Raw genomic sequence first — 49,982 nt, forward strand, 5'->3', positions numbered from 1 at the left:
CCGAGCGTATGGCCGTAACCGCGCTCGAACGGCTCCATCACGACCTTCGCCTGGGCAGCGTTTAAAGCCTGCACATCAATGATGCGCGGCTTGAGCAACTCATTCGCGTTGATTTGCATAAGTCAGTATCCCTTGGCTAGCCGGGTCAGAATGTTACTTGGAGTAGAATTCTACAACCAGCGCTTCATTGATGTCGCTAGACAGATCAGAACGCTCTGGCATGTTTTTAAACATACCTTCAAGTTTCTTAGAATCTACCTGAACCCAGCTCGGAAAACCGATACCCTCAGCCAAGGAAACAGCTTCCTGGATGCGAGCCTGAGTCTTCGACTTATCGCGAACTGAAACAACGTCGCCAGCCTTAACCAAGTACGATGGAATATTTACAACATTGCCGTTCACCACAATTGCCTTGTGGGAAACAAGCTGACGAGATTCGGCACGTGTAGAGCCAAAACCCATACGATAAACCACGTTATCGAGACGACATTCGAGAATCTTTAACAGATTTTCACCAGTCGAGCCTTTACGACGGCTAGCTTCTTCAAAATAACGACGGAACTGACGTTCCAATACACCGTAAATACGACGAATCTTTTGCTTTTCGCGCAAATGAACACCGTAGTCGGACAGACGTGATGGCTTTTTACCGCCGCTCACACCATGCTGACCAGGAGCTTGTTCTAGTTTGCACTTACTATCCAAAGAACGACGAGCGCTCTTCAGGAAAAGATCCGTACCCTCACGACGTGCAAGTTTGCACTTGGGTCCAATATAACGAGCCATAACTTACTCCGGGATTAGATACGACGCTTCTTCGGCGGACGACAACCGTTATGCGGAATCGGCGTAACATCCGAAATACTCGTGATCTTGAAGCCGAGTGCGTTTAATGCACGCACAGCGGATTCACGACCCGGACCCGGACCCTTGATGCGAACTTCGAGGTTCTTTACACCGTATTCTTGGGCAACTTTACCAGCAGCTTCTGCAGCTACCTGAGCTGCAAAAGGTGTACTTTTCCGAGAGCCTTTGAAACCAGCACCGCCCGAGGTAGCCCAAGACAGTGCATTCCCTTGGCGATCAGTGATGGTAATGATCGTGTTATTGAAAGATGCGTGCACGTGCACAACACCTTCAGACACGCTCTTTTTGACTTTCTTACGTACACGTACTGTGTTTGCTTTAGCCATTCTTCAATTCCTTGCTATTACTTCTTGCCAGCGATGGACTTACGCGGACCCTTGCGAGTACGCGCATTGGTACGAGTACGCTGACCGCGGCACGGAAGTCCCCTGCGGTGACGGAAACCACGGTAACAACCAAGGTCCATAAGACGCTTGATACTCATGGTCACTTCGCGGCGCAAATCACCCTCGACAACATACTTGCCAAGTTCTTCACGCAGCAGATCTAGTTCAGCATCACTGAGATCTTTAACCTTTTTTGTAGGCTCAACGCTTGTAGCTGCGCAGACGGCATAGGCGCGGGTGCGACCAATACCGAAAATAGCCTGAAGGCCGATCACAGTATGCTGATGATTCGGGATATTAACCCCAGCAATACGGGCCATACTTTTCTTACCCCAGGTTCAAAAAGCTTTGCATGTTAACATCAGGAACTGATTGTCGCAACAATCAGCCTTGACGCTGCTTGTGCCGCGGGTCGGTGCAAATCACACGCACAACACGGTTGCGGCGTACGATTTTACAATTGCGGCAAATTTTCTTGACCGACGCTTGAACTCTCATCGTCTTTCCTTTCGATCAAAATTAAATCCGAGCTATTACTTAGCTCGGAATACGATGCGAGCCTTGGTCAGGTCGTAGGGAGTTAACTCCACTGTAACCTTATCTCCAGGCAAAATGCGAATGTAGTGCATACGCATCTTACCAGAAATATGACCAAGAACCACATGTCCGTTTTCGAGCTTGACCTTGAAAGTTGCATTTGGCAACGTTTCCAAGACTTCGCCCTGCATCTGAATGACTTCGTCTTTCGCCATAGCCTGTTACGCCTAGCCCTTGAAGTTAGCTTTCTTGAGCAGACTCTCGTACTGATGTGAGAGCACGTATGACTGCATCTGCGACATAAAGTCCATTGTCACAACTACTAGAATTAGCAGAGAAGTACCGCCAAAATAGAATGGAACATTCCACTTCAGGATCAAAAACTCTGGAATCAAGCAGATTACAGTGATATAGACAGCACCGATAAGTGTGAGCTTTAAAATCAACTTTTCGATATATTTCGCAGTGTGGTCACCCGGGCGGTAGCCCGGAATCATTGCTCCGCTTTTCTTCAAATTATCTGCAGTTTCCTTCGGATTGAAGACTAAAGCAGTATAGAAATAGCAGAAGAAAATGATCGCAGTCGCATACAACAATACGTAGAGAGGCTGACCAGGATGCAGCATGTCACCGATCGACTTTAACCATGACAATTTATCGCTGTTACCAGTCCACGACAGTAAAGTCGCAGGGAACAAGATAATTGATGAAGCAAAAATCGGAGGGATCACGCCCGCCATATTCAGTTTCAGTGGAAGGTGAGTGCTTTGCGCCTGCATCATACGATTGCCAACTTGGCGTTTCGCATAGTGAACAGGTACTTTGCGCTGGCCGCGTTCAACAAACACAACCGCAGCAGTTAATAGCACAACACCAACAAAGAGGAACAGCACAAGCAGAATAGGTAGTGCGCCCTGATTGGCCAGTGATAATGTCTTACCGATTGCCGAAGGCAAGCCGGAAGCAATACCTGAACAGATCAAAATAGAGATACCGTTACCGATACCTCGTTCGGTGATCTGCTCACCCAACCACATCAGAAACATGGTGCCTGTAACCAGCGTCACGATCGTTGTAAACACAAACTGAGCTTGTGCTACAACCACCAGATTCGGCTGCTTAAATAGCATCATTGCAATACCAAAGCTCTGTGCAGTAGCAAGAAGCAGCGTCGCATAACGCGTATATTGCGTAATTTTACGACGGCCTGCCTCTCCCTCTTTTTTCATCTGCTTCAGAGATGGCAGCACCTCGGCAGCGAGCTGTAAAATAATCGATGCCGAAATGTAAGGCATGATCCCGATAGCGAACACGGTAAAGCGAGAGAGAGCACCACCGGAAAACATATTGAACATGTTCAATAAACCGGTTTGCGACGACTCAAACAATTTTGCCAGTTCAGCCGGATTGATTCCTGGCACCGGGATGTGTGCACCAATTCGATATACGATCAGTGCCCCGATGAGAAACCAAATCCGACTTTTTAGATCTGCAAACTTATTTGCAGAACCAGCCAGAGCGGGATTTGCCATTACTGCCTTATCCTCAGTTTACCGAATTACTCGGTGATGCTGCCACCAGCTGCTTCAATAGCAGCACGGGCACCCTTAGTTACAGCCAAGCCCTTGAGTACAACTGCACGCTCGATAGTGCCGGAAAGTACAACTTTCCCGCGCAGAGCACGCTGAGATACCACACCAGCTTGAAGCAGCGCTTCAAAGGTAATTTCGCTCAATGGCAAATCATTGATGTCCGACAAGCGAACTTCAGCGGTATCACCACGTGTGAGAGAAACAAAACCACGTTTTGGCAGACGGCGTTGTAAAGGCATTTGACCGCCCTCAAAACCGACTTTATGGAAACCACCAGTACGTGACTTCTGACCTTTGTGACCACGACCAGACGTTTTGCCTAAGCCAGAGCCAATACCGCGGCCTACACGACGCTTAGCGTGAGTAGAACCAGCAGCTGGTTTCAGGTTATTAAGTTCCATTTAGCCTTCCACCTTCAGTAGGTAGCTAATCTTGTTAGCCATACCACGATTTTCTGGGGTATCGATCACTTCAGAGCTACTGTTAAGACGACGGAGACCTAAGCCACGGGCGCAAGCCTTGTGAGCTTCCAGTCGACCAATCAGACTTTTAACTAAAGTTACTTTGAATTTCTTAGAGTCGCTCATTTAGCAGCCCCTAGAATCTCTTCAACGCTCTTACCACGTTTCGCAGCGATATCCGCTGGTGTATGCAGTTTAGAAAGACCGTTTAATGTTGCACGCACAATGTTGTACGGGTTGGTCGAACCATGGCACTTTGCCGAAATATTATGGATACCCATAACTTCGAACACAGCACGCATTGGGCCGCCAGCAATAATACCCTTACCATTTGCAGCAGGCTGCATAAACACGGTAGTCGCGCCATGCTTGCCGTAAACGGTGTGTTGGATAGTGCCGCCATTTAAAGAAACTTTCTGCAATTTGCGTCGAGCTTCTTCCATTGCTTTTTGTACGGCTACAGGCACTTCTTTCGACTTGCCCTTGCCCATGCCAACGCCGCCATCACCATCACCAACTACTGTCAGTGCGGCAAAACCAAGGATACGACCACCCTTGACGACTTTGGTAACGCGATTTACAGCGACCATCTTTTCACGAAGGCCGTCGCCGCGTTCTTCCATATCGTTCTTAGCCATATATCAACTCCAAACTCAATTAGAAGACGAGGCCGCCCTCACGAGCGGCATCAGCTAAGGCCTTAACACGGCCGTGATATTTGAAGCCGGAACGGTCAAATGCAACCGTTTCGACACCCGCAGCTTTCGCTTTTTCAGCGATACGCTTGCCAATCACGACTGCGGCATCAACAGAGCCGCCGTTCTTGATTTGGCTACGAACATCTGCTTCAAGTGTTGAAGCAGAAACCAGTACTTTACCACCGGTTTCGTCGATGATCTGGGCGTAGATGTGACTGTTGGTGCGGTGCACCGACAGACGCAACATCTTGAGCTCCGCAATCTTTGCACGGGTTTTACGTGCGCGGCGGAGTCGAGCTTGGTTCTTGTCCATGATTCAGCCTCGATTACTTCTTCTTGGTTTCTTTCAATACGACAACCTCATCCGAATAGCGTACGCCCTTGCCTTTATATGGCTCTGGTTTACGGTATTCACGGATTTCGGCTGCAACTTGACCAACTAGTTGCTTGTCGGCGCCCTTGAGGACGATTTCGGTTTGTGTCGGGGTTTCCACCTTCACACCCACTGGCATTGTATGCGCAACTGGATGAGAAAAGCCGAGAGTCAGGTTCAAGACATCGCCTTGAGCCTGAGCACGGTAACCAACGCCTACCAGCAAGAGCTTACGCTCAAAGCCTTTAGAAACGCCTGCTACCATGTTATTTACCAACGCACGCAATGTACCGGACATAGAGCGAGCATGTTTAGATGCACTCTTGGCGGCAAATTGAACGGCATTGTCCTCAACCTTAACGTCAACATCAACACAAAGTGCTTGCGTCATTGTGCCGTGCGGGCCCTTCACAACGATTTCACCAGCGGCGAATTGAACTTCAACGCCTGCTGGGATAACTACTGGGTTTTTTGCTACGCGAGACATCGATTCACCTCTTTAAGCGACGACGCACAGAAGCTCGCCACCAATACCATTGGCACGTGCTTTGCGATCTGTCATTACGCCTTTGGAGGTGGACAAAATAGCCACACCCAGACCGTTCATCACCGTTGGGATTTCTGTAGCACCTTTATAGATGCGCAGACCCGGCTTGGACACACGGTCCAAACGCTCGATAACCGGACGACCAGCGTAGTACTTGAGTTCGATGGTCAGAACAGGCTTAACTTCACCTGCGACTTCAAACGATTCGATATAACCTTCATCTTGCAACACGCCAGCAATTGCTAACTTTAGCGTGGACGATGGCATTGTAACTTGTGCCTTGTCCGCGCGTTGCGCGTTGCGAATACGGGTTAGCATATCGGCGATAGGATCATGCATTGCCATGTTTTATCTCTCCTATTACCAGCTAGCCTTGACCATGCCAGGAACTTCACCCTTGAAGGCGAGTTCACGTAGCTTGATACGGCCGAGTCCGAATTTGCGATACACGCCACGACCACGACCAGTAATCGAACAACGATTTACTAGACGTACTGGGCTTGCATTACGCGGAAGCTGCTGGAATTGCAAACGAGCAGCAAAACGCTCTTCGTCAGATGCATTCTGGTCATTGATGACCGCCATCAGCTTTTCACGCTTGGCGGCGTACTTGGCGACGGTTGCACGACGCTTTTCCTCACGCTTAATCACTGCGACTTTAGCCATGGTTGCCTCAACTCTTGAATGGGAACTTGAAGCAAGCGAGTAAAGCACGCGCTTCTTCATCGGATTTAGCTGTAGTGGTAATCGTAATATTCATACCACGCAAAGCATCAATCTTATCGTATTCGATTTCTGGGAAAATGATTTGCTCACGTACGCCCATATTGAAATTACCACGACCGTCAAACGATTTACCACTCACGCCGCGGAAATCGCGTACACGTGGCAGAGCAACCGTTACCAGACGATCCAAGAATTCGAACATGCGTTCGCGGCGCAAAGTCACTTTGCAGCCAACCGGATACCCTTCACGAATCTTGAAACCAGCAATCGACTTTTTAGCTACAGTAACAACCGGCTTTTGACCAGCAATTTTCACCAAATCACCAACAGCATGGTCCATCACTTTCTTATCCGCAATCGCTTCGCCAACACCCATGTTAATGGTAATTTTGTCGATGCGTGGGACTTGCATGATGGACTTATAGCCGAACTGTTCAACCAGTTTCGGAATTACTTGTTCTTTATAAAACTCTTGCAGACGAGCCATTTTCATCACCCCTTAGCCGCCAACCACTTCGCCACTAGACTTAAAGAAACGAACCTTACGGCCATCCTCCAAAGTCTTGAAGCCAACGCGATCAGCCTTGCCCGTTGCAGTGTTAAACAAGGCAACATTAGAAATGTGAACCGGCATAGTCTTTTCGACGATACCGCCCTGTACACCGCGCATTGGATTAGGCTTTTGGTGTTTTTTCACCACATTAACGCCCTCAACCACGACACGATCTTCAGCCGGGATTACGCGCAGCACTGTACCGCGCTTGCCGTTGTCCTTGCCTGTGATAACGATGATTTCATCGCCTTTGCGAATCTTGTTCATGCCCGTCCCCTTACAACACTTCTGGCGCAAGTGAAACGATTTTCATAAATCGTTCATTGCGCAGCTCACGAGTCACTGGCCCAAAAATACGGGTACCAATTGGCTCAAGCTTGGCGTTAAGGAGAACTGCAGCGTTGCCATCAAACTTGATAAGCGAACCATCAGCACGGCGTACGCCCTTAGCGGTGCGAACCACTACGGCGCTATATACGTCACCTTTTTTAACACGGCCACGAGGGGCAGCATCTTTAATGGCAACCTTAATAATATCGCCCACCGAAGCGTAGCGACGCTTGGAACCACCAAGAACCTTAATGCACATTACTGAACGTGCACCAGTGTTATCGGCAACTTCAAGCCTAGTTTGCATTTGAATCATTGAAACAAACCTCCAACTTTTTCCGCCTATAATCTCGGCAAAACCGAGTCGCTCGGCAAAACCGAGCATTAGCAGCTAGTTTTGGATCCCGTAGGGAAGAACTCCATATAAAACGTGATGTTATATATGGATAAGAAAGCGGGCATTGTACATAAAGCACAATACCCGCGCAAGCACGTATTAAATATTAATTACGAGCTTTTTCTACCAGCGTCGTCACAGCCCAATTTTTGGTTTTGGACAGTGGACGAATTTCTACGATTGTAACCAAATCACCTTCGTGATATTGATTGCTTTCGTCGTGCGCATGGTATTTTTTGGAACGACGCATCATCTTGCCGTAGAGCGGGTGTTTAACCAGACGCTCTACCAACACGGTAACAGTCTTATCCATTTTGTCGCTGACGATACGGCCTGTCAGTTCGCGCTTCAGTTTAGCTTCAGACATCGTTAAGCCGCCTTCTGAGCCATGATGGTATGAACGCGCGCAATATCTTTGCGCACACGGTTGAGTTCGCTTGGCTTTGCCAGTTGACCCGTCGCATGCTGCATACGCAAGCTAAATTGCGCCTTCAACAATGCGGTCAACTCAGCCTTCAGCTCTTCAACAGATTTCTGATGTAGTTCAGCAGCTTTCATCGTTGTCCCGCCTGACGAGTGACAAAGGTAGTCGCGAATGGCAACTTAGCAGAAGCAAGGCGGAAAGCCTCACGTGCAACTGCTTCATCAACACCATCCAACTCATACAATACTTTGCCTGGTTGAATCTCAGCAACCCAGTAATCCGGGCTACCCTTACCATTACCCATTCGCACTTCAGCGGGCTTGGTAGAGATTGGCTTATCTGGGAACGTACGAATCCATACACGGCCACCACGCTTAATATAACGCGTGATTGCACGACGTGCGGATTCGATCTGACGTGCAGTCAGACGACCACGACTTGTGGCCTTGAGCCCAAACACACCAAAAGCAACGCTATTACCACGAGTAGCAATACCCGTGTTACGGCCCTTCTGGACCTTGCGATACTTAAGTCTAGTTGGCTGCAGCATTACGTGGCCCCTTCCGTGCGTTTTTCTTCTGAGCTTCAGGCGCTGGTTCAGCAGCCTTTTCGCCCGGCTTCATTTCGCCTTTATAAACCCAAACCTTGATACCAATGATACCGTAGGTGGTTTTGGCTTCAGAAGTCGCGTAATCAATATCAGCACGCAGAGTATGCAAAGGCACACGGCCTTCACGATACCACTCGCAACGCGCAATTTCGATGCCGTTCAAACGACCAGACGACATGATTTTGATACCTTGGGCACCAAGGCGCATTGCATTTTGCATAGCACGCTTCATCGCACGACGGAACATTACGCGCTTTTCAAGCTGCGCAGAAATGCTATCGGCAATAATTTGTGCATCGATTTCAGGCTTACGCACTTCTTCGATGTTTACATGCACAGGCACATTCAGGATTTTTTGCAGCGCTTTTTTAAGCTGCTCAATATCCTCACCCTTCTTACCAATCACCACACCCGGACGAGCCGTGTAGATAGTGATTTTAGCGTTCTTAGCCGGACGCTCGATTACGACACGACTCACCGAAGCACTGGCCAGTTTCTTTTTCAGGTAATCGCGTACAGCGATGTCCTCATTGAGCATACCGGCAAAATTGCTACTGTTGGCGTACCAACGCGAAGCCCAGTTCTTGGTGACGGCGAGACGAAAACCCGTCGGATGAACTTTCTGACCCATAGTCGCTCCTTAATCGCCAACAATCAATGTGATATGGCAAGTTTGCTTCTCGATACGATTGCCACGGCCTTTGGCACGTGCGCTGAAACGCTTAAGAGAAGGTCCCTTATCCACAAAAATTGTGGTCACTTTGAGTGCGTCGATGTCGGCGCCTTCATTGTGCTCAGCATTGGCAATAGCGGATTCCAAAACCTTCTTGATTAAAACTGCGCCCTTTTTAGGGCAGAAGGCCAGGATGTTCAACGCCTGCTCTACCGGCTTGCCACGGACTAGGTCAGCGACCAGCCGCGCTTTTTGGGCGGAGAGGCGAGTGTTGCTTAATACAGCAGATACTTGCATGTCTTCACCTTATCGCTTGGCTTTTTTGTCCGCAGCATGGCCTTTGAACGTGCGGGTGAGTGCAAACTCGCCCAGCTTGTGTCCAACCATGTTTTCGTTCACATATACTGGAACGTGCTGCTTACCATTGTGAACCGCAATTGTCAGACCAACGAAGTCTGGCAACACAGTAGAACGGCGTGACCAAGTTTTCACTGGACGCTTGTCGTTCGCCGCGCGGGCAGTTTCCACCTTTTTGATCAGGTGTAGGTCAACGAATGGGCCTTTTTTAATAGAACGTGCCATTTACATTACCTCTTATTCGCGGGACGACGACGCACGATCATATTGCTTGTGCGCTTATTGCGACGAGTGCGATAGCCCTTAGCAGGCTGGCCCCATGGACTTACTGGAACACGACCTTCACCAGTACGACCTTCACCACCACCGTGAGGGTGATCAACCGGGTTCATTGCAGTACCACGTACAGTTGGACGAATACCCAACCAACGCTTAGCACCTGCTTTACCGTAGGAGCGAAGGTTATGCTCTTCGTTACCCACTTCACCGATTGTTGCACGGCAATCAACGTGAACCTTGCGGATTTCGCCTGAGCGCAGACGCAATTGAGCGTAAGCACCTTCACGAGCCAGCAATTGAACACCCGCACCAGCAGAACGCGCCAACTGAGCGCCTTTACCTGGCTGCAGTTCGATGCAGTGAATAGTGGAACCAACTGGGATATTGCGGATAGGGAGGGTATTACCCACCTTAATCGGCGCATCCGAGCCAGAAATCACAGTCATATCAGCCTTCAGGCCTTTAGGAGCAATGATGTAACGACGCTCGCCATCAGCGTAGCAAAGCAACGCGATATTAGCGGTACGGTTAGGATCGTATTCAAGGCGCTCAACGCGACCTACGATACCGTCCTTATCATTGCGCTTAAAGTCGATAAGACGATAATGCTGCTTATGACCACCACCCATATGACGGGTTGTGATCACACCACGGTTGTTACGACCAGCAGTCTTGCTTTGCGATTCGAGCAAAGGAGCGTACGGAGCACCTTTGTGCAGATCCGAGTTCACAACCTTGACGACGGCGCGGCGACCGGGGGACGTCGGTTTTACTTTTACCAATGCCATTTTCAGTCTCCTTTACTGCGCTGCCGCGAGGTCGAGCTCTTGGCCTGCAGCAAGGCTAATGTAAGCCTTTTTCCAGTCCTTGCGACGACCTACGGTACGACCAAATTTCTTGCCCTTGCCCTTGACATTCAATGTCGACACGCCTTCAACCTTCACTTTAAAGAGAAGCTCAACAGCGGCCTTGATTTCTGCCTTAGTAGCGTCCGTGGAAACACGGAAAACAACTTGGTCATTCTTTTCAGCCACAAAAGTGGTCTTTTCTGACACGATAGGTGCCAAAAGAACTTGAAGCAGACGATTTTCAGAGAATTGCATCATGCGTACAACTCCTCAAAAGCTTGCAACGCTTCGCGAGTGATAACCACTTTCTTATAACGAACGAGGCTCACTGGATCAGCTTGCGATGGCTCAAGGACCAGAACGTGCGCAAGATTGCGCGACGCAAGGTACAAGTTCTCATCCAACTCTTTAGTAATGATCAACACGGAATCCAACTGCATAGCAGCCAGTTTCAGCGCGAATGCCTTAGTCTTAGGTGTTTCAGCGATAAAGCTTTCCACCACCACCAGACGCTCTTCACGAACCAGTTGCGACAGAATGGTCGCAATACCAGCACGGAACATCTTGCGGTTAACTTTTTGGGAGAAGTTTTCGTCTGGGCTATTCGGGAAAGCACGACCACCACCACGCCATAGCGGGGAGGAACTCATACCAGCACGAGCACGACCAGTACCCTTCTGTTTCCAAGGCTTTTTGGTCGAGTGACTTACGTTATCACGACCTTTTTGAGCACGATTGCCGCTACGAGCATTCGCGAAGTAAGCGGTCACAACTTGGTGAACCAGCGCTTCGTTAAACTCGCGTGCGAACAGTGCATCGGAACCAGCAACAGCGGCTTGCGCCTCGCCGGTAGCATTGATGACTTTAAGATCCATTACGCACCTGCCTTCACACTCGGACGAACAACGACGTCATTGCCCTTGCAGCCAGGGACAGCACCCTTAACTAACAACAATTGACGCTCGGCATCGACACGGACGATTTCCAGGTTCTGGGTGGTACGCTGAACGTTACCCAATTGACCTGCCATGCGCTTACCAGGGAATACACGACCTGGATCTTGCGCTTGACCAATAGAACCCGGTGTATTATGCGAGCGCGAGTTACCGTGGGAGGCACGATTAGATGAAAAGTGGTGACGCTTAATTACACCAGCAAAACCTTTACCTAGCGTTGTACCAGTTACATCAACGTACGAACCAGCCGCAAACATCTCAACTGAAAGCTGATCACCAGCCTTCAATTCTGCCAATTTCTCAGCAGTGACGTTAAATTCAACCAAACCCAAACCTGCTTCCACGCCTGCTTTCGCAAAGTGGCCAGCTTGAGCCTTGTTAACACGACTAGCTTTCTTTGCACCGAAAGTAACCTGAACAGCTGAATAGCCATCAGTTTCCGGCGTCTTGATTTGCGTAACGCGATTAGCTGACATGTCCAGCACAGTTACCGGAATGGACGCGCCATCCTCAGCAAATACGCGGGTCATGCCGACTTTACGTCCGACAAGTCCTAAGCTCATAGTTATATCCTTTTCAGGGCCGATTACGATTGACCGGCTAAACCCAAAGTAAAAAAGGCTTACTACCCTTAGGTAGCAAGCCCGCGACTTTAACAAGATTTTTCTTTTACCGCAAGTACTTAGCGCACATCACAGCAAAAAAATCTTGATTGCCGATTACTGCAGTTTGATTTCTACATCAACGCCAGCTGGTAAATCCAGCTTCATCAACGCATCAACGGTTTTGTCTGTTGGATTGACAATGTCCATTAAGCGCAGGTGCGTACGAATTTCCATCTGATCACGCGCCATTTTATTAACGTGTGGAGAGCTCAGAATGTCAAAACGCTCAATTTTAGTAGGAAGCGGAACTGGACCTTTAACAACAGCACCAGTACGCTTAGCCGTATCAACAATTTCCTGCGCCGAACGATCAATCAGAGCGTAGTCAAAAGCTTTCAGGCGAATACGGATTTTTTGGTTTTGCATTTTCACAAGCCTTTAAACGAGGACTTTGGCAACAACACCAGCGCCAACAGTACGGCCGCCTTCGCGAATAGCGAAACGCAGACCTTGTTCCATAGCAACTGGAGCAATCAGGGTAACGGTAACTTCAACGTTATCACCTGGCATTACCATTTCAGTACCTTCTGGCAAATCAACCGAACCTGTTACGTCAGTTGTGCGGAAGAAGAACTGTGGACGGTAGCCGTTAAAGAATGGAGTGTGACGACCACCCTCATCTTTCGACAGAACGTACACAGAACCTTCAAACTTAGTGTGCGGAGTGATCGAACCTGGCTTAGCCAATACTTGACCACGCTGAACGTCTTCACGCTTAGTACCACGTAGCAACGCACCGATGTTATCGCCAGCTTGACCTTGGTCCAGCAGCTTACGGAACATTTCAACACCAGTACATGTAGTCTTAACCGTTGTAGTAATACCAACGATTTCGATTTCTTCACCAACCTTAACAATACCGCGCTCTACACGACCAGTTACAACAGTACCGCGACCTGAGATCGAGAATACGTCTTCAACTGGCATCAGGAACGCGCCATCAACAGCACGCTCTGGCAACGGAATGTATGAATCTAAAGCATCTGCAAGACGGAAAATCGATGGCTCGCCGTGCTCAGATTGGTCGCCTTCCAGCGCCATACGAGCAGAACCCACGATGATTGGAGTGTCATCACCAGGGAAATCGTACTTGCTCAGCAGTTCACGAACTTCCATGTCAACCAGCTCAAGCAACTCAGCATCATCAACCAAATCAGCTTTGTTCAGGTAAACGATGATGTACGGAACGCCAACTTGACGAGCCAACAAGATGTGCTCGCGAGTTTGTGGCATAGGACCATCAGCAGCCGAACATACCAAGATTGCGCCATCCATCTGCGCAGCACCAGTAATCATGTTCTTGATGTAATCCGCGTGACCTGGGCAGTCAACGTGAGCGTAGTGACGTGTTTCTGTCTCATACTCAACGTGCGAAGTATTAATCGTAATACCACGTGCTTTTTCTTCAGGAGCGCTATCGATTTGTGAGTAATCTTTAGCTTCGCCACCGAATTTTTTCGACAAAATAGTCGAAATCGCAGCTGTCAGTGTTGTCTTACCATGATCAACGTGGCCAATTGTACCAACGTTAACGTGTGGCTTTGCGCGTACAAACTTTTCTTTTGCCATTGCTAATATCCTTTAAATTATTTGATTATTTCTTGTTCGCAATAATCGCGTCAGCCACATGCTTCGGCGCTTCAGAGTAATGCTTGAATTCCATTGAGTAAGTTGCACGACCTTGCGACATTGAGCGCAAGCGTGTCGAGTAACCGAACATCTCTGAAAGAGGCAACTCAGCCTTAACCATCTTGCCGCCAGCAGGATTATCATCCATACCTTGCAAGATACCACGACGGGACGAGATATCGCCCATGATGTCGCCCATGTACTCTTCTGGTGTCTCTACTTCTACAGCCATCATTGGCTCAAGAATAACGGCACCAGCACGACGCATTGCTTCTTTAAACGCGATAGAACCAGCAAGTTCAAACGCAAGTTGTGAAGAATCAACATCGTGGTACGAACCAAACGTCAGGCGCACCTTAACGTCAACCACCGGGAAACCAGCCAACACACCCGCTTTCAATGTGTTTTGGATACCCTTATCCACTGAAGGGATAAATTCGCGAGGAATTGAGCCACCCTTAACTTCATCAGAGAAAGAGTAACCATTACCTTCACCAGCCGGCTCAACAGTAATAACGCAATGGCCGTACTGACCTTTACCGCCAGACTGTTTCGCGTGCTTACCTTCAACATCGGCAGCAATACGTGTAATGGTTTCGCGGTATGCAACTTGCGGAGCACCCACGTTAGCCTCAACACCAAACTCACGGCGCATACGATCAACCAGAATTTCTAAGTGCAACTCACCCATGCCGGACATAATTGTCTGGCCGGTTTCTTCGTCAGTACGCACACGGAAAGAAGGATCTTCTTTCGCCAAGCGATTCAGGGCAATACCCATCTTCTCTTGGTCTGGCTTAGTTTTTGGCTCAACAGCAACGTGAATTACTGGCTCCGGGAACACCATGCGTTCCAAGATAATGAAGTCGCTAGGTGCACATAAAGTCTCACCCGTTGTTACTTCTTTCAAGCCAATTGCAGCAGCGATATCACCAGCGAAAACTTCATCAATTTCTTGACGATCGTTTGCATGCATTTGCACGATACGGCCGATACGCTCTTTCTTATCTTTAACCGAGTTCAATACGGTATCGCCAGACTTGACCATACCAGAGTAAACACGGAAGAAGGTCAGCTGACCAACATAAGGATCGCTCATCAACTTGAATGCAAGTGCTGAGAATGGAGCTGTATCAGACGCTTCGCGAGTGATAGGCTCTTCTTTATGGTTCACACCAGTAATTGCAGCCACTTCAATCGGAGACGGCATGAAGTCGATTACTGCGTCGAGCATGCGCTGCACACCCTTGTTCTTGAACGCACTACCGCACAACATAGGCTGGATTTCGCATGCCAAGGTACGAATACGCAGGCCAGCTACGATATCAGCTTCGCTCAAATCACCTTCTTCAAGGTATTTGTTCATCATCTCTTCAGATGACTCAGCAGCCGCTTCCACCATGTTTTCGCGCCATGTTTGCGCTAGTTCAAGCAGTTCGGCAGGAATATCACCGTACTCAAACTTCATACCTTGCGATGCTTCATCCCACAAGATTGACTTCATCTTGATCAGATCTACTACACCGGTAAAACCATCTTCAGCGCCAACCGGAATAACAACTGGCACTGGATTTGCTTTCAGGCGAAGCTTCATCTGCTCAACAACGCGGAAGAAGTTAGCACCTTGACGGTCCATCTTGTTTACAAAAGCAAGACGTGGAACTTTGTATTTATTAGCCTGACGCCATACGGTTTCAGACTGTGGCTGAACACCACCCACAGCGCAATAAACCATGCAAGCACCGTCCAGAACGCGCATAGAGCGCTCAACTTCAATAGTGAAGTCAACGTGACCTGGGGTGTCGATGATGTTAATGCGGTGCTCTGGGTACTGTTGCGCCATGCCTTTCCAGAACGTGGTTGTAGCAGCAGAAGTAATCGTGATACCACGCTCCTGCTCTTGCTCCATCCAGTCCATTGTTGCTGCGCCGTCATGCACTTCACCGATCTTGTGGTTTACACCGGTGTAGAACAGAACGCGTTCAGTCGTCGTCGTTTTACCGGCGTCGATGTGAGCAGAAATACCAATATTACGGTAATGCTCAATAGAAGTCTTACGTGCCACGGGAGATTCCTTTCCGGGTTACGCGATTAGAAGCGGTAGTGGGCGAATGCTTTATTCGCTTCTGCCATACGGTGTACTTCGTCGCGCTTCTTCATAGCGCCACCACGGCCTTCAGCCGCATCGAGGAGTTCGCCTGCCAGACGCAGATCCATCGATTTTTCACCACGTTTACGAGCCGCATCACGAACCCAACGCATCGCCAATGCCAAACGACGGCTAGGACGGACTTCGACTGGTACTTGATAGTTTGCACCACCAACACGACGGCTTTTTACTTCAACCATTGGTTTAGCGTTACCGATTGCTGCGGAGAATACTTCCAGCGGTGATTTGCCGGTTTTTTTCTCGATCTGCACCAATGCACCGTAAACGATGCGCTCAGCAACAGCTTTTTTACCATCCATCATGACAACGTTCATGAATTTGGTTAGTTCTTGGCTACCGAATTTTGGATCCGGTAAAACGTCACGTTTCGGTACTTCTCTGCGTCTAGGCATAATTCTCTATCCTTAATATTTCATTCAGTCGGGGCTTAACCCCTCGGTCGCCCATCAAGACGACCACTTACTCGACGGCCCAATACGGGACTCGCCGACCGTCCAGTAGCAATTAAGCCTTAGGACGCTTAGTACCGTACTTGGAGCGTGACTGCTTACGACCTTTAACGCCGGCTGTATCCAAGGAGCCGCGTACTGTGTGGTAACGCACACCCGGCAAATCCTTAACACGACCACCGCGGATCAGCACAACGCTGTGTTCCTGCAGATTATGGCCTTCACCACCGATGTACGAAATAACTTCGAAACCGTTGGTTAAGCGAACTTTACAAACTTTACGAAGCGCGGAGTTAGGCTTCTTAGGAGTGGTTGTGTATACACGAGTGCATACGCCACGTTTTTGTGGGCAGGACTCAAGAGCAGGTACTTTGCTCTTTGCTTTTTCCTGCTCACGACCCTTGCGGACGAGCTGGTTAATCGTTGGCATTGATTACTTCCTTAGGTTAAAAATCCCCGTAGGGAACTTGCTACTGCTTCTTTTTAACAACACAAAGCATTAAACGCATTATCAGTCAGCTTACACCGACCACCATGCCTTTGTTTCTTTGTTTTACTACTTGCTACTACTCACAGCCCTTCTTTTTCAAGCAAGATTTTCATCTTATCTGCAATAAAATCAAAACATTAAGTCGATTATCAGTCCTGCTTACGCTAACCACCACCGGCTCACTTCTTATCCACATTTATTGCTTTTAAAAGGCAAAACCATAGCCAAAAAAGAAGTACACAACGCCCAGCAAATGCTGAGCGTTGTGTAAAAGTACAGGATTCTATTGAAATCAAGTGCTTGTCGTCAAGACAAGCTGATGATCGTCAAAGCTTTATTCTGCACTTGCAGCGGTTTCTGCCTCTGCATTTGGAGCAAAAATATCAGACAATTGATCAACTACAGGAGCCTGACGCTTACGATTACGGTGGTAAGCTAAACCAGTACCTGCAGGAATCAAGCGTCCTACGATCACATTTTCTTTCAGACCGCGCAAGTCATCGATTTTACCCATGATGGCTGCTTCAGTCAGTACCCGCGTGGTTTCCTGGAAGGAAGCCGCTGAAATAAACGAATCAGTAGACAGAGATGCCTTGGTAATACCTAACAGAACATTATCGTAGCTTGCTGGTAACTTACCCTCAGCAATCAACTTATCGTTCACGGTAAGGACTTCGGCACGCTCAACTTGCTCACCTTGGATGAAGGCAGAATCGGCTGAATCAGTAATGATTACACGACGCAACATTTGACGCAGAATCACTTCAATATGCTTATCGTTAATCTTTACACCCTGCAGACGGTACACTTCTTGCACTTCTTGTACCACATAACGTGATAACGCTTCGATACCTTGCAACCTTAGAATATCGTGCGGATCAATCGCGCCGTCGACAATGCTTTCACCACGGTTAACTACTTGACCATCGTGAACCAGTACGTGTTTTTCTTTCAAGATCAGGTATTCGTGCGGAGCACCTTCCAGATCTGTTAAGACTAAACGCTGTTTACCCTTGGTTTCTTTACCGAATGAAACTGTACCGGTAATTTCAGCCAACATACCTGGATCTTTCGGCACACGTGCTTCAAACAACTCAGCAACACGTGGCAGACCCCCAGTAATATCGCGAGTCTTAGCGGATTCTTGTGGAATACGCGCCAATACATCACCCACACCCACAACCTGACCGTCTTTCACCGTGATAATACAACCCACCTGGAAACCGATCATAACGGTGGTGTCTGTACCCGCCATTTTCACTTCGCCACCGCGCTCATCCAACAACTTAACCATTGGACGTACGCCAGTTGCCTTACCGGCTTTGCGCTTAGGATCAATAACAACGAGGGTCGAAAGACCGGTCACGTCATCGACCTGCTTCATTACGGTAATACCCTCTTCCACATTATCGAACTTCACCTGACCGGCGTATTCCGAAATAATTGGACGAGTGTGCGGATCCCACGTACCCAGTACACCACCGGCTTTAATGCTGTCGCCATCTTTAACGGTCAGTGTTGCACCGTAAGGTACTTTGTGACGCTCACGCTCACGACCATTGTCATCAACAACGATCACTTCAGCAGAACGCGCAATCACAACTGGATCGCCCTTGGCATTGGTCACGTAGCGCATGTTCGGGCTGTACGCGATATTACCGCTGGACTTCGACTCTACTTGCGTTGCAGCAGCCGCTCGCGACGCCGCGCCCCCGATGTGGAAGGTACGCATGGTCAGCTGTGTACCAGGCTCACCAATCGACTGCGCAGCAATCACACCAACAGCTTCACCGGTATTAACCAAGTGACCACGACCAAGATCACGGCCGTAACACGCAGCACATAGGCCATAGCGTGTTTCGCAAGACAATGGAGTGCGAACCTTAACCTCATCAACCCCAAGGACTTCGATCGCTTCTACTTCGTCCTCACCGAGCAAGGTGCCCACTGGATACACGGTTTCGTGCGTCACAGGGTCAATCACATCCAGTACCACTACACGGCCCAAGATACGATCACGCAATGCCTCGATTACGTCACCACCCTGTACCACAGCCTTCATGACTACGCCGTTCTTGGTGCCGCAATCGTCTTCGATCACAACCAAGTCTTGCGTTACGTCAACCAGACGACGTGTCAGGTAACCCGAGTTGGCTGTTTTCAGCGCCGTATCTGCCAGACCCTTACGTGCACCGTGGGTGGAGATAAAGTACTGAAGAACGGTCAAGCCTTCACGGAAGTTAGTGGTAATCGGTGTCTCAATAATCGAGCCATCCGGTTTAGCCATCAAACCCCGCATACCGGCCAACTGACGAATCTGCGCTGCAGAACCGCGGGCACCGGAATCGGCCATCATAAATACTGAGTTGAACGAGTCTTGATCGACTTCAACGCCTTCGCGATTGATGACCTTCTCTTTACCGAGCTGATCCATCATCGCTTTGGCAATCTGATCACCGGCACGGCCCCAGATATCCACAACCTTGTTATAACGCTCACCCTGAGTCACTAGACCCGAGCTGTACTGATGCTCGATCTCGCGTACTTCAGCGTAGGATTCAGCCAAGAGCTGAGCCTTCTTATCCGGCACAACCATATCATCGACGCAAATCGAGATACCGCCACGTGTAGAGTAAGCAAAACCGGTATACATAAGCTGATCAGCAAAAACAACGGTGTCTTTCAAACCACAGCGGCGGAATGACGCGTTAATCAGCTTACCAATTTCTTTCTTTTTCAGTGCTTTGTCGATATGGCTGAAGTCCAGGCCCTTAGGCAGAATTTCAGACAGAATCGCACGGCCAACCGTGGTGCTACGACGCACCATCTGAGCTTGCCATTCGCCGTCTTCGTCTCTTACCCATTCTTTCAAACGGATATCAACACGGGTCTGCAAAGTCACTTCCTTGCTGGCATAAGCGCGCATTGCTTCGCTTACGTCGATCAAGTGCATGCCTTCGCCCTTAGCATTAGTACGCTCACGAGTCATGTAGTACAGACCCAGCACGATATCCTGCGAAGGAACGATAATTGGCTCGCCGTTAGCTGGCGACAATACGTTGTTTGAAGCCAGCATCAGCGTGCGTGCTTCCATCTGCGCCTCAAGACTCAGTGGAACGTGAACGGCCATCTGGTCACCGTCGAAGTCGGCATTGAATGCCGCGCAGACGAGTGGATGCAGTTGAATCGCTTTACCTTCGATCAACACTGGCTCAAACGCTTGAATACCTAAGCGGTGCAGTGTTGGCGCACGGTTCAAAAGAATCGGATGTTCACGAATCACGTCTTCCAAGATGTCCCAAACCACTGGATCTTGGGCTTCAACCATTTTCTTCGCCGCTTTGATGGTGGTCGCAAGACCAAGCACTTCTAGCTTGTGGAAAATAAATGGCTTGAACAGCTCCAGACCCATCAGTTTTGGCAAGCCGCACTGATGCAGACGCAGTGTCGGGCCTACGGTAATCACCGAACGACCAGAATAATCTACGCGCTTACCCAACAAGTTTTGACGGAAACGACCGCCCTTACCCTTGATCATGTCAGCCAAGGATTTAAGAGGACGCTTGTTCGCACCAGTCATCGCTTTACCGCGACGGCCGTTATCGAGCAAGGAATCAACCGCCTCTTGCAACATACGCTTTTCATTACGCACGATAATTTCAGGTGCGCGCAATTCTAAAAGACGCTTCAGACGGTTATTACGGTTAATCACGCGACGATACAGATCGTTCAGATCTGAGGTAGCGAAACGACCACCATCCAATGGTACTAAAGGACGTAATTCTGGCGGCAAGACCGGCAGAACTTCCAAAACCATCCATTCTGGCTTGATGCCAGAACGTTGGAAGGCTTCCAGCACTTTCAGGCGCTTGGAAATCTTCTTGATTTTGGTTTCAGAGCCTGTGGAGGACAATTCAGCACGCAAGGTGGTGATTTGATCTTCTACATCCATGCTCTTCAATAGTTCACGCACCGCTTCCGCACCCATCAGGGCTACGAATTCGTCACCGTACTCTTCAACTTTATTGAAGTAATCTTCTTCAGTCAGCAATTGGCCACGTGTTAGCGGCGTCATGCCTGGCTCGATCACCACAAAACCTTCGAAATACAGTACGCGTTCGATATCACGCAATGGGATATCAAGCACCATACCTAAACGCGAAGGCAGGGATTTCAAGAACCAAATGTGTGCAACTGGGCTAGCCAGTTCGATGTGTCCCATGCGGTCGCGACGAACCTTAGACAGGGTCACTTCCACACCGCACTTCTCGCAGATCACGCCACGATGCTTCAGGCGTTTGTACTTACCGCACAGGCATTCGTAATCTTTGATTGGGCCAAAAATACGCGCACAAAATAAGCCATCACGTTCTGGCTTAAAGGTACGGTAATTAATGGTTTCCGGCTTTTTAACTTCGCCGAACGACCAAGAGCGGATTTTTTCTGGCGATGCCAGACCGATCTTAATCGCATCAAATTCTTCATTTGCAGCAACTTGCTTGAAGAGTTCGAGTAAGCCTTTCATTCTTTGACTCCAGTGAGGCGTTCGGGGTGTGGCGGGCACTTTGCCCGCCAACTAACTACCCCACGAATCAATACGTTTCCAGATCGATATCGATACCGAGTGAGCGGATTTCCTTCACAAGCACATTGAAGGATTCCGGCATGCCCGCATCAATCCGGTGATCGCCCTTCACGATGTTTTCATACACCTTAGTACGACCGTTCACATCATCTGACTTCACGGTCAACATTTCTTGCAAGGTGTAAGCCGCACCGTATGCTTCCAACGCCCAAACTTCCATCTCACCGAAGCGCTGACCACCAAACTGAGCTTTACCGCCCAGTGGTTGTTGCGTTACGAGAGAGTAAGGACCAGTGGAGCGAGCGTGCATCTTATCGTCAACCAAGTGATGCAGTTTCAGGTAGTGCATCACACCAACTGTAACCTTGCGCTCAAATGGCTCACCGTTACGGCCATCAAACAGCTGCATTTGCGTCTTGCTGCTGTTGAAATCCAGTAACTGGGTGTGTGGATCTTCGCTTGGGTAAGCTAAATCCAACATCTGATAGATTTCCGACTCTTTCGCACCGTCAAATACCGGGCTTGCAAAAGTCATACCGTTACGCAGGCCACGTGCCAACTCGATCAATTCTTCATCAGTCAGACCGTCGATGTCTTCAGTCTTACCACTGGTGTTATAGATCTTGTTCAAGTAAGCGCGCATATCAAGCAGCATGCCGGCACGTTGCTCACGCAGCATCGCATCAATACGCTGACCAATACCCTTAGCCGCCCAACCTAAGTGCATTTCCAGAATCTGACCAATGTTCATCCGCGAAGGAACGCCCAATGGGTTCAGAACGATGTCTACCGTTGTACCATCTGCCATGTATGGCAGATCTTCAATCGGCAGAATCTTGGAAACCACACCCTTGTTACCGTGACGGCCGGCCATCTTATCGCCCGGCTGTAAGCGACGTTTAACCGCCACATACACTTTCACCATCTTGATCACGCCAGGTGGCAATTCGTCACCTTGAGTCAGCTTACGTTTTTTATCTTCAAAACGTAGGTCGAACTCAGTACGCATCTGACCAATCAGATCTTTCATGGCTTCTAGCTGGCGAGCGGACTCTTCGTCTGCTAAGCGGATATCAAACCAATCAATTTTTGCTGGCAAGCCAAGCAAATATTCTTTGGTGATTTCTACGCCCTTAGCCAACTTCATTGGGCCGCCGTTGGCTACTTTGCCTACGATCATGCGTTCAATACGTTCGAACAAATCGCTTTGTACAATACGTAATTGATCGTTCAAATCTTGACGATAGCGACGTAGTTGATCATCGATGATGGACTGGGCACGACGATCGCGCTCCACACCTTCACGAGTAAACACTTGCACGTCAATAACCGTTCCCACCATGCCAGACGGCACGCGCAGCGAGGTATCTTTAACGTCGGAGGCTTTTTCACCGAAGATCGCACGTAAGAGCTTTTCTTCAGGAGTTAGCTGAGTTTCACCCTTAGGTGTCACCTTACCGCACAATACATCGCCCGCTTCAACTTCAGCACCGATGTAAACCACACCAGATTCATCCAGACGGCCCAGCATGCGCTCGGACAGATTGGAGATATCACGGGTAATTTCTTCAGCACCCAGCTTGGTGTCACGCGCCATAACGTTCAATTCTTCGATGTGAATCGAAGTATAACGATCGTTAGCAACCACATCTTCCGAGATCAAAATCGAATCTTCGAAGTTGAAACCGTTCCATGGCATAAACGCGATAGTCATATTCTGACCCAGAGCCATTTCGCCCAAGTCAGTTGAAGCGCCATCCGCAATGACATCACCCTTAGCAATAATGCTGCCACGGATAACCACTGGTTTTTGGTTGGTATTGGTGTTCTGGTTAGAACGGGTAAATTTAATCAGGTTGTAAATATCTACCCCTGTTTCACCAGCAATCGCTTCGTCATCGTTTACACGAATAACCACACGAGCTGCATCAACATAATCAACCACACCACCGCGTAATGCGGTTACTGCTGTACCTGAGTCAGTGGCACATGTGCGTTCAATACCCGTACCTACAAACGGCGCTTGAGCGCGTAAGCAAGGTACCGCTTGACGCTGCATGTTGGCGCCCATCAACGCACGGTTGGCATCATCGTGTTCCAAGAATGGAATCAATGAAGCAGCTACCGATACGATCTGGCTAGGGGCCACATCCATGTACTGCACGCGATCTGGCGCAGCCACGATGGTGTCGCCGTTAGAGCGGCAAGTTACAAACTCATCAGTTAAACGACCTTCTTCGTCGAACTCGGCATTCGCCTGAGCAACAACGTACTTGCCTTCTTCAATAGCAGACAGGTATTCGATTTGGTCGGTTACTTTACAATCGATCACTTTGCGATACGGTGTTTCCAAGAAGCCGTAGCTATTGGTACGCGCAAAGCAAGAAAGCGAGTTGATCAGACCAATGTTTGGACCTTCCGGTGTTTCGATCGGGCAAACACGACCGTAATGCGTCGGATGCACGTCACGAACCTCAAAGCCCGCACGCTCACGAGTCAAACCGCCTGGTCCCAAAGCAGAAACACGACGCTTGTGCGTGATTTCTGACAATGGATTGGTTTGATCCATAAATTGCGATAACTGTGAAGAACCGAAGAATTCTTTAATGGCAGCCGAAACAGGCTTGGCATTAATCAAATCATGCGGCATCAGGTTGTCTGATTCTGCTTGTGATAGACGCTCTTTAACAGCGCGCTCTACACGAACCAAACCAGCGCGGAATTGGTTTTCCGCCAACTCACCTACCGAGCGCACACGACGATTGCCTAAGTGATCGATATCATCAATATCGCCACGGCCGTTACGTAATTCTAAGAGGATACCGATCACAGCAATGATGTCTGCAGTGCACAGAATACCTGCGCCTTCAACACCACGTGGACCTGTTTCTTCGTAGAAACGACGTTGCCAGCCTGGCGCTTTTTCTTCTAAGCGATCAGGGTAAGCACGGCGGTTAAACTTCATACGGCCTACCGCAGACAAATCGTAACGCTCAGGCGCGAAGAACAGGCCCTTAAATAGCGCTTCAACCGAATCTTCGGTCGGCGGCTCACCAGGGCGCATCATGCGGTAGATCGCTACGCGAGCACCGTACTGGTCAGCTACATCATCTGAACGCAATGTCTGGGACAGGAATGCACCTTGATCCAGATCATTAACAAACAGCACCTTCACCGACTTCACATCGGCCATATCCAGCTTAACAGCCAGATCTTCGGTCACTTCTTCGTTGGCCTTTGCCAGCACTTCGCCGGTAATTGGATCAACAACGTTGTGAGCCAAGATACGGCCATAGAAGAAGTCCAAAGGTACTGGAATCTTCTGCAAACCAGACGCGTTGATATCGCGAATCGTTTTAGCTGTAATACGTTTATCTTTTTGTACGAGTACTTTACCGTCATCAGCAACGATATCGAATTTCGCAACTTCGCCTTTCAGACGTTCAGCCACGAGCTCTAAGCACAGGCCATCTTCGTCCATCAGGAAAGTATCAGTATCAAAGAAACCAGCCAAAATTTGCTCTGGGTTGTAACCCAAAGCTTTCAGCAAAGTGGTTACCGGCATCTTGCGACGACGGTCGATACGGAAGAACAGTAAATCTTTTGGATCAAACTCAAAATCTAACCAAGAGCCACGGTACGGAATAATCCGTGCCGAGAACAGCAGCTTGCCAGAAGAGTGAGTCTTGCCCTTGTCGTGTTCAAAGAACACGCCAGGAGAACGATGCAGCTGGCTAACAATAACCCGCTCTGTACCGTTGATCACAAAAGAACCAGTGCGCGTCATCAATGGCACTTCGCCAAAGTAAACGTCTTGTTCTTTAACTTCTTTGATGGTTGGCTTAGACGCTTCGCGATCCATGATCACGAGACGTACGCGCGCGCGCAGTGGAGCGGCGAAGGTAATACCTCGCTGCTGGCACTCAAGCACATCAAAAGCAGGATCGCCGAGGGAGTAATGCACAAACTCCAATCGAGCGTTTTCGTTATGAGAGACGATAGGGAAAATCGAATTAAACGCTGCTTGTAGACCGATCATCCGGCGAGAATCTGCCGGAACCCCTAGCTGCAGGTATTCGCTATAAGAATCGATCTGTGTTGCGAGCAGGAACGGCACCTCAAGGACGCTCTTCCGTTTCGCAAAACTTTTACGAATGCGTTTTTTCTCAGTGAACGAGTACTTGATACTCATAAACTCTCCATGGAGTGGGGCGCAAAGGACAAACCGCAAACGCCCGCCAACGTGTTTGTGAGCGGTTTCCGGTTTGACAACTGCTTGCAAAGTACACAAGCTGGATTCCGCTAACCGACATATATCGGGATCAGCTGTAAGCTAAGCAATAGACACAAACGCAAAAGGGCAGGCGGATTCCTCCGCCTGCCTTCACTACATACTAAATAATGCTTACTTCATCTCAGCTGTTGCACCAGCTTCGATGAGTTTCTTAACCATAGCTTCTGCATCAGCCTTAGAAATGCCTTCTTTCACAGACTTAGGAGCGCCGTCAACTAGGTCTTTCGCTTCTTTCAGGCCAAGACCTGTCAGTTCACGAACGATCTTGATGGTACCTACTTTGTTAGCGCCAGCGCCAAGCAGAATTACATCGAATTCTGTCTTTTCTTCAACAGCAGCACCAGCTGCAGCTGGGCCAGCAACTGCAACTGCAGCAGCAGAAACGCCAAACTTTTCTTCGAATGCCTTAACCAGCTCATTCAATTCCATTACGGTTAAAGCAGATACTGCTTCGAGGATATCGTCTTTAGTCAGAGCCATTTATTAATACTCCTGAAAATCTTGTCTGTTTTAATACAACAATCGTGTTTAAGTAGTCTTTTATGCAGTTGCTTCTTCGGCTGGGGCTTCTGTAGCCTCCACCGGAGCGGCAACGCCTTCGGACTTCTTCTCTGCCAGCGCGGCAAGGCCACGTGCGAAACCAGCCATCGGTGCTTGCATAACGTACAGCAACTTGGACAGCAGTTCTTCACGGCTTGGAATAGATGCAAGAACAGATACTTCTTCTGCATTCATTACCTTACCATCATAAGAACCAGCCTTGATCACAATTTTCGCGTCTTTCTTTGCGAATGTGTCCAAAACTTTTGCTGCAGCTACTGGGTCTTCGGAAATACCGTACACCAGTGGGCCAACCATTTGGTCTGCCAACTCAGCGAACGGAGTTCCTGCAACCGCACGGCGTGCCAGCGTGTTTTTCAGAACACGCAGGAACACACCTGACTCACGCGCTTGTTTGCGCAGTGTAGTCATGCTTGCAACGCCGATACCTCGGTATTCAGCGATAATAATCGTCTGAGCTGTAGCAACTTCTGCTGCGATCTCAGCGACTACCGCCTTTTTGTCTTCAAGATTGAGACTCAAGGTCTACCTCCATTGGTTAGTAGTTCAGCGCGAATAAATCGCACCACCCAATCAAACGGCGACCTTTAATTCAGGAGAGCTAACAACAATGCCACAAGGGCAATGCATTTAGAACCTATAGATTCGGGCGCACCGTCTGCGTAGGCTGGCTTTTGGGAGCCGGATTAAGCCACAAGAGATCTTATGGCACCTACGGTCTTTGACAACCTTGGCGATATTTTGCCAAGCCCAAAGTCGACAGGATCAGTCGCTTGACTGACCCTAATAATACTTAAGCTACTACCGAAGCGGTTTCGACGCGAACGCCTACACCCATAGTGCTCGATACAGCGATCTTCTTCAGGTATACACCTTTAGATGAAGCTGGTTTAGCTTTTTGCAGCGCATCAACCAGCGCTAACAAGTTTTCTTTCAGATCAGCCACTTCAAAAGTAGCGCGACCCAAAGTAGCGTGCACGATACCACCCTTGTCAGTACGGTATTGAACTTGACCGGCTTTAGCATTTTTAACTGCTTCAGCAACGTTCGGAGTTACAGTACCGACTTTCGGGTTAGGCATCAGGCCACGTGGGCCTAAGATCTGACCTAATTGACCAACAACGCGCATTGCATCTGGAGAAGCAATAACAACGTCGAAGTCCATATTACCGGCTTTGATCGATTCAGCTAAATCGTCGAAACCAACGATTTCTGCACCAGCAGCACGAGCAGCTTCAGCATTTGCACCTTGTGCGAACACTGCTACGCGAACTGACTTACCAGTACCTTTAGGCAATACAACAGCACCGCGAACCACTTGATCCGACTTACGTGCGTCAATACCTAAATTAACAGAAACGTCGATTGATTCAACAAATTTAGCAGTTGCAGCGGCCTTAACCAGCGCAATCGCTTCATCAACAGCGTACAACTTGTTTGAATCAACAGTTGCATTCAGTGCCTTCAGGCGTTTAGATAGCTTAGCCATTTACACACCCTCCACGGTCAGACCCATCGAACGAGCTGAACCAGCGATAGTACGCACAGCTGCGTCCATATCTGCACCGGTCAAGTCAGCATTCTTGGTCTTAACGATTTCTTCAAGCTGAGCGCGTGACACAGAACCAACTTTGTCAGTATGTGGCTTAGCGCTACCCTTAGTGATACCAGCAGCCTTTTTCAGCAAGATCGTTGCTGGTGGGCTCTTCATCACGAAGGTAAATGATTTGTCTGCAAAAGCAGTAATAACTACAGGAATTGGCAGACCTGGCTCGATACCTTGAGTAGCCGCATTGAATTCCTTGCAGAAATTCATAATATTCAGACCACGTTGACCCAAAGCTGGACCAATCGGTGGCGATGGATTTGCTTTACCAGCTGGCACTTGCAGCTTGATATAGCCAATAATTTTCTTAGCCATTTAAAACTCCTAAATTCGGGTCAAACGCGAGCAAAAAAACTCGCTCCCCTATCGGCACCTCATCGGCACCACACTACACAGATCAGATCTTTTCAACCTGTGCAAAATCCACTTCAACTGGTGTTGCACGACCAAAGATAAGTACAGAAACTTTAATCCGACTCTTATCGTAATCTACATCCACAACAGTTGCATTAAAGTCTGCAAACGGGCCTTCTGTAACACGAAGCTCCTCGCCCACTTCAAACAAGATTTTAGGACGCGGCTTTTCAACCCCTTCCTGCACTTGCTGAAGCATAGATTTAACTTCACGCTCAGGCAAAGGTGTAGGCCGATTACCCACACCACCAATGAAACCGCTAACCTTGGCAGTACTCTTTACCAAGTGCCAGGTTTCATCACCCATTTCCATCTCAACAAAGACATAACCCGGGAAGAGCTTCCGTTCGGTCAGCTTACGAGTGCCAGCCTTCACTTCCATCACTTCTTCAACCGGCACTAAGATCTGACCGAATAAGTGCAACATATCTGCACGTTCGATCCGCTCAATCAGCGCCTTTTGCACACTTTTCTCAAAGCCGGAATAGGCGTGTACCACATACCAACGCATAGACATTCAGATACTCCGCTTTCCCGTTTACTTAGCCACGACCCAAAATCAGATCATAGAATACCCATGTCAGACCAGAGTCGACTGCCCACATAAAGAGAGACAGCACCCCTACGAACAGGAATACAACGCCCGTCATCTGCCAGGTTTCTTTTCGAGTCGGAAACACAACTTTCTGCGCCTCTTTAATTGAGTCACGCGCGTAATCCACAAACGCACGACCCGGACCTGAAAACCATAGCACAAAACCTGCAAGTGCCAAACTAAGCACCACAGGCAGTGAACGGACAACCCCTTGATCAGTCGGAACCAGGTAGAACCCAGTAACGCCCAATGCAACCAACAGCAGTGCTGCTGCGATCTTGATTTTATCGATGCTAACCATTTGTCCGATTCGGAAACTTGGATAAAACAGAGCCGTTCCCTATGGAAACGGCTCTGATGTCTAAACCGTGGCAGGCGAGGAGGGTGTCGAACCCCCAACCCCCGGTTTTGGAGACCGGTGCTCTACCAATTGAGCTACTCGCCTACGGGAGGGCAGAACTATAACAATTCAACCCTCTTTTGTAAACCTCTTTTATTCAATAACTTTTGCAACAACACCAGCACCAACCGTACGGCCACCCTCACGAATCGCGAAGCGCAGACCCTGCTCCATGGCAACTGGAGCAATCAGACTAACGGTAACTTCAACATTATCACCAGGCATTACCATTTCGGTACCTTCTGGCAAATCAACTGAACCCGTTACGTCTGTAGTACGGAAAAAGAACTGCGGACGGTAACCATTAAAGAATGGAGTGTGACGACCACCCTCATCTTTTGACAATACGTACACCGAACCTTCAAACTTCGTGTGCGGAGTGATCGAACCTGGCTTAGCCAGAACCTGACCACGCTGAACATCTTCACGCTTAGTACCACGCAGCAACGCACCGATATTATCGCCAGCCTGACCTTGATCAAGCAACTTACGGAACATTTCAACACCAGTACAAGTCGTCTTAACTGTTGGCACAATACCAACAATTTCAATTTCTTCACCAACCTTAACAACACCGCGCTCTACACGGCCAGTTACTACAGTACCACGACCTGAGATCGAGAACACGTCTTCAACCGGCATCAAGAAAGCACCATCAACAGCACGCTCTGGCAGCGGAATATACGAGTCTAAAGCATCTGCAAGACGGAAAATTGAAGGCTCGCCGTGCTCAGACTGATCACCTTCCAGCGCCATACGAGCAGAACCAACAATAATCGGCGTATCATCACCTGGGAAATCATATTTACTTAGTAGCTCACGAACTTCCATGTCTACTAATTCAAGCAATTCTGTATCATCAACCAAGTCAGCTTTATTCAGGTAAACAATGATGTATGGAACACCAACCTGACGAGCCAACAAGATATGCTCACGCGTTTGCGGCATTGGGCCATCAGCAGCAGAACAAACCAGAATCGCGCCATCCATTTGCGCAGCACCGGTAATCATGTTTTTGATGTAATCCGCGTGACCTGGACAATCAACGTGTGCGTAGTGGCGAGTTTCTGTTTCGTATTCAACGTGCGAGGTATTAATGGTAATACCGCGAGCTTTTTCTTCAGGCGCACTATCGATCTGCGAATAGTCTTTCGCCTCACCACCAAATTTCTTCGACAAAATAGTCGAAATCGCAGCAGTCAGCGTAGTCTTACCATGGTCAACGTGACCAATTGTACCGACGTTTACGTGTGGCTTCGTGCGCGTAAATTTTTCTTTTGCCATGATATTTCCTATCTCGAGAACTTGAAAATATACCAAGCGATTGGAGCCGTTGGCGGGAATTGAACCCGCGACCTCTCCCTTACCAAGGGAGTGCTCTACCCCTGAGCTACAACGGCACGCTAATCTTTTTTGGAGCGGGTGAAGGGAATCGAACCCTCGTCGTAAGCTTGGAAGGCTTCTGCTCTACCATTGAGCTACACCCGCATTTTAATTACAGCTATACAACCAGTTACGCAGACTCTTCACTACGCATTACTTTATTTGGTGGGGGGGGAAGGATTCGAACCTTCGAAGGCTAAGCCGCCGGATTTACAGTCCGGACCCGTTGACCGCTGGGGTAACCCCCCCTCAACAAGAGAAGCGCATTCTAGATAAGGATCTGACCTACGTCAAGCAGGATGCGGCGATTATTTTGTATAATGTACGTCATTCATCCTTAAAAATGCTTGCAGCTATTTATTAATTCATTAATAAACATAAGCTAAGCGTATTCTCACAATGTTTAAAAAAAAATCAATTTAAGCGCATTTCCTTGCTAAGCACATCGCTACACGCATAAGCCGCGTAAAACCATGCTCAGCGATTCAGCACGAAGGGACAAGAGCACTTCATAGCCTACGTTTTATTAGAGACATTTTGAATGGCGACCCCATAAAACCGCTACTGCAGCCTTTTTTAATGCGTATTTATTGTCCCACTAATTTTATATAGCGAAATATAAAAATATCCGCCTTTTTCACTAAAAATCAGAATAAGGGTTGACGGGTCGAAGAAAATAGGCTTTAATAGCGACCTCTCAGCGGCCTGTTAGCTCAGTTGGTAGAGCAGCGGATTGAAAATCCGCGTGTCCTTGGTTCGATTCCGAGACAGGCCACCAAGTTCTTATAAGGTTAGATGTTGTTAATCTGACTGGCTTTAAACCGCTTTATGCGGCCCGTTAGCTCAGTTGGTAGAGCAGCGGATTGAAAATCCGCGTGTCCTTGGTTCGATTCCGAGACGGGCCACCAGTATAAAAAGAACGGCTCCAATAAAATGGGGCCGTTTTTCATTTCTGCCAAACTACGAATCAATAGTTCCCCTGATTTTTTTGTGGTTATTGCCTGTGGCCTCCCCCATGATTGCGCTATGATGTTTGCTTCTTGCAATAATTATTTAATTGCACAGCGAATTAGAGCGGCTCCGTGAATAAAATAAAAACAATCCCAAGCAGTACTACTCTTTCTGATCAAATGGTTAAGGCGATTCGCCGTGACATTTTACTAGGCCGTTTTTTGCCCGGTGATAAACTGCAAATGAATGAATTAAAGCAGTATTATCAAGTAGGCGGCACGCCAATTCGCGAAGCTTTAGTGCAATTGGTTTGGCAACATTTTGTGGTTATGGAGCCACAAAAAGGCTTTAGGGTTGCGCCTATTTCTTTAGATGAATTACGCGACATTCTGACGACAAGACGAGCCATTGCAGGCATTGCTTTAGAAAAAGCCATGCAGCGCGGCGATGAAGAATGGGAGCTAAGCATTATTACTGCATTTCATCGCATGGAGCGTATTCAACTCGATCAGCCGGATGTAGATTACGAAGAATGGGGCGAGCGCCATATTGCTTTTCATATTGCGCTGATTCAGGCCTGCAACTCGCCAATGATGCTTTCCACCCTAGAGAGTATTTATAATCAATTAGAGCGCTATCGGCATATTTGGCTTAATGGTGACTTAGATCAAGTGACCCGCTATCACGACCATGGTGAACACAAAGTTATTATGGATGCCGTGCTGGCAAGAGATCTTCAATTATCACTACAACTAATTGAAGAGCATTACCAGCACGTGATTGATCTGGCCGAATCGTTAAGCCCAGAAAACTTTTCCGAAAGAGTAAAACTCCACCAAAGACTTAAAGCCTAAAGGCAGATAGCAGTTGCGATGGGCAGGTATATTCCTGCTTAGCCGCCACCACAGCCAGCTCATAACGTAATTGCCTTGCCGTCTCAAGTAAAGCGCCGTACACCGCGGCGGTGGTGTGCTCCAGCGCCTCCACAATAGGCTTACCCGTGAGTAGGCTGGCCAAGAATATCGCCGAAGTCATATCCCCCACTCCAACTGGCTCTTTATCAAACTCTAGAATAGGCCGGCGAATCAGCCAGGCCTCATCAGCGGTGAGTGCCAGCATTTCAAAATCGCTTGGTTTTTTGTCTTGGTAATGCAGATGTTTGATCAGAATTGTTTGCGGCCCTTTTGCCAGCAGCTCATGACAAGCCGCAACAATTTCCACCAAACTGTACAGCTTTCTGCCAACGATCATTTCTAATTCTAATTGATTGGGCGATACAATATTGGCTTGCGGAATAGCCCGTTCAATTAAAAACTCGGCCACACCAGGCGCTACAATGCAGCCTTTTAGCGGGTGGCCCATCACGGGATCACAATGATAAATCGCTAAAGGATTAGCTTCTCTAACAAGTTGTAATGCTTTAAGAATATGATCGCCCTGCCCCGCACTACCAATATATCCAGACAACAGCGCATTGCATTCTGCCAACTGCCCAGTCTTAGCAATACCTGCCACTAATTCGCTAATCTGCGCCTCTGGCATCACCATTCCTGCCCAGTGACCATATTGGGTATGGTTAGAAAACTGTACTGTATGGAGCGGCCAAACATTTGCCCCCATGCATTGCATTGGAAACACTGCCGCACTATTGCCAGCATGGCCAAACACCACATGCGATTGAATAGAAAGAATATTCATAAGAGATCCAAAAATAGTGCAATGCACGTAAAAGTTGCGGCATAAAAATACATAAAAAAATCACCATCCTAGCAAGGCAAAGCCATACAGAATGGTGATTCAATTTACTGACTATTGATCAGTAAAACAATTACTTCCAAACAATCAAGCAATGGTTCTTTTTGCCACGCCTCAGCAGGGTATAACTACCAAAGCGATGGTTGATCGCCCCCATATGGTAAGCAACATCGCTTACCTTTTGACCATTAATACTCACTGCATCGCTTTCAATAAAACTACGCGCTTGGGTTTTTGAGCTAGCAAGCTCTGAGGCAACCAAAGCATCAGCCAAGCTAGTTTCTGTGTAACCCAGCTCGAGATGATGAACGCCATCTAGTGCTAATTGCTGAAAATCTTCTTCGGTTAAAGCACTTTGATCTTCTGCAAATAGATTCTGGCTGATGCGCTTAGCCGCCTCCAAAGCCGCCTTACCATGTACTAACTCCGTAGCATGATCTGCCAAAATACGCTGTGCGCTTGGGGCTGCGCCGCTAGCACGATCTGCCGCTTCAATGGCATCAATTTCAGCCAGAGTCATAAAGGTAAAGTACTTCATAAAGCGGTAAACATCGTCATCCGATGTGGTCAGCCAGAACTGGTAAAACTTGTAAGGCGAGCATTTACTTGGATCCAGCCAAATGGCATTGCCTTCGCTCTTACCAAACTTAGTGCCATCTGATTTAGTAATCAGCGGCATGGTAATGCCAAACACCTGCTGCTGATTCATCCGACGAGTCAGATCAACCCCTGCCGTAATATTGCCCCATTGATCAGAGCCGCCCAATTGCAGTTGGCAATCATGGCTCTTATTTAATACTGCAAAGTCATAACTTTGCAGCAGGCTGTAGGCAAACTCGGTAAATGAAATACCCACTTCATCACGGTTCAGCCTTTGCTTTACCGATTCTTTATTAATCATGGCATTCACGGAGAAATGCTTGCCGATATCGCGCAAGAAGCTCAGCACATCCATGCCTGCAAACCAATCGTTATTGTTCACCATGGCTGCACTATTGGCACCACAGTCAAAATCTAAGAATGGCGAGACTTGCTTGCGAATCTTATCCACCCAGCCAGCAACCACATCAGGCGTATTGAGTGAACGCTCAGTGGCTTTAAAGCTAGGATCACCAATCATACCGGTCGCGCCGCCCACCAAAGCCAAAGGGCGATGGCCTGCCATTTGAAAACGCTTTAAAGCCAGCAATGGCACAAGATGGCCTAGATGCAGGCTATCTGCCGTTGGATCAAAGCCACAATAAAGCGTAACGGATTTCTGCGCGAGGATGGCATCGAGTGCTGCGGCATCGGTTACTTGCGCAATCAAGCCTCGCTCTTGTAACTGGCTAATTAAATTTGATTCTTTCATAGCATGCTCCATCTAAACAATAAGTAAGTGGGGATCAGCAAATCGGTAATAAATTCTGCATTTTCATAATTTGAAAAACAATGATGCACAAGCCCATCGTCGTCACGGTACAAAATGAGCAGGCATTGCCAGGAACTCGCCAATCCGCACTGTATGTGGTTTGCCTACGCAATTTATATAGCGCCAGAGCTGGGAATAAAATCGCCAGTATGGATAGGAAAATAGCGGCAGCCCCCAGCGCTAATACAAAGCCTTCTGGGTAAATCCATGCAAATACAAACGGTGGAAGATAAGTGGCCAGAGCCGTAATTAAGCGATCATGCTTAGAATCTTTCCAACCAATACTGCTTGCCACCGAATCAAACAATCCTAAGGAGACGCAAAGATAAGAGGTAAACAGAGCAATGGATGAAAACAAACTAATTAAACTAGGTATCCAGCGATTACTGGTGCTTGCATGAATAAAATCAAGAAACATGCCCACCGAGCCTTGGTTTTCCGCCAGCGTCAGAAAGCTATTCTCCCCCATTCTGGGCACGAGGCCGAGACTGCAATATTCCCAAATGCCGTAGACCAATAGCGGAATAAGCCCGCCAAGGATAAAAATATTGCGCAGCGTTTGTGGCTTATCACGGCCAATATATTTCACCATGCTGGGGATACTGCCATGAAAGCCAAAGGCAGTTATAAACACCGGAAAAGCCGCATAAATATAGCGACTGGAATCCTGGGAATTATTTAAATTGCCTTGATTTACATAGGGCTGAATAGTGATTGCCATGGCAAAGAAGATAAATACATTCAAGCTAAACAGTACGCGATTAACGCGGTCTACTGCGCCGGTGCTCATATAGACAATAGAGCCGATTAGCAGGGTAAAGATCGCCGCAACGACGGCAGAAGGGACATCGATTCCCAAATACTGTTTAATATTTGAGGTATAGGACGAGGCAGCACCAGAGATATACGCACCAGAAAGTGCATATAAAAGCAGTAACAAGGAGGCGTTGATAATCCACAAACCTTTGTTGCCGAACAAACTTTGTGCCATTACATCAAAACCACTGCCCTCAGGAAAGGCCAGTGAGACTTCCAGCAGCATCAACGCGGTATAGGTCATCAGCAGCCAGATACAGACCAGTGCAAGGCTAGCGTAGGTGTAGCCCATTCCAGAGGAAACCAGAGGCAATGCCAGCATTCCTGCCCCCAGCATGGTGCCGGAAATCAGCAGCGTAGCGCCCACCGCTTTGTAGTTAATCGCAAACATAGCCCAACCTTTTAATCATCCCGCACAAATAAGCGGATTGATCTGATAATTAACTTGAATAGAAACATTGATCTCTTCGATGGCAAAAAACCCACCTCGGCTGAGGCGGGTTTTTTTGCATTAAGCAGCTTTTAATTGATTGGCTTCTTTGGCTTCCATATCGATGATATGGCCTAGTTTTTCTGCAAAAATGGCGCGCAGATTAGTCCAGTAGTCTTCAAAGCCTTGTGGATCACGCAAGAAGTGAGTCATCACCGCAGCGCGCAAGATGTAAACGCTTTGGGTTTTATCCCATTCTTTGCGGCTGAAACCACGGCTTTCAGCGTACATCCAAGGGGTATCACCGTATTCGTCAAAGGCGAGCGAAGTGGATGAAGTCAGGAAATCATTGCTATAGGTGCGGCCCGATGAGTAAGAGCACACTTCGTACATGCGTTGATTCAGACGGTTATGGTCTTCCAAGCTTGGATTGCCGATTTCCTTAAAGGTGAAGTTCACCATATGGAAATCTGGGTGCATCAATGGGCGCAATTCAAAGCGACGATTACCCACCACAATCGGTTTTGCCATGGCTAGCTTTTGTGCAAACCAATCGGCAGTCACAATACCGCGACCAATGACCTTGCCGTAGCCTGAAATATTCAGTGGCACTAAGCGATGCGCTGCCCATACTGCCGCAGCGGTTGCACCGGCTTTAGAGCCTTCCATAATGGATGAGCCCAGCACCACATTTTGTTCTTCACCCGCATCATCAGCTTCTTCAAATACATAGGCCGCGTGGTAGGAGATCAGATCAACAATGCGCTTGTCTTTCATACATACCGCACCGGCAGCGTATTGAATAAAGCCAGCTTTGTGCGGGTCCACCGTAATCGAATCGGCTTCAGACATCGCTTTAAAGCCTTCGTACACCGCACGTTTAGGCCAAGTTACGCCTTCAGGGATAATATCTTCGGCGCGATAACGGGCAACGAGTGCATCGTATTCCATGAATTTGCTGTTTTCATCAAGGAACATCGCGCGGACATAACCACCGTAAGCCGCATCAACGTGAACATAGAAAGACACGCCGAATTTTTCTTCACATTCACGGCGCAGCTTGATCACTTCATCTACTTGATCAATCGAGCCTTCTTCGGTTGTACCCACTACCGCCACCATACCGAGGATAGGCGTACCTTCTTCGATCAATTTAAAGGTAATGGCGCGCATTGTTTCAACGTCGGTGCGGTAGTTTTCATCCACTGGCAGCGGAACAATATGCTCTTGACCAATACCCATCACATCCATGGCTTTCATCCATGAATAATGCTTAGACATTGGCACAAGAAATTTACCCAGCTGGCCTTGTTTAACACCCACACCACGTACAGTCAGCGCACGCACTTCTTCAAACAGACCACGTTTTTTCAGCTCGTCAGACAAATCCAGAATGGCTGTTGGCGACATATTCAGTAATTGCTGTTCGCTCATGCCAGCCACTAAATCTTTAGCTTTTTCATGCTGAGCAATGGCTAAAGGCAGGGATTTCAGATTACGCGCAACCCAAACGCCTTCGTAGTTAGCAACCGTACCGCCAGAAGTAATGTGGCCCCATGACTTTTGTACGTCGTAACCAAACATCGCACACAGATCACGGCCTGCTTCTAATTCAAGCTCGGTGGTCGTAGGAGACGCTTCATGCGCACAATTGTTTGGGTTGTAAAGCATGGTCATTACATAAGCGATATTAGAAACCATCAGCGTATCGGCATTCATATGGCCTAAATAACGCGGCGAGAACCAAGGCACTGAAGTGGTTTTTAGCTTGGAAGACAGCTGACGCAAAATGCCTTCGGTGCGATAAAGCGTATTACGGAAATCAGGCTGATGCTGATCCATTGGAGTAAGCAGAGGAGCATCTTCCGGGTGAAAATCTGCACGCCAGTGAATATGCTCATCCACCGCGTAATCAACCATTTCTTTAAAGAATTCACGATTTTCTGATTTTGGGCCAAGAAACAGCGCATCAACGTTCATTGAGGTTTTAAACATTTTGAACTCCTGATTAATTAATTTTGAGCCGGCGCTTAGTGCGCAGCAGCGTGTTGCTCATCAAGTGCTTCTTGCTTGGCGGCCTTATTTGCAGCCACAACTTGCAGTTTTTTCGCTTGACGTAATTTATCTTTTTGGCCGTAGGCATAGACAAGGAAGGGAATCACCAGCATCACAATCAGCCCGATCAGCTGAAACATGAAGTAACCCGATGCGGAGCCTTTAAAGCTGCCAGGTGGAATAAACGCAAGGTAAGCAGCGAGCAGCGACATCACAAAACCCATGCCGGAAACGATCCACATGCCTAAATTGCCACCAGGTACTTTGAAGCTGCGTTCAATATCTGGGCGTTTGTAGCGAAGCCAGATGGCTGCGGCAAACATAATCAGATAGGCCACCAGATAAACCAGCCCCGTCAGCCCCATCAACATAAAGTAGAAGTTATCTACATCAGGGATCACAGTGATCAACACGCCGACCAAGCTAATGGCAACCGCTTGGATAATGACCAAGGTAACGGGCACGCCGTGCTTGTTTGATTTTTGCAAGAAGGCAGGTAATGCACCTGAATTAGCCGTGGCTTGTAGCCCACGTACCGGGCCAAGCACCCAAGAATTAACCTGACCAATCAGACCCAGCGCAATGGATAAACCCATCACCGGAGCTAACCAAGGCATGCCCCATTTAGTGAAGTAGAGCTCAAACGCCTGCATCAAACCGGCAGTCATTGAGATTTCTTCTTTAGGAATCGCCACGAAAATGGCGGCAGAGCCAACAACCGAGAGGAAAACCATGATGATCGACACCAGAATGATGGCAATCGGATAATTACGTTTCGCGTCTTTAATAGAAGACACATTCGAGGCGGAGACTTCCATCCCCATCACCACGAAGATAAAGCCGATAAACAGACCTAAAGTACCGGCATCGCTAAAGTGCGGGATCATATTCGACATGCTAAAAGACACATCGGTCATGATGGGATTGCCGCCTAGTACATAGGCAATACCGGCAATAATCAGCACAATCCCTGGCAAGAACACACCCAAGCTCACACAAATGGTGGAAACCCAGCCTAGGGTTTTAACCCCTTGCAGATTCACCAGCGTGCAGCCCCACCACACCAGCAGAATCATTCCCAACATAAAGTATTTATTGCTAGCCAAAGCCGGATCAACCACATAGGCGATAGTGGCAGCGATGATCATGATGATCGATGTCATGCCAAATACCATTTGAATCCACTGCATCCAAACAGCCACAAAACCTAGGCGCTCGCCAAAGGCCTCACGCACCCAAATAAAGATCCCACCATCTTGTGGCCAAGCTGTTGCCAGCTCTGCGGCCACTAAGGCCGTAGGAACCAAGAACAACAAGGCCGCAGCCAAGGTTAGGAAAATCGTCATCATCCCTGGCTGCGCAGTCATAGGCAGCGTACGAACGCTTACTACAACGGCAGCAGTGATCATGACAAAGGTTGACACCCCAATTTTGGGGCTAGCTTCAGTACTAGACATGCTCGGCCTCTTTGTCGAATATTTAAATAATTTCGAAATATTTTATATTTTCGACAAATAAGCCATTTGATGGAGATCAACAATCTGTAAGCAAATAGTGCCTTGCCTGCGGCAAAAAACCGGCGTATCGGGCGCGAAGCAAATAAAAGCGCTCTAGTAGTTTTAAATATTTCATTTAAATACAAACACTTAACCATAAAACGATGGCAAACAAAACTAGCGCCAGCAAATCCAACATAGTAAGATTTAAACCTAAAACCACTAGCCTCGGCGGGCTAAAGCCGTAAAAAAACCCTCGCGTAAAAGCGAGGGTTAGAATGGTTTTCCTAAGTAAACTCTGGTTTATTCAATTTCGTCATCCCCGCGCGAGCGGAAATCCAGTGTTTACGCTGGATCCCCTGATAAAACATTCGGGGATGACTAATTAAAATTTTTCTAATAGCAATTAGCAGCCAGTGACAACTTGCCATTTTACAGCGGCAATAAACCTACTGGCTGCCGATCCGCTACCCGCAGCTGGTAGAATCGCTATTTTAGCCAGAGCCTTGAGTCTGGCATCATTGATAAAGAATAAAAATGTCCGCCAGCACTATCGATTTTGCCGCGCTCAGCCTGCAGCGCTACCCAGCTAAACACGCCAAAGACTTACGTGCATGGGATGCCAGTGATGAATACCTGGCTGAATTTATCCGCGCCGATGCCCCCGTTTTGCTGATTAATGATAGCTTTGGTGCGCTGCACTCTGCCGCGAGCCTATGCTCTGGTGCGCTGATTTTTCACATCAACGATTCATGGTGCTCACGCCACGCCATTGAAATCAATAGCCAGCAAAGCTTCGAGACTTACACTGGGCAAGCACTTAACTATGCCCTGGTTAAACTGCCAAAATCGCTTTCTTTATTTGCTGCACAGCTACAGCAAATCGCAAATCGCTTAAACGAGCCTTTAACGCTGTATTTCTCCGGCATGCAAAAGCACGTGAGCAATGGGCATCTGGCGATAATTAAGGATTATTGCGACGAGGTGGAATACCTGCCCACGCAGCGTAAAGCGCGTATGTACCAAGCCAGCCTGAGGCCAAACCAAGCTGTAACTAGCCCATATCTACAAACCATGCCCGAGCTAAACCTAACACTCCACAATGCGCCAGGTGTTTTTGCCGAGCAAAAAGTAGATATTGGCTCGCGCTTTTTTATTGAGCATTTTGATCGCTTGCCCAAGGTAGAGTCGGTGGTCGACGTGGGTTGTGGCAATGGCTTGCTGTCTTTGGCCTACCATCGCTTGCACCCCGAGACAGGGCTGCATTTATTTGATGAATCTCTTGCGGCAGTGACATCGGCAAGGCTCAGCTTTACTGCTAACTTTCCAAACGCCACCTACCAGATTCAACACGGCGATGGCCTTGCCAGTGCCGTGGCAAATCAGCAGGTTTTTGAGCTGATTCTGATTAACCCGCCATTTCATCAGCAAAACACCGTTACCACGGATATTGCGCTGAGCATGTTTGCACAGGCCAAAGAGTGCATGAGCGCCCACAGCGAGTTATGGATCGTGGCAAACCGGCATTTAGACTATCAGGCAGCGTTAAAGAAAAATTTTAGGCAGATCGAGCTGATCGCACAAAACGCCAAATTTGTGATTATCAAAGCGAAGAAGTAAGGGCTCAAACCTGAGATCTGTAGGCGCGGAGAAAAACTTAAAATCGAGTAAAAACCAAGCTCGGGTGGGCATTTTTTTATGCCCACCCGAGCATAATTTGCTGCATGGGCACGATAAAACTGAGCCCACCCTACAACAGCTAATCAGCCAAACCGCCTTGCCGCTTCCACCGCCAAACCCGTGCCGATGCTGCCAAATAAATCACCTTCTACATGGCGGGCATTGGGTAAGAGCGCGGCAACTTGGCTGCGTAATAGCGGCACACCGCTGGAGCCGCCGGTAAAGAACACGGTATCCACCTGCTCTACACGAATCCCTGCCGTGGTCAGCAAGCCTGTGACAGTTTTTTCTACGCTCTCTACCAAACGCTCAATCGAGGAATCAAACTCTGCGCGGCTTAGCTCATGCGTTAGCCCATCTTCGAGGCGATCCAGCGTTAGGATGGTGCGCTCGTTTGCGGACAAAGCAATTTTTGCGTCCTCCACCTGCATTGCCAACCAATGCCCAGCACGCTGCTCAATCAAGCTCATTAAACGATCTAATTTATCCCGCTCTAGTGCATCGCGGTAAACATCGACTAGATCGGTCCAAGAACGGCGGGTATAGGCAAAATTGATGGTGTGCCAGGTCGCCAAATTAAAGAAAGTACCGGATGGGACTTCTGAGTTATTTTTAAGCCGCGTTTTATACCCCAACAAAGGCATGACACCCGCTAAGCTCAGCGCCTTATCAAAATCTGTACCACCAATATGCACGCCAGCACTGGCCAATAAGTCTTCGCGGCGATCCAGCAACTGAGCCCGCTCTGGCGATAATCTCACCAAAGAAAAATCTGAAGTACCGCCACCAATATCCACAATCAGCACTAGCTCTTCTTTTTGAATACTGCACTCGTAATGAAAAGCGGCCGCAATCGGCTCAAACTGAAAGCTGATTTCTTTAAAACCAACCTGATAGGCAATCTCGGCGAGGGTTTTTTCAGCCTGCGCATCGGCTGCCGCATCGTCGTCAACAAAATGAACTGGGCGGCCAAATACTGCCTGCTCGAACGGCCTGCCTGCTGCTGTTTCTGCCCGCAACTTAAGCTCGCCAATATATTTTGCCAGCAAGCCACGCAGCGGCAAGGCTCGGCCATTTACCTCGGTTTGTGCATCAATCAAGCTGCTGCCTAAGAGGCTTTTTAAAGAACGCATCAAGCGCCCTTCATAACCCTCTAAATATTCGCCCATGGCGGCTCGGCCGTAGCAAACGGAATCTTCTTCAGCATTAAAAAACACCATTGATGGTAGCGTGGCCTTACCATCTTCCAAGGAAATCAAGGTGTTAGCACCAGGGCGCACCCAGCCTACCGTGGAATTAGAAGTACCAAAATCGATGCCGCAGGCACGAGCAAAAGAAGGAGAAGTCACAGGCCTGATCCGAACGGCAAAAGGGGGCGTGATTCTACATAGCATTGCTGATAAAAACAATTTTGAATCATATAGGCTCGATTAATGCAGGTTTACCCGCGCGTCTGCGGTATTTAAGATAAATCAAAGCCTTATGTGGAATGCAGGGCTTACTCTAATATGCGGCAACAACAAGCCTCAGCTTATACGATCATCATGAAGGCCAGCATATTGCCGCAAGCTATAACAATACTAGAAATCTATGTGGCTTGAGTTAATCACTTATGCCCCCATTTACGCTCAATACTCTTAGGGCAACAAGCATGGAATTAACCATATCGGCGTTATCACCCGATGAAAAATACGCTTTAATCAGCGATTGCGTTGTGCCTCGCCCTATTGCGTGGATAAACAGCCAAAATACTGCCGGTATCGTGAATGTTGCGCCGTTTTCCTACTTTAATATTGTTTCTAACGAGCCAATGATTGTATCGGTCAGTATTAATCGCCGCCACGACAATGCCATGCTAAAAGACACCGCGCGCAATATTTTGCAAACGGGTGAATGTGTTGTCCACCTGCCATCCCGTGGCCACGCCCCACAAGTAAATGCCAGCGCCGCCGCTTTTGGCCCAAATGAAAGTGAAGCTACAGCCCTAGGTCTGGCGCTTACCCCCTCCACCGCAGTAAAGCCTCCCCGCCTTGCCGATTGTGGCGTTGCTTTGGAGTGCCGCCTGCATATGCATATAGAAGTGGGCGACCCTGTTGTGGCAGATTTAATGTTGCTAGAAGTGGTGCACCTTGGCGTGGCCGATGATTTACTGGTTGATGGTCGCATCCACCCCGGGCCACTCGATCCTTTATCGCGCCTTGGCGGGCCAGACTATGCGGTAGTAGGCGAGCGTTTTGTTATTCAGAGGCCAAAATGAGTCTTGATATGAAAAAATCGATTATCCAAAGCGAGCAAGCCCCAAAAGCCGTTGGCACTTATTCGCAAGCCGTAAAAATCGGCAATACCGTGTATTTATCTGGCCAGATTGGCCTTGACCCAAGCAGTGGCATTTTGGCTGAAGGCTTTACTGCACAGACCCATCAAGTCTTTCAAAACTTGCGTGCAGTATGTCAGGCAGCAGGTGGGGATCTGCAAAATATTGCTAAGCTAGGGGTATTTGTTACCGACCTCAGCAACTTTGCCGCCCTAAATGACATCATGGGCCAGTATTTTACCGAGCCCTACCCCGCCCGAGCCGCAGTCCAAGCCGCCGCCTTACCCAAGGGCGCACTGGTTGAAGCCGATGGGATTATGGTTTTAGATTTGTAAAATACATGAATCCTAGGGTGGGCACCTGTGCCCACGGGACAAACCTCTACAAATAAAACCAATACCCCTCATGCTTTTAACTCGTTTTTCTCTCTGTGATCCGTATTCTCACCGCTCGCTATGTCCACAGAGTTTTGAGGGTTAAATAGCAGCGACGCGAGCAAGGTAAGGGCCCCTAAGAAGGATTTACTCATGGTTTTCCAAAACCCTAGCGATGAAGAGATTCGCCAGTTTCTACTTAGCATTCACCACATCGCCGTAGTAGGCTTATCGCCCAAGCCTGATCGGCCTAGCTTTGGCGTATCTGCCATCATGCAAAAAGCCGGCTATCAGATTATCCCCGTACGCCCTTACACCGAAAGCGTACTGGGCGAAACCGCCTATGCCAGCCTAAGCGATCTACCCAGCAAAGTGGATTTAGTGAATGTATTTCGGGCCAGCGATCAGATCGACGCTATTGTGGATGAGGCCATCCAGTTGCAAATCCCCGCAATCTGGATTCAACTCGGCATTATTAATGAAGCCGCAGCATTACGCGCCAAGGCGGCGGGCTTGTTTGTGGTGATGAATCGCTGTATCAAGATTGAATATCTACAGCTATGCCTGTGAGCTGCCATCTGGTCTTAGGCGATTGCGCTGCAGACCTACTACGAACCAGCCTAGGCCCCTATGCCGATATCCGCATCCACCGCGATGATCTAGCCGTTGGGCCGCTGATCGATATTGATGACGCCTACCCAGCGGCCAGAGTGCATTTTTGGGACGCAGTATTCCCGCAATCCAGCTTTGATTTTAACGATGTGCTGCCCGCTGGCAACGCCCAACTCGCCTCTTTGCCCGCAGATCTCACCCTATGGATAGGGAACTCATGCGGTGAGGCACTTTTACTGCGCAGATTGGCGTGGTGGCGCTATAAAACCCAACAAACTTTTAAACTCATCACGCCCGATAGCACGGGGCTAAACAGCTATATTGCAGGGCAAGTGCCACTCAGCCTAATGCCACTGCCCATTATTCAAGCCACCAACAGCCAAACGCTATCACCTGCCTTGCTGCAAGAATTAGCCAGCGAATGGCAAGCCATCCGCCAGCAGCCCAGCGCCTTTCGCGGCTGGGATGGTAGCTACTTTCATCACCACTCCCAAACCGCTCTCGATGCAGAAATGCTGGCTCTTATCGAAGAAAACTACCTGCCTTGCAGCGAGATTGCTAGCCGCTGGATATCTGCCAGCAGCGATTTCTTCCGCAGCGATGTACTCGCCATGTGGCGCTTACGCTGCTTAGCCGAACAAGGCCTGATTGAGCTTTGCCCTCACCCCGACGAGCACTGGCTATTTGCTTTTAAGGCAAGAAAACGATAATTAATGGAGCTCAGGTAGCGGTTTTGCCTCAACGACATAATTACGGCTTTCAGGGCTGGCTTGCTGCAAAAAATTGACGATAGAATCAACCGTGATCGTATCGATTCTTCCTGCCATCCGGCGGTCTGTCGGGTGATCATCAAAAGCAATGTTGGCACGAAACATCCGCCCGCCTAAGCGCTTAAAGGTATTAATGCGTAGCTCAGTTGGCTGGTAATTCATCAGCTTTAGCCATTGCTGCGCTTGCGCACGGCTACGAATAGCAAGGTCATGGCTCATGGCTGCAGCCAGCCCCTCTAATACCCATTGATTTGAATTTTGATATTGAGTCGAAAACGGATAGGCCAGCATATTGTATTTATCACCATGCAATTGCTCCATTTTGCCTTGCTCGCTCAACCAAATTTGCAATTTATCTTGCACCTCTGAGGGGGGAACAATAATCATCGAATCATATGCAAAAGGCTCATCCATAAAAAAATTGGCCAGCCCTTCACGCCATAAATCCGATTGTGCTGTGCCACATTGATTTAATAAATGCATGACTCGCCACTGGCCTTGCGCCTTAGGATCGTGCCAAACAAAACCCATATGAGAAAAGCGTAAACGGTAAGCCGATAAGTCTTGCCCAACGCGGGCAATCATTGCCACCTTGGGGTTCAGCTTATCTAATTGCTGCATATTGACGTAGCCAGTAGCCATTGCTTGGCGGAATGTTTCCGTATTAGGGGATGTCTCTTGGCAGGCTCGTCCCGCCCAAGCAAGAGGGAGCAACAACACAGCCATCAGGCCACACAGCCATTGATTTAAGCGCATAACTGCCCTTTATTTTTCTGAAACTTTAGATTGATGCAGCAATGCCTCGCCCAGCTCATTAGGAATAAATGCCAGCAGTTTTCCCGAAGCAATCAAGGCATAGCCGGTGCTTTCGGCAATCGTTTTAACCGATGTCCCCACTGCAATGCCTAACTCTTTAAGCATGGCCTCGCTGACTTTCACCATATAACGGCTGCCATCGCTAACCCGCTCGATAGTCAACATACTGCCTTCTGCCGTCAGCTTGCCCACCCCTACCACAGTAAGACTAACCCCCAAAGGAAACGCGATAGAAGCCTCAACCGGCTTGCCTTGCAATGACAATACTGGCGACAGCAGCACCGAGGCCAAACCACTTTGCAGTATTTCACTTCCTTCGTTACGCGCCTGAGCAGTCCCTGTGATAAGGCAAGTGGCAAGTAATAAGCTAAGTTTTAACATTTGATCATTCCTTTAATAAACAGCAAGGAGAAGTACGCAATTAAACACAAAATTAAACACATCGTCAGTAGAGCAAGGAGACTATGCTGTTAATTGGCTTTCAAACAAACCAGCAACTTACCACAACAGTCAGTCCTTGTTTATTTTTGTGCCTCACCTTTAAACCAACCCCAAAAGATCTGCACAAACTCTCGCCTCCAATAATATGAGTCGGCGATCCGTTTATAAATGCTGGATTCCCACCAAAGTAGGAATGACAAATTAGAATTAATCAAACCATTCTTAAACCAAGATATTCAGCCTGAAGCCCTAGCTTTAGCGATGCTTTGGTAGAATATATTGAATTATCTGTAATATATGCTGCGAAAAAATCACCACATACATTGCCATAAACTTCTGCACCGTTTACCTTTAGTAAAATCATTCAGCGGCGCGCCAGTAATATGAAAATTCAGTTCACTAAAATGCAAGGCCTAGGCAATGACTTTATGGTGATTGATGGAGTCAACCAAGACATCCAGCTCAATAGCGCCACCATCCGGCAATTAGGCGATCGGCATTTTGGCATTGGTTTTGATCAGCTTTTATTAGTAGAAGCCTCAAACCTGCCCGATATCGACTTTAGCTACCGCATTTTTAATAATGACGGTAGTGAAGTGGAGCAATGCGGCAATGGCGCACGCTGTTTTGCCCGTTTTGTGTTTGATAAAGGCTTAAGTCATAAACGTGAAATTGCCGTCAGCACCGCACGTGGGGTGATTTACCCCCGCCTAGAAGACAATGGCAATGTCACGGTGAACATGGGCGTGCCGCAATTTTCCCCAGCAGCAATTCCCTTTATCAGCGATGCAGATCTAATCATTCATCCGCTAGATGTAGATGGGCAGAGTATTGATATCAGCGTGGTATCGATGGGCAACCCGCATGCCGTGCAAGTGGTAAGCGATGTGGACAGCGCCCCTGTTGCCAGCCTTGGCCCCAAAATTGAAACGCATGCGCGCTTCCCAGCCAAGGTTAACGTCGGCTTTATGCAAATCGTGAATCGAGACCAAATTAAACTACGGGTATTTGAACGCGCTGCAGGCGAAACCCTAGCTTGTGGCACAGGCGCTTGCGCGGCTGTCGTGGCAGGTATTCGCCGTGGCTTACTCAACCCCAGTGTTCGTGTGATCACCCATGGCGGTGAGCTGACTATTAGCTGGCAAGCAGGCGAAGCAGTTTGGATGAGCGGCCCTGCTGTGACGGTATTTAATGGTGAGATCAGCCTTGGCAACCTTGGAGAACAATATGCAGCCCAATGAAATTGTCGCTTGGCTTAAAGACAACCCCGCATTTTTTGATCAATACGCCGACGAGCTGGCGCAAATTTACGTGCCCCACAGCCACCGTGGCCAAGCGATTTCGCTGGCTGAGCGCCAGCTACTCACCTTACGTGAAAAGAATCGCTCCCTTGAGCTGCGCCTAGGCGATCTGCTGCAGTTTGGTGAAGAAAACGATCATATCTCTGAAAAACTGCACCAGCTTAGCGTTAGCCTGATGCAAGCCGACGATCTAGCCAGCATGATAGGCACGCTGGAATACCATCTGCAACACCGCTTTGGCGTGCCACATATTGCGCTGCGCCTGTGGCTAGATAGCGATTGTAATCTGCGTGAATTTGCCCCCGTGGGCGAGGCCGTACAAAAACTGGCGCAAAATCTAGTATCGCCTTACTGCGGCCCCTATGTGACCGATGAAGTGCTGACATGGTTTGAATGCGAAGCCAACAAACTTAAATCCTTCGCCCAGTTTGCTCTGCGCACTGGTGGCGGAGAGCCATTTGGCATACTGGTAATGGCCAGCGAAGATATTGAGCGCTTTTACCCTGATATGGGCACGCTGTATTTACAACGCCTATCTGATTTAGTCTCTGCATCCATTCGCCGCGCCGTGCCTCAGTTTGAACCAAATGATGAGCCGATGCTGCTAACTGAAGAAGTGTGATGCAAGCCACCACGGAGCGTCTTCCCTTAGCCAGCGGGGAAGAGCTTTCCAGCAGCAGTAAAGCCGCAGATAAAGGCGATAGCACCGAGCAAATCAGCGCTAAACAAGCCATGCTCGCGCACTTTGTTCAATATTTAGAAGGTGAAAAAGGCGCCGGCGAACACACGCGTGCAGCCTACGAGCGCGATATGGCCACCCTAGTGGAATGCGCCGCTGGCCATGATTTAGCAGCGCTAACCCCTAAGGAAATTCGTGGCTATGTGCGTAAACTCACCAGCCGCAGCCTATCGGCCAGAACCATCGCTCGTACCCTCTCCACATGGCGCACTTTTTATCGCCTAATGTGCCGGGATTTTCACTGGCCAATGAACCCCGCTGACGGTGTAAAGCCACCCAAAACCGCAAAAAAACTACCTGCGGCAATGACCATTGACGACACCTCAGGCTTTTTAGAAAACATGCCCGATGAGGAAATCCTAGCTTGCCGAGACAAAGCCATCTTTGAGTTGGCTTACTCTTCTGGCCTACGGGTGGCTGAATTGGTATCGATTAACTTACTTGATTTAGATTTAAACCACGGCATGGCGGTGGTCACGGGAAAAGGCGGCAAGACTCGGCAAGTACCGGTAGGCAGCGTGGCTTGCGAAGCAATCCGCCGCTGGCTAGTAGAGCGCCCCAAACTAAGCCCAAAAGATAATACGGTTTTTGTGGGAAAAAACGGCGGCACGCTCAGCACCCGCGCGGTACAGCTACGGATTAAATATTGGGAAACCAAGCTCAATATTAAAGAACCACTCTACCCACACAAACTACGCCACAGCTGCGCCAGCCATTTACTACAAAGCTCACACGATTTACGCGCCGTGCAAGAGCTGCTCGGCCACGCCAGCATCGCCACCACCCAAGTCTATACCCACCTCGATTACCAACACCTAGCACAAGAATACGACCGAACTCACCCAAGGGCTAAAAAGCCTGAGGATGAAGAAAAGAAATAAGCCTGTTGATTGCTGAGAAAAACCCAAATCTTGAAACACGGAAGGTACGGAGAAAAACAGAGTATTAGTGCCTTCGGCACATTAATTTTGGAGCGGTAGCCACCGCGGGGGCGTTCTTTTCTTGAACGGCCAAGAAAAGAACCAAAAGAAGGCCGCCCGGTAAGGTTCACACTCATAGGTAACACATTCGTCCAAGGACATAGGTAACACTTCTCTGGTTTGTGATACGCACAACTGGAGCACGTTATGCCGTGGAATGAGGTGAAACCGATGGATGAAAAAGTG

At 48.5% G+C, this 49,982-nt stretch carries 58 protein-coding genes, 6 tRNA genes and 1 pseudogene; 11 read left to right on the forward strand and 54 right to left on the reverse strand.

Going from position 1 to position 49,982, the window contains the following annotated elements:
• From Q0R17_RS14845 to Q0R17_RS15065, 45 genes and pseudogenes are all read right to left on the reverse strand, one after another.
• Positions 1-119 (reverse strand): annotated as a pseudogene (locus Q0R17_RS14845) (DNA-directed RNA polymerase subunit alpha); the annotation flags it as partial.
• A gap of 34 nt (positions 120-153) precedes the next feature.
• A complete protein-coding gene (gene rpsD, locus Q0R17_RS14850) occupies positions 154-786 on the reverse strand; it encodes a 30S ribosomal protein S4 (protein WP_293936146.1) in 633 nt (210 codons plus the stop codon).
• A 14-nt stretch (positions 787-800) separates the two neighbouring features.
• Positions 801-1,193, reverse strand: coding sequence for a 30S ribosomal protein S11 (gene rpsK, locus Q0R17_RS14855; RefSeq protein ID WP_046351579.1), 393 nt, complete (start codon positions 1,191-1,193; stop codon positions 801-803).
• A 17-nt stretch (positions 1,194-1,210) separates the two neighbouring features.
• Positions 1,211-1,573, reverse strand: coding sequence for a 30S ribosomal protein S13 (gene rpsM, locus Q0R17_RS14860; protein ID WP_046351578.1), 363 nt, complete (start codon positions 1,571-1,573; stop codon positions 1,211-1,213).
• 64 nt (positions 1,574-1,637) lie between these two features.
• Positions 1,638-1,751 (reverse strand): 50S ribosomal protein L36, encoded by a 114-nt coding sequence (gene rpmJ, locus Q0R17_RS14865; RefSeq protein ID WP_046351577.1) that lies wholly within the window; start codon positions 1,749-1,751, stop codon positions 1,638-1,640.
• A 35-nt stretch (positions 1,752-1,786) separates the two neighbouring features.
• Entirely contained in the window at positions 1,787-2,005 is a 219-nt protein-coding gene (gene infA, locus Q0R17_RS14870; protein WP_046351576.1) for a translation initiation factor IF-1, read from the reverse strand.
• 12 nt (positions 2,006-2,017) lie between these two features.
• The gene (gene secY, locus Q0R17_RS14875) at positions 2,018-3,322 is read right to left on the reverse strand and encodes a preprotein translocase subunit SecY (RefSeq protein WP_293936154.1); all 1,305 of its coding nucleotides are present in this window, start codon (positions 3,320-3,322) and stop codon (positions 2,018-2,020) included.
• 26 nt (positions 3,323-3,348) lie between these two features.
• Positions 3,349-3,783 (reverse strand): 50S ribosomal protein L15, encoded by a 435-nt coding sequence (gene rplO / locus Q0R17_RS14880; RefSeq protein WP_130105837.1) that lies wholly within the window; start codon positions 3,781-3,783, stop codon positions 3,349-3,351.
• Complete coding sequence (gene rpmD, locus Q0R17_RS14885; RefSeq protein ID WP_046351573.1) at positions 3,784-3,969, reverse strand: 50S ribosomal protein L30; 186 nt, start codon at positions 3,967-3,969, stop codon at positions 3,784-3,786. It lies immediately after the preceding gene.
• Entirely contained in the window at positions 3,966-4,481 is a 516-nt protein-coding gene (gene rpsE / locus Q0R17_RS14890; RefSeq protein ID WP_293936157.1) for a 30S ribosomal protein S5, read from the reverse strand. Before rpsE ends, rpmD begins: the two co-directional genes overlap by 4 nt.
• A gap of 19 nt (positions 4,482-4,500) precedes the next feature.
• Positions 4,501-4,854, reverse strand: coding sequence for a 50S ribosomal protein L18 (gene rplR, locus Q0R17_RS14895; protein ID WP_293936159.1), 354 nt, complete (start codon positions 4,852-4,854; stop codon positions 4,501-4,503).
• Between the two features lie 13 nt (positions 4,855-4,867).
• On the reverse strand, positions 4,868-5,401 hold the full coding sequence (gene rplF / locus Q0R17_RS14900) for a 50S ribosomal protein L6 (protein WP_130105840.1): 534 nt from the start codon (positions 5,399-5,401) through the stop codon (positions 4,868-4,870).
• Between the two features lie 12 nt (positions 5,402-5,413).
• Complete coding sequence (rpsH, locus tag Q0R17_RS14905; RefSeq protein ID WP_046351569.1) at positions 5,414-5,806, reverse strand: 30S ribosomal protein S8; 393 nt, start codon at positions 5,804-5,806, stop codon at positions 5,414-5,416.
• A gap of 15 nt (positions 5,807-5,821) precedes the next feature.
• A complete protein-coding gene (gene rpsN, locus Q0R17_RS14910) occupies positions 5,822-6,127 on the reverse strand; it encodes a 30S ribosomal protein S14 (protein ID WP_046351568.1) in 306 nt (101 codons plus the stop codon).
• Between the two features lie 7 nt (positions 6,128-6,134).
• Positions 6,135-6,674, reverse strand: a complete 540-nt coding sequence (gene rplE, locus Q0R17_RS14915; protein ID WP_293936164.1) for a 50S ribosomal protein L5 — start codon at positions 6,672-6,674, stop codon at positions 6,135-6,137.
• Between the two features lie 12 nt (positions 6,675-6,686).
• Positions 6,687-7,007: a 50S ribosomal protein L24 gene (rplX, locus tag Q0R17_RS14920; RefSeq protein ID WP_099396482.1), complete on the reverse strand. Its 321-nt coding sequence runs from the start codon at positions 7,005-7,007 to the stop codon at positions 6,687-6,689.
• A gap of 10 nt (positions 7,008-7,017) precedes the next feature.
• Positions 7,018-7,386 (reverse strand): 50S ribosomal protein L14, encoded by a 369-nt coding sequence (gene rplN / locus Q0R17_RS14925; RefSeq protein WP_046351565.1) that lies wholly within the window; start codon positions 7,384-7,386, stop codon positions 7,018-7,020.
• Positions 7,387-7,573: 187 nt separating this feature from the next.
• A complete protein-coding gene (rpsQ, locus tag Q0R17_RS14930; RefSeq protein ID WP_130105842.1) occupies positions 7,574-7,834 on the reverse strand; it encodes a 30S ribosomal protein S17 in 261 nt (86 codons plus the stop codon).
• A gap of 2 nt (positions 7,835-7,836) precedes the next feature.
• Entirely contained in the window at positions 7,837-8,025 is a 189-nt protein-coding gene (gene rpmC / locus Q0R17_RS14935) for a 50S ribosomal protein L29 (protein ID WP_046351563.1), read from the reverse strand.
• Positions 8,022-8,441, reverse strand: coding sequence for a 50S ribosomal protein L16 (gene rplP, locus Q0R17_RS14940; protein ID WP_046351562.1), 420 nt, complete (start codon positions 8,439-8,441; stop codon positions 8,022-8,024). Before rplP ends, rpmC begins: the two co-directional genes overlap by 4 nt.
• A complete protein-coding gene (rpsC, locus tag Q0R17_RS14945; protein ID WP_130105843.1) occupies positions 8,425-9,132 on the reverse strand; it encodes a 30S ribosomal protein S3 in 708 nt (235 codons plus the stop codon). The genes rplP and rpsC overlap by 17 nt, the downstream gene beginning before the upstream one ends.
• A gap of 9 nt (positions 9,133-9,141) precedes the next feature.
• Complete coding sequence (rplV, locus tag Q0R17_RS14950) at positions 9,142-9,471, reverse strand: 50S ribosomal protein L22 (RefSeq protein ID WP_046351560.1); 330 nt, start codon at positions 9,469-9,471, stop codon at positions 9,142-9,144.
• A 9-nt stretch (positions 9,472-9,480) separates the two neighbouring features.
• Positions 9,481-9,756 (reverse strand): 30S ribosomal protein S19, encoded by a 276-nt coding sequence (gene rpsS, locus Q0R17_RS14955; protein ID WP_046351559.1) that lies wholly within the window; start codon positions 9,754-9,756, stop codon positions 9,481-9,483.
• Between the two features lie 5 nt (positions 9,757-9,761).
• Positions 9,762-10,598 carry a 50S ribosomal protein L2 gene (gene rplB, locus Q0R17_RS14960; protein ID WP_130105844.1) on the reverse strand — a complete coding sequence of 279 codons (837 nt, stop codon included), beginning with the start codon at positions 10,596-10,598 and terminating at the stop codon, positions 9,762-9,764.
• A 12-nt stretch (positions 10,599-10,610) separates the two neighbouring features.
• Positions 10,611-10,916 (reverse strand): 50S ribosomal protein L23, encoded by a 306-nt coding sequence (gene rplW, locus Q0R17_RS14965; RefSeq protein WP_046351557.1) that lies wholly within the window; start codon positions 10,914-10,916, stop codon positions 10,611-10,613.
• A complete protein-coding gene (gene rplD, locus Q0R17_RS14970) occupies positions 10,913-11,533 on the reverse strand; it encodes a 50S ribosomal protein L4 (protein ID WP_293936177.1) in 621 nt (206 codons plus the stop codon). Before rplD ends, rplW begins: the two co-directional genes overlap by 4 nt.
• Entirely contained in the window at positions 11,533-12,177 is a 645-nt protein-coding gene (gene rplC, locus Q0R17_RS14975) for a 50S ribosomal protein L3 (RefSeq protein ID WP_130105846.1), read from the reverse strand. Before rplC ends, rplD begins: the two co-directional genes overlap by 1 nt.
• Before the next feature lie 156 nt (positions 12,178-12,333).
• Positions 12,334-12,645, reverse strand: a complete 312-nt coding sequence (rpsJ, locus tag Q0R17_RS14980; RefSeq protein WP_046351554.1) for a 30S ribosomal protein S10 — start codon at positions 12,643-12,645, stop codon at positions 12,334-12,336.
• 12 nt (positions 12,646-12,657) lie between these two features.
• A complete protein-coding gene (tuf, locus tag Q0R17_RS14985; protein ID WP_293936183.1) occupies positions 12,658-13,848 on the reverse strand; it encodes an elongation factor Tu in 1,191 nt (396 codons plus the stop codon).
• Between the two features lie 25 nt (positions 13,849-13,873).
• The gene (fusA, locus tag Q0R17_RS14990; RefSeq protein WP_293936185.1) at positions 13,874-15,973 is read right to left on the reverse strand and encodes an elongation factor G; all 2,100 of its coding nucleotides are present in this window, start codon (positions 15,971-15,973) and stop codon (positions 13,874-13,876) included.
• A 26-nt stretch (positions 15,974-15,999) separates the two neighbouring features.
• Positions 16,000-16,470, reverse strand: a complete 471-nt coding sequence (gene rpsG, locus Q0R17_RS14995) for a 30S ribosomal protein S7 (protein ID WP_046351551.1) — start codon at positions 16,468-16,470, stop codon at positions 16,000-16,002.
• 112 nt (positions 16,471-16,582) lie between these two features.
• Entirely contained in the window at positions 16,583-16,957 is a 375-nt protein-coding gene (gene rpsL, locus Q0R17_RS15000; RefSeq protein ID WP_130105848.1) for a 30S ribosomal protein S12, read from the reverse strand.
• Between the two features lie 394 nt (positions 16,958-17,351).
• Positions 17,352-21,542 carry a DNA-directed RNA polymerase subunit beta' gene (gene rpoC / locus Q0R17_RS15005; protein ID WP_293936188.1) on the reverse strand — a complete coding sequence of 1,397 codons (4,191 nt, stop codon included), beginning with the start codon at positions 21,540-21,542 and terminating at the stop codon, positions 17,352-17,354.
• A gap of 67 nt (positions 21,543-21,609) precedes the next feature.
• A complete protein-coding gene (gene rpoB, locus Q0R17_RS15010) occupies positions 21,610-25,788 on the reverse strand; it encodes a DNA-directed RNA polymerase subunit beta (protein ID WP_293936267.1) in 4,179 nt (1,392 codons plus the stop codon).
• Positions 25,789-26,007: 219 nt separating this feature from the next.
• Positions 26,008-26,376, reverse strand: coding sequence for a 50S ribosomal protein L7/L12 (rplL, locus tag Q0R17_RS15015; protein ID WP_293936190.1), 369 nt, complete (start codon positions 26,374-26,376; stop codon positions 26,008-26,010).
• Positions 26,377-26,436: 60 nt separating this feature from the next.
• Positions 26,437-26,979 carry a 50S ribosomal protein L10 gene (rplJ, locus tag Q0R17_RS15020; protein WP_293936192.1) on the reverse strand — a complete coding sequence of 181 codons (543 nt, stop codon included), beginning with the start codon at positions 26,977-26,979 and terminating at the stop codon, positions 26,437-26,439.
• Positions 26,980-27,250: 271 nt separating this feature from the next.
• Positions 27,251-27,946, reverse strand: coding sequence for a 50S ribosomal protein L1 (gene rplA / locus Q0R17_RS15025; protein WP_293936194.1), 696 nt, complete (start codon positions 27,944-27,946; stop codon positions 27,251-27,253).
• Positions 27,947-28,378 (reverse strand): 50S ribosomal protein L11, encoded by a 432-nt coding sequence (gene rplK, locus Q0R17_RS15030; protein ID WP_130105853.1) that lies wholly within the window; start codon positions 28,376-28,378, stop codon positions 27,947-27,949.
• Positions 28,379-28,460: 82 nt separating this feature from the next.
• Entirely contained in the window at positions 28,461-28,994 is a 534-nt protein-coding gene (gene nusG / locus Q0R17_RS15035) for a transcription termination/antitermination protein NusG (RefSeq protein ID WP_130105854.1), read from the reverse strand.
• A gap of 25 nt (positions 28,995-29,019) precedes the next feature.
• Positions 29,020-29,373, reverse strand: a complete 354-nt coding sequence (gene secE / locus Q0R17_RS15040; protein WP_293936198.1) for a preprotein translocase subunit SecE — start codon at positions 29,371-29,373, stop codon at positions 29,020-29,022.
• A 68-nt stretch (positions 29,374-29,441) separates the two neighbouring features.
• A tRNA-Trp gene (locus Q0R17_RS15045) sits at positions 29,442-29,517 on the reverse strand.
• Between the two features lie 48 nt (positions 29,518-29,565).
• Complete coding sequence (tuf, locus tag Q0R17_RS15050) at positions 29,566-30,756, reverse strand: elongation factor Tu (protein WP_293936200.1); 1,191 nt, start codon at positions 30,754-30,756, stop codon at positions 29,566-29,568.
• A 41-nt stretch (positions 30,757-30,797) separates the two neighbouring features.
• Positions 30,798-30,872, reverse strand: a tRNA-Thr gene (locus tag Q0R17_RS15055).
• Between the two features lie 14 nt (positions 30,873-30,886).
• Positions 30,887-30,960: transfer RNA gene (locus Q0R17_RS15060), tRNA-Gly, on the reverse strand.
• Positions 30,961-31,018: 58 nt separating this feature from the next.
• Positions 31,019-31,104 (reverse strand) — tRNA-Tyr (locus Q0R17_RS15065).
• Between the two features lie 453 nt (positions 31,105-31,557).
• On the opposite strand from Q0R17_RS15065, the gene Q0R17_RS15070 reads away from it, so the two are divergent.
• The 3 genes from Q0R17_RS15070 to Q0R17_RS15080 all read left to right on the forward strand — a co-directional run bounded on the left by Q0R17_RS15070 (position 31,558) and on the right by Q0R17_RS15080 (position 32,660).
• A tRNA-Phe gene (locus Q0R17_RS15070) sits at positions 31,558-31,633 on the forward strand.
• 54 nt (positions 31,634-31,687) lie between these two features.
• Positions 31,688-31,763, forward strand: a tRNA-Phe gene (locus Q0R17_RS15075).
• 174 nt (positions 31,764-31,937) lie between these two features.
• Positions 31,938-32,660: a GntR family transcriptional regulator gene (locus tag Q0R17_RS15080; protein WP_293936203.1), complete on the forward strand. Its 723-nt coding sequence runs from the start codon at positions 31,938-31,940 to the stop codon at positions 32,658-32,660.
• Here the strand turns inward: Q0R17_RS15080 and pdxY are convergent.
• The 5 genes from pdxY to Q0R17_RS15105 form a co-directional block, all read right to left on the reverse strand.
• Positions 32,650-33,504, reverse strand: coding sequence for a pyridoxal kinase PdxY (gene pdxY / locus Q0R17_RS15085; protein WP_293936205.1), 855 nt, complete (start codon positions 33,502-33,504; stop codon positions 32,650-32,652). The two genes, Q0R17_RS15080 and pdxY, sit on opposite strands and share 11 nt — an antisense overlap.
• A gap of 130 nt (positions 33,505-33,634) precedes the next feature.
• Positions 33,635-34,912: a tyrosine--tRNA ligase gene (tyrS, locus tag Q0R17_RS15090; RefSeq protein WP_293936208.1), complete on the reverse strand. Its 1,278-nt coding sequence runs from the start codon at positions 34,910-34,912 to the stop codon at positions 33,635-33,637.
• Between the two features lie 34 nt (positions 34,913-34,946).
• On the reverse strand, positions 34,947-36,179 hold the full coding sequence (locus Q0R17_RS15095; RefSeq protein WP_293936210.1) for an amino acid permease: 1,233 nt from the start codon (positions 36,177-36,179) through the stop codon (positions 34,947-34,949).
• Between the two features lie 120 nt (positions 36,180-36,299).
• A complete protein-coding gene (locus Q0R17_RS15100) occupies positions 36,300-38,213 on the reverse strand; it encodes a pyridoxal-dependent decarboxylase (protein ID WP_293936211.1) in 1,914 nt (637 codons plus the stop codon).
• Positions 38,214-38,248: 35 nt separating this feature from the next.
• Positions 38,249-39,730, reverse strand: coding sequence for an amino acid permease (locus tag Q0R17_RS15105; protein ID WP_293936213.1), 1,482 nt, complete (start codon positions 39,728-39,730; stop codon positions 38,249-38,251).
• Positions 39,731-40,306: 576 nt separating this feature from the next.
• Here Q0R17_RS15105 and Q0R17_RS15110 point away from each other — a divergent pair.
• Complete coding sequence (locus tag Q0R17_RS15110; protein WP_293936215.1) at positions 40,307-41,389, forward strand: class I SAM-dependent methyltransferase; 1,083 nt, start codon at positions 40,307-40,309, stop codon at positions 41,387-41,389.
• 143 nt (positions 41,390-41,532) lie between these two features.
• Here Q0R17_RS15110 and Q0R17_RS15115 read toward each other — a convergent pair whose 3' ends face one another.
• Positions 41,533-42,798, reverse strand: a complete 1,266-nt coding sequence (locus tag Q0R17_RS15115) for an Hsp70 family protein (protein ID WP_293936217.1) — start codon at positions 42,796-42,798, stop codon at positions 41,533-41,535.
• A gap of 302 nt (positions 42,799-43,100) precedes the next feature.
• Between Q0R17_RS15115 and Q0R17_RS15120 the strand changes: the two genes are divergently transcribed.
• From Q0R17_RS15120 to Q0R17_RS15135, 4 genes are all read left to right on the forward strand, one after another.
• Positions 43,101-43,706: a flavin reductase family protein gene (locus Q0R17_RS15120; RefSeq protein WP_293936218.1), complete on the forward strand. Its 606-nt coding sequence runs from the start codon at positions 43,101-43,103 to the stop codon at positions 43,704-43,706.
• 8 nt (positions 43,707-43,714) lie between these two features.
• Positions 43,715-44,098: a Rid family detoxifying hydrolase gene (locus Q0R17_RS15125; protein ID WP_293936220.1), complete on the forward strand. Its 384-nt coding sequence runs from the start codon at positions 43,715-43,717 to the stop codon at positions 44,096-44,098.
• A 192-nt stretch (positions 44,099-44,290) separates the two neighbouring features.
• Positions 44,291-44,707, forward strand: coding sequence for a CoA-binding protein (locus Q0R17_RS15130; RefSeq protein ID WP_293936223.1), 417 nt, complete (start codon positions 44,291-44,293; stop codon positions 44,705-44,707).
• Positions 44,704-45,459, forward strand: coding sequence for a DUF3658 domain-containing protein (locus Q0R17_RS15135; protein ID WP_293936226.1), 756 nt, complete (start codon positions 44,704-44,706; stop codon positions 45,457-45,459). The genes Q0R17_RS15130 and Q0R17_RS15135 overlap by 4 nt, the downstream gene beginning before the upstream one ends.
• Here the strand turns inward: Q0R17_RS15135 and Q0R17_RS15140 are convergent, their stop codons facing one another.
• The 3 genes from Q0R17_RS15140 to Q0R17_RS15150 form a co-directional block, all read right to left on the reverse strand.
• Positions 45,460-46,275, reverse strand: coding sequence for a DUF2145 domain-containing protein (locus tag Q0R17_RS15140; protein ID WP_293936228.1), 816 nt, complete (start codon positions 46,273-46,275; stop codon positions 45,460-45,462).
• A gap of 9 nt (positions 46,276-46,284) precedes the next feature.
• Complete coding sequence (locus tag Q0R17_RS15145) at positions 46,285-46,716, reverse strand: hypothetical protein (RefSeq protein WP_293936231.1); 432 nt, start codon at positions 46,714-46,716, stop codon at positions 46,285-46,287.
• A 271-nt stretch (positions 46,717-46,987) separates the two neighbouring features.
• Positions 46,988-47,140, reverse strand: a complete 153-nt coding sequence (locus tag Q0R17_RS15150) for a hypothetical protein (protein ID WP_293936233.1) — start codon at positions 47,138-47,140, stop codon at positions 46,988-46,990.
• A 19-nt stretch (positions 47,141-47,159) separates the two neighbouring features.
• On the opposite strand from Q0R17_RS15150, the gene dapF reads away from it, so the two are divergent.
• Genes dapF through Q0R17_RS15165 form a run of 3 tightly spaced genes read left to right on the forward strand, consistent with a single transcriptional unit; the run spans position 47,160 to position 49,697 of the window.
• On the forward strand, positions 47,160-48,017 hold the full coding sequence (gene dapF, locus Q0R17_RS15155; protein WP_293936235.1) for a diaminopimelate epimerase: 858 nt from the start codon (positions 47,160-47,162) through the stop codon (positions 48,015-48,017).
• The gene (locus tag Q0R17_RS15160; RefSeq protein ID WP_293936237.1) at positions 48,004-48,699 is read left to right on the forward strand and encodes a DUF484 family protein; all 696 of its coding nucleotides are present in this window, start codon (positions 48,004-48,006) and stop codon (positions 48,697-48,699) included. The genes dapF and Q0R17_RS15160 overlap by 14 nt, the downstream gene beginning before the upstream one ends.
• Positions 48,699-49,697 carry a tyrosine recombinase XerC gene (locus Q0R17_RS15165; protein WP_293936261.1) on the forward strand — a complete coding sequence of 333 codons (999 nt, stop codon included), beginning with the start codon at positions 48,699-48,701 and terminating at the stop codon, positions 49,695-49,697. The genes Q0R17_RS15160 and Q0R17_RS15165 overlap by 1 nt, the downstream gene beginning before the upstream one ends.
• The last annotated feature ends 285 nt before the right edge of the window (positions 49,698-49,982 follow it).

Source organism: Iodobacter sp. (genome assembly GCF_025352645.1).
In the GTDB taxonomy this organism is placed as follows: Bacteria; Pseudomonadota; Gammaproteobacteria; order Burkholderiales; family Chitinibacteraceae; genus Iodobacter.

Coding starts and splice junctions, on each gene's coding strand:
- rpsD (WP_293936146.1), bottom strand. CDS start 786: ATGGCTCGTTATATTGGACCCAAGTGCAAACTTGCACGTCGTGAGGGT.
- rpsK (WP_046351579.1), bottom strand. CDS start 1,193: ATGGCTAAAGCAAACACAGTACGTGTACGTAAGAAAGTCAAAAAGAGC.
- rpsM (WP_046351578.1), bottom strand. CDS start 1,573: ATGGCCCGTATTGCTGGGGTTAATATCCCGAATCATCAGCATACTGTG.
- rpmJ (WP_046351577.1), bottom strand. CDS start 1,751: ATGAGAGTTCAAGCGTCGGTCAAGAAAATTTGCCGCAATTGTAAAATC.
- infA (WP_046351576.1), bottom strand. CDS start 2,005: ATGGCGAAAGACGAAGTCATTCAGATGCAGGGCGAAGTCTTGGAAACG.
- secY (WP_293936154.1), bottom strand. CDS start 3,322: ATGGCAAATCCCGCTCTGGCTGGTTCTGCAAATAAGTTTGCAGATCTA.
- rplO (WP_130105837.1), bottom strand. CDS start 3,783: ATGGAACTTAATAACCTGAAACCAGCTGCTGGTTCTACTCACGCTAAG.
- rpmD (WP_046351573.1), bottom strand. CDS start 3,969: ATGAGCGACTCTAAGAAATTCAAAGTAACTTTAGTTAAAAGTCTGATT.
- rpsE (WP_293936157.1), bottom strand. CDS start 4,481: ATGGCTAAGAACGATATGGAAGAACGCGGCGACGGCCTTCGTGAAAAG.
- rplR (WP_293936159.1), bottom strand. CDS start 4,854: ATGGACAAGAACCAAGCTCGACTCCGCCGCGCACGTAAAACCCGTGCA.
- rplF (WP_130105840.1), bottom strand. CDS start 5,401: ATGTCTCGCGTAGCAAAAAACCCAGTAGTTATCCCAGCAGGCGTTGAA.
- rpsH (WP_046351569.1), bottom strand. CDS start 5,806: ATGGCAATGCATGATCCTATCGCCGATATGCTAACCCGTATTCGCAAC.
- rpsN (WP_046351568.1), bottom strand. CDS start 6,127: ATGGCTAAAGTCGCAGTGATTAAGCGTGAGGAAAAGCGTCGTGCAACC.
- rplE (WP_293936164.1), bottom strand. CDS start 6,674: ATGGCTCGTCTGCAAGAGTTTTATAAAGAACAAGTAATTCCGAAACTG.
- rplX (WP_099396482.1), bottom strand. CDS start 7,007: ATGAACAAGATTCGCAAAGGCGATGAAATCATCGTTATCACAGGCAAG.
- rplN (WP_046351565.1), bottom strand. CDS start 7,386: ATGATTCAAATGCAAACTAGGCTTGAAGTTGCCGATAACACTGGTGCA.
- rpsQ (WP_130105842.1), bottom strand. CDS start 7,834: ATGTCTGAAGCTAAACTGAAGCGCGAACTGACAGGCCGTATCGTCAGC.
- rpmC (WP_046351563.1), bottom strand. CDS start 8,025: ATGAAAGCTGCTGAACTACATCAGAAATCTGTTGAAGAGCTGAAGGCT.
- rplP (WP_046351562.1), bottom strand. CDS start 8,441: ATGCTGCAGCCAACTAGACTTAAGTATCGCAAGGTCCAGAAGGGCCGT.
- rpsC (WP_130105843.1), bottom strand. CDS start 9,132: ATGGGTCAGAAAGTTCATCCGACGGGTTTTCGTCTCGCCGTCACCAAG.
- rplV (WP_046351560.1), bottom strand. CDS start 9,471: ATGCAAGTATCTGCTGTATTAAGCAACACTCGCCTCTCCGCCCAAAAA.
- rpsS (WP_046351559.1), bottom strand. CDS start 9,756: ATGGCACGTTCTATTAAAAAAGGCCCATTCGTTGACCTACACCTGATC.
- rplB (WP_130105844.1), bottom strand. CDS start 10,598: ATGGCATTGGTAAAAGTAAAACCGACGTCCCCCGGTCGCCGCGCCGTC.
- rplW (WP_046351557.1), bottom strand. CDS start 10,916: ATGATGCAATTCTCTGAAAATCGTCTGCTTCAAGTTCTTTTGGCACCT.
- rplD (WP_293936177.1), bottom strand. CDS start 11,533: ATGGATCTTAAAGTCATCAATGCTACCGGCGAGGCGCAAGCCGCTGTT.
- rplC (WP_130105846.1), bottom strand. CDS start 12,177: ATGAGCTTAGGACTTGTCGGACGTAAAGTCGGCATGACCCGCGTATTT.
- rpsJ (WP_046351554.1), bottom strand. CDS start 12,645: ATGCAAAACCAAAAAATCCGTATTCGCCTGAAAGCTTTTGACTACGCT.
- tuf (WP_293936183.1), bottom strand. CDS start 13,848: ATGGCAAAAGAAAAGTTTGTACGCGCAAAGCCACACGTTAACGTTGGT.
- rpsG (WP_046351551.1), bottom strand. CDS start 16,470: ATGCCTAGACGCAGAGAAGTACCGAAACGTGACGTTTTACCGGATCCA.
- rpsL (WP_130105848.1), bottom strand. CDS start 16,957: ATGCCAACGATTAACCAGCTCGTCCGCAAGGGTCGTGAGCAGGAAAAA.
- rpoC (WP_293936188.1), bottom strand. CDS start 21,542: ATGAAAGGCTTACTCGAACTCTTCAAGCAAGTTGCTGCAAATGAAGAA.
- rplL (WP_293936190.1), bottom strand. CDS start 26,376: ATGGCTCTGACTAAAGACGATATCCTCGAAGCAGTATCTGCTTTAACC.
- rplA (WP_293936194.1), bottom strand. CDS start 27,946: ATGGCTAAGCTATCTAAACGCCTGAAGGCACTGAATGCAACTGTTGAT.
- rplK (WP_130105853.1), bottom strand. CDS start 28,378: ATGGCTAAGAAAATTATTGGCTATATCAAGCTGCAAGTGCCAGCTGGT.
- nusG (WP_130105854.1), bottom strand. CDS start 28,994: ATGTCTATGCGTTGGTATGTGGTACACGCCTATTCCGGCTTTGAGAAA.
- secE (WP_293936198.1), bottom strand. CDS start 29,373: ATGGTTAGCATCGATAAAATCAAGATCGCAGCAGCACTGCTGTTGGTT.
- tuf (WP_293936200.1), bottom strand. CDS start 30,756: ATGGCAAAAGAAAAATTTACGCGCACGAAGCCACACGTAAACGTCGGT.
- pdxY (WP_293936205.1), bottom strand. CDS start 33,504: ATGAATATTCTTTCTATTCAATCGCATGTGGTGTTTGGCCATGCTGGC.
- tyrS (WP_293936208.1), bottom strand. CDS start 34,912: ATGAAAGAATCAAATTTAATTAGCCAGTTACAAGAGCGAGGCTTGATT.
- Q0R17_RS15095 (WP_293936210.1), bottom strand. CDS start 36,179: ATGTTTGCGATTAACTACAAAGCGGTGGGCGCTACGCTGCTGATTTCC.
- Q0R17_RS15100 (WP_293936211.1), bottom strand. CDS start 38,213: ATGTTTAAAACCTCAATGAACGTTGATGCGCTGTTTCTTGGCCCAAAA.
- Q0R17_RS15105 (WP_293936213.1), bottom strand. CDS start 39,730: ATGTCTAGTACTGAAGCTAGCCCCAAAATTGGGGTGTCAACCTTTGTC.
- Q0R17_RS15110 (WP_293936215.1), top strand. CDS start 40,307: ATGTCCGCCAGCACTATCGATTTTGCCGCGCTCAGCCTGCAGCGCTAC.
- Q0R17_RS15120 (WP_293936218.1), top strand. CDS start 43,101: ATGGAATTAACCATATCGGCGTTATCACCCGATGAAAAATACGCTTTA.
- Q0R17_RS15125 (WP_293936220.1), top strand. CDS start 43,715: ATGAAAAAATCGATTATCCAAAGCGAGCAAGCCCCAAAAGCCGTTGGC.
- Q0R17_RS15130 (WP_293936223.1), top strand. CDS start 44,291: ATGGTTTTCCAAAACCCTAGCGATGAAGAGATTCGCCAGTTTCTACTT.
- Q0R17_RS15140 (WP_293936228.1), bottom strand. CDS start 46,275: ATGCGCTTAAATCAATGGCTGTGTGGCCTGATGGCTGTGTTGTTGCTC.
- Q0R17_RS15145 (WP_293936231.1), bottom strand. CDS start 46,716: ATGTTAAAACTTAGCTTATTACTTGCCACTTGCCTTATCACAGGGACT.
- Q0R17_RS15150 (WP_293936233.1), bottom strand. CDS start 47,140: ATGATTTTACTAAAGGTAAACGGTGCAGAAGTTTATGGCAATGTATGT.
- dapF (WP_293936235.1), top strand. CDS start 47,160: ATGAAAATTCAGTTCACTAAAATGCAAGGCCTAGGCAATGACTTTATG.
- Q0R17_RS15160 (WP_293936237.1), top strand. CDS start 48,004: ATGCAGCCCAATGAAATTGTCGCTTGGCTTAAAGACAACCCCGCATTT.
- Q0R17_RS15165 (WP_293936261.1), top strand. CDS start 48,699: ATGCAAGCCACCACGGAGCGTCTTCCCTTAGCCAGCGGGGAAGAGCTT.